50 protein-coding genes and 1 tRNA gene (1 of these 51 cut by a window edge) are annotated in these 56434 nt (G+C 72.4%); 27 read left to right on the top strand and 24 right to left on the bottom strand.

The window, feature by feature from the left end:
• The 5 genes from hisC to ABFY07_RS25435 all read left to right on the top strand — a co-directional run.
• On the top strand, positions 1–642 hold the 3' portion of the coding sequence (hisC, locus tag ABFY07_RS25455) for a histidinol-phosphate transaminase (protein WP_346176711.1). It extends 438 nt beyond the left edge of the window; only the last 642 of its 1080 coding nucleotides appear in the window; its start codon lies off the left edge, out of view; its stop codon occupies positions 640–642.
• A 184-nt stretch (positions 643–826) separates the two neighbouring features.
• Positions 827–2416: a cytochrome ubiquinol oxidase subunit I gene (locus ABFY07_RS25450; RefSeq protein ID WP_346176710.1), complete on the top strand. Its 1590-nt coding sequence runs from the start codon at positions 827–829 to the stop codon at positions 2414–2416.
• 13 nt (positions 2417–2429) lie between these two features.
• On the top strand, positions 2430–3443 hold the full coding sequence (gene cydB / locus ABFY07_RS25445; RefSeq protein WP_346176709.1) for a cytochrome d ubiquinol oxidase subunit II: 1014 nt from the start codon (positions 2430–2432) through the stop codon (positions 3441–3443).
• A gap of 22 nt (positions 3444–3465) precedes the next feature.
• A complete protein-coding gene (cydD, locus tag ABFY07_RS25440; protein WP_346176708.1) occupies positions 3466–7245 on the top strand; it encodes a thiol reductant ABC exporter subunit CydD in 3780 nt (1259 codons plus the stop codon).
• 236 nt (positions 7246–7481) lie between these two features.
• Positions 7482–8294, top strand: coding sequence for a hypothetical protein (locus ABFY07_RS25435; protein ID WP_346176707.1), 813 nt, complete (start codon positions 7482–7484; stop codon positions 8292–8294).
• A gap of 82 nt (positions 8295–8376) precedes the next feature.
• Here the strand turns inward: ABFY07_RS25435 and ABFY07_RS25430 are convergent, their stop codons facing one another.
• Positions 8377–9267 carry an HAD family hydrolase gene (locus ABFY07_RS25430; protein ID WP_346176706.1) on the bottom strand — a complete coding sequence of 297 codons (891 nt, stop codon included), beginning with the start codon at positions 9265–9267 and terminating at the stop codon, positions 8377–8379.
• A 91-nt stretch (positions 9268–9358) separates the two neighbouring features.
• Between ABFY07_RS25430 and ABFY07_RS25425 the strand changes: the two genes are divergently transcribed.
• From ABFY07_RS25425 to ABFY07_RS25395, 7 genes are all read left to right on the top strand, one after another.
• Positions 9359–10267 carry an LLM class flavin-dependent oxidoreductase gene (locus ABFY07_RS25425; protein ID WP_065961956.1) on the top strand — a complete coding sequence of 303 codons (909 nt, stop codon included), beginning with the start codon at positions 9359–9361 and terminating at the stop codon, positions 10265–10267.
• 180 nt (positions 10268–10447) lie between these two features.
• Positions 10448–11359 carry a zinc metalloprotease HtpX gene (gene htpX, locus ABFY07_RS25420; protein WP_065961869.1) on the top strand — a complete coding sequence of 304 codons (912 nt, stop codon included), beginning with the start codon at positions 10448–10450 and terminating at the stop codon, positions 11357–11359.
• A gap of 5 nt (positions 11360–11364) precedes the next feature.
• On the top strand, positions 11365–11958 hold the full coding sequence (gene pspAB, locus ABFY07_RS25415; protein WP_346176705.1) for a PspA-associated protein PspAB: 594 nt from the start codon (positions 11365–11367) through the stop codon (positions 11956–11958).
• Positions 11959–12135: 177 nt separating this feature from the next.
• Positions 12136–13113, top strand: a complete 978-nt coding sequence (locus ABFY07_RS25410; protein ID WP_076970921.1) for an ABC transporter ATP-binding protein — start codon at positions 12136–12138, stop codon at positions 13111–13113.
• A complete protein-coding gene (locus tag ABFY07_RS25405; protein ID WP_346176704.1) occupies positions 13103–14002 on the top strand; it encodes an ABC transporter permease subunit in 900 nt (299 codons plus the stop codon). Before ABFY07_RS25410 ends, ABFY07_RS25405 begins: the two co-directional genes overlap by 11 nt.
• Positions 13999–14925 carry an ABC transporter ATP-binding protein gene (locus ABFY07_RS25400; protein WP_346176703.1) on the top strand — a complete coding sequence of 309 codons (927 nt, stop codon included), beginning with the start codon at positions 13999–14001 and terminating at the stop codon, positions 14923–14925. Before ABFY07_RS25405 ends, ABFY07_RS25400 begins: the two co-directional genes overlap by 4 nt.
• Positions 14926–14951: 26 nt before the next feature.
• A complete protein-coding gene (locus ABFY07_RS25395) occupies positions 14952–15680 on the top strand; it encodes an ABC transporter permease subunit (RefSeq protein ID WP_346176702.1) in 729 nt (242 codons plus the stop codon).
• A gap of 85 nt (positions 15681–15765) precedes the next feature.
• Here the strand turns inward: ABFY07_RS25395 and ABFY07_RS25390 are convergent, their stop codons facing one another.
• From ABFY07_RS25390 to ABFY07_RS25380, 3 genes are all read right to left on the bottom strand, one after another.
• Positions 15766–17103, bottom strand: a complete 1338-nt coding sequence (locus ABFY07_RS25390) for a CynX/NimT family MFS transporter (protein ID WP_346176701.1) — start codon at positions 17101–17103, stop codon at positions 15766–15768.
• Positions 17104–17175: 72 nt separating this feature from the next.
• Entirely contained in the window at positions 17176–17892 is a 717-nt protein-coding gene (locus ABFY07_RS25385) for a FadR/GntR family transcriptional regulator (RefSeq protein ID WP_346176700.1), read from the bottom strand.
• A gap of 185 nt (positions 17893–18077) precedes the next feature.
• Positions 18078–19631, bottom strand: a complete 1554-nt coding sequence (locus ABFY07_RS25380; RefSeq protein WP_346176699.1) for an MFS transporter — start codon at positions 19629–19631, stop codon at positions 18078–18080.
• A 139-nt stretch (positions 19632–19770) separates the two neighbouring features.
• On the opposite strand from ABFY07_RS25380, the gene ABFY07_RS25375 reads away from it, so the two are divergent.
• Both ABFY07_RS25375 and ABFY07_RS25370 read left to right on the top strand, forming a co-directional pair.
• Entirely contained in the window at positions 19771–20793 is a 1023-nt protein-coding gene (locus ABFY07_RS25375) for an Lrp/AsnC family transcriptional regulator (protein ID WP_346176698.1), read from the top strand.
• A gap of 214 nt (positions 20794–21007) precedes the next feature.
• On the top strand, positions 21008–21460 hold the full coding sequence (locus ABFY07_RS25370; RefSeq protein WP_346176697.1) for a phospholipase: 453 nt from the start codon (positions 21008–21010) through the stop codon (positions 21458–21460).
• Here ABFY07_RS25370 and ABFY07_RS25365 read toward each other — a convergent pair.
• The 9 genes from ABFY07_RS25365 to ABFY07_RS25325 form a co-directional block, all read right to left on the bottom strand.
• Positions 21444–22262, bottom strand: a complete 819-nt coding sequence (locus tag ABFY07_RS25365; RefSeq protein WP_346176696.1) for a Cof-type HAD-IIB family hydrolase — start codon at positions 22260–22262, stop codon at positions 21444–21446. The two genes, ABFY07_RS25370 and ABFY07_RS25365, sit on opposite strands and share 17 nt — an antisense overlap.
• Positions 22259–23536, bottom strand: a complete 1278-nt coding sequence (gene serS / locus ABFY07_RS25360; protein ID WP_346176695.1) for a serine--tRNA ligase — start codon at positions 23534–23536, stop codon at positions 22259–22261. Before serS ends, ABFY07_RS25365 begins: the two co-directional genes overlap by 4 nt.
• A 605-nt stretch (positions 23537–24141) precedes the next feature.
• Positions 24142–25077, bottom strand: a complete 936-nt coding sequence (pheA, locus tag ABFY07_RS25355; protein WP_065961846.1) for a prephenate dehydratase — start codon at positions 25075–25077, stop codon at positions 24142–24144.
• A gap of 67 nt (positions 25078–25144) precedes the next feature.
• Positions 25145–26398 carry an iron uptake transporter deferrochelatase/peroxidase subunit gene (gene efeB, locus ABFY07_RS25350; protein WP_346176694.1) on the bottom strand — a complete coding sequence of 418 codons (1254 nt, stop codon included), beginning with the start codon at positions 26396–26398 and terminating at the stop codon, positions 25145–25147.
• A complete protein-coding gene (locus tag ABFY07_RS25345; protein ID WP_346176693.1) occupies positions 26395–28383 on the bottom strand; it encodes a copper resistance protein CopC in 1989 nt (662 codons plus the stop codon). Before ABFY07_RS25345 ends, efeB begins: the two co-directional genes overlap by 4 nt.
• A gap of 6 nt (positions 28384–28389) precedes the next feature.
• Positions 28390–28863, bottom strand: coding sequence for a copper chaperone PCu(A)C (locus tag ABFY07_RS25340; RefSeq protein WP_346176692.1), 474 nt, complete (start codon positions 28861–28863; stop codon positions 28390–28392).
• Entirely contained in the window at positions 28860–29531 is a 672-nt protein-coding gene (locus tag ABFY07_RS25335) for an SCO family protein (protein ID WP_346176691.1), read from the bottom strand. Before ABFY07_RS25335 ends, ABFY07_RS25340 begins: the two co-directional genes overlap by 4 nt.
• 116 nt (positions 29532–29647) lie before the next feature.
• A complete protein-coding gene (locus tag ABFY07_RS25330; RefSeq protein ID WP_346176754.1) occupies positions 29648–30397 on the bottom strand; it encodes a YcnI family copper-binding membrane protein in 750 nt (249 codons plus the stop codon).
• 109 nt (positions 30398–30506) lie between these two features.
• On the bottom strand, positions 30507–31304 hold the full coding sequence (locus ABFY07_RS25325; protein ID WP_346176690.1) for a hypothetical protein: 798 nt from the start codon (positions 31302–31304) through the stop codon (positions 30507–30509).
• A 201-nt stretch (positions 31305–31505) separates the two neighbouring features.
• Between ABFY07_RS25325 and ABFY07_RS25320 the strand changes: the two genes are divergently transcribed.
• Entirely contained in the window at positions 31506–31994 is a 489-nt protein-coding gene (locus ABFY07_RS25320; protein WP_065961838.1) for an ATP-binding protein, read from the top strand.
• On the opposite strand, the gene pdxR is transcribed toward ABFY07_RS25320, so the two are convergent.
• The 3 genes from pdxR to ABFY07_RS25305 form a co-directional block, all read right to left on the bottom strand.
• Positions 31991–33634 carry a MocR-like pyridoxine biosynthesis transcription factor PdxR gene (gene pdxR / locus ABFY07_RS25315; RefSeq protein WP_346176689.1) on the bottom strand — a complete coding sequence of 548 codons (1644 nt, stop codon included), beginning with the start codon at positions 33632–33634 and terminating at the stop codon, positions 31991–31993. The genes ABFY07_RS25320 and pdxR overlap by 4 nt on opposite strands.
• Positions 33635–33752: 118 nt before the next feature.
• The gene (locus tag ABFY07_RS25310) at positions 33753–35270 is read right to left on the bottom strand and encodes an aminopeptidase P family protein (protein ID WP_346176688.1); all 1518 of its coding nucleotides are present in this window, start codon (positions 35268–35270) and stop codon (positions 33753–33755) included.
• 30 nt (positions 35271–35300) lie between these two features.
• On the bottom strand, positions 35301–36833 hold the full coding sequence (locus ABFY07_RS25305; protein WP_346176687.1) for a PP2C family protein-serine/threonine phosphatase: 1533 nt from the start codon (positions 36831–36833) through the stop codon (positions 35301–35303).
• A gap of 572 nt (positions 36834–37405) precedes the next feature.
• Here ABFY07_RS25305 and ABFY07_RS25300 point away from each other — a divergent pair.
• Positions 37406–38080 (top strand): bifunctional DNA primase/polymerase, encoded by a 675-nt coding sequence (locus ABFY07_RS25300; protein ID WP_346176686.1) that lies wholly within the window; start codon positions 37406–37408, stop codon positions 38078–38080.
• Between the two features lie 680 nt (positions 38081–38760).
• On the opposite strand, the gene ABFY07_RS25295 is transcribed toward ABFY07_RS25300, so the two are convergent.
• The 3 genes from ABFY07_RS25295 to ABFY07_RS25285 form a co-directional block, all read right to left on the bottom strand.
• Positions 38761–39729, bottom strand: coding sequence for a DUF5926 family protein (locus ABFY07_RS25295; RefSeq protein ID WP_065961830.1), 969 nt, complete (start codon positions 39727–39729; stop codon positions 38761–38763).
• Positions 39730–39897: 168 nt separating this feature from the next.
• Positions 39898–40518 (bottom strand): ATP-binding protein, encoded by a 621-nt coding sequence (locus ABFY07_RS25290; protein WP_346176753.1) that lies wholly within the window; start codon positions 40516–40518, stop codon positions 39898–39900.
• A 65-nt stretch (positions 40519–40583) separates the two neighbouring features.
• A complete protein-coding gene (locus ABFY07_RS25285; RefSeq protein ID WP_065961827.1) occupies positions 40584–41417 on the bottom strand; it encodes a glycerophosphodiester phosphodiesterase family protein in 834 nt (277 codons plus the stop codon).
• A 215-nt stretch (positions 41418–41632) separates the two neighbouring features.
• Between ABFY07_RS25285 and ABFY07_RS25280 the strand changes: the two genes are divergently transcribed.
• Together ABFY07_RS25280 and ABFY07_RS25275 are read left to right on the top strand one after the other, a co-directional pair.
• Positions 41633–43189, top strand: a complete 1557-nt coding sequence (locus ABFY07_RS25280) for a S1C family serine protease (RefSeq protein WP_346176685.1) — start codon at positions 41633–41635, stop codon at positions 43187–43189.
• Between the two features lie 49 nt (positions 43190–43238).
• Positions 43239–43325, top strand: a tRNA-Ser gene (locus tag ABFY07_RS25275).
• A gap of 1122 nt (positions 43326–44447) precedes the next feature.
• Here ABFY07_RS25275 and ABFY07_RS25270 read toward each other — a convergent pair.
• Entirely contained in the window at positions 44448–44585 is a 138-nt protein-coding gene (locus ABFY07_RS25270; protein WP_346176684.1) for a hypothetical protein, read from the bottom strand.
• An 869-nt stretch (positions 44586–45454) separates the two neighbouring features.
• On the bottom strand, positions 45455–46189 hold the full coding sequence (locus ABFY07_RS25265; RefSeq protein ID WP_346176683.1) for a GntR family transcriptional regulator: 735 nt from the start codon (positions 46187–46189) through the stop codon (positions 45455–45457).
• A 242-nt stretch (positions 46190–46431) separates the two neighbouring features.
• On the opposite strand from ABFY07_RS25265, the gene ABFY07_RS25260 reads away from it, so the two are divergent.
• Genes ABFY07_RS25260 through ABFY07_RS25245 form a run of 4 tightly spaced genes read left to right on the top strand, consistent with a single transcriptional unit; the run spans position 46432 to position 49518 of the window.
• Entirely contained in the window at positions 46432–46707 is a 276-nt protein-coding gene (locus ABFY07_RS25260; protein ID WP_346176682.1) for a hypothetical protein, read from the top strand.
• A 26-nt stretch (positions 46708–46733) separates the two neighbouring features.
• Positions 46734–48128, top strand: a complete 1395-nt coding sequence (gene repSA / locus ABFY07_RS25255; protein ID WP_346176681.1) for a replication initiator protein RepSA — start codon at positions 46734–46736, stop codon at positions 48126–48128.
• A complete protein-coding gene (locus ABFY07_RS25250) occupies positions 48125–48340 on the top strand; it encodes a helix-turn-helix domain-containing protein (protein WP_346176752.1) in 216 nt (71 codons plus the stop codon). Before repSA ends, ABFY07_RS25250 begins: the two co-directional genes overlap by 4 nt.
• Positions 48340–49518 (top strand): tyrosine-type recombinase/integrase, encoded by a 1179-nt coding sequence (locus tag ABFY07_RS25245; RefSeq protein WP_346176680.1) that lies wholly within the window; start codon positions 48340–48342, stop codon positions 49516–49518. The genes ABFY07_RS25250 and ABFY07_RS25245 overlap by 1 nt, the downstream gene beginning before the upstream one ends.
• A gap of 287 nt (positions 49519–49805) precedes the next feature.
• Here ABFY07_RS25245 and ABFY07_RS25240 read toward each other — a convergent pair whose 3' ends face one another.
• Both ABFY07_RS25240 and ABFY07_RS25235 read right to left on the bottom strand, forming a co-directional pair.
• Entirely contained in the window at positions 49806–50045 is a 240-nt protein-coding gene (locus ABFY07_RS25240; protein WP_065961825.1) for a hypothetical protein, read from the bottom strand.
• A 238-nt stretch (positions 50046–50283) separates the two neighbouring features.
• Positions 50284–50466, bottom strand: a complete 183-nt coding sequence (locus ABFY07_RS25235; RefSeq protein ID WP_346176679.1) for a DUF1737 domain-containing protein — start codon at positions 50464–50466, stop codon at positions 50284–50286.
• A 265-nt stretch (positions 50467–50731) separates the two neighbouring features.
• Between ABFY07_RS25235 and ABFY07_RS25230 the strand changes: the two genes are divergently transcribed.
• On the top strand, positions 50732–51058 hold the full coding sequence (locus tag ABFY07_RS25230) for a helix-turn-helix domain-containing protein (RefSeq protein ID WP_346176678.1): 327 nt from the start codon (positions 50732–50734) through the stop codon (positions 51056–51058).
• A 21-nt stretch (positions 51059–51079) separates the two neighbouring features.
• Here ABFY07_RS25230 and ABFY07_RS25225 read toward each other — a convergent pair whose 3' ends face one another.
• Positions 51080–51877: a hypothetical protein gene (locus tag ABFY07_RS25225; protein ID WP_346176677.1), complete on the bottom strand. Its 798-nt coding sequence runs from the start codon at positions 51875–51877 to the stop codon at positions 51080–51082.
• 443 nt (positions 51878–52320) lie between these two features.
• Here ABFY07_RS25225 and ABFY07_RS25220 point away from each other — a divergent pair, with 443 nt between their 5' ends.
• The 4 genes from ABFY07_RS25220 to ABFY07_RS25205 are packed head-to-tail and all read left to right on the top strand — an operon-like array spanning position 52321 to position 56322.
• Positions 52321–53490, top strand: a complete 1170-nt coding sequence (locus tag ABFY07_RS25220) for an acyl-CoA dehydrogenase family protein (RefSeq protein ID WP_346176676.1) — start codon at positions 52321–52323, stop codon at positions 53488–53490.
• Positions 53487–54452, top strand: a complete 966-nt coding sequence (locus ABFY07_RS25215) for a bifunctional MaoC family dehydratase N-terminal/OB-fold nucleic acid binding domain-containing protein (RefSeq protein WP_346176675.1) — start codon at positions 53487–53489, stop codon at positions 54450–54452. Before ABFY07_RS25220 ends, ABFY07_RS25215 begins: the two co-directional genes overlap by 4 nt.
• On the top strand, positions 54452–55879 hold the full coding sequence (locus tag ABFY07_RS25210) for an acyl-CoA dehydrogenase family protein (RefSeq protein WP_428837003.1): 1428 nt from the start codon (positions 54452–54454) through the stop codon (positions 55877–55879). The genes ABFY07_RS25215 and ABFY07_RS25210 overlap by 1 nt, the downstream gene beginning before the upstream one ends.
• Positions 55876–56322 (top strand): MaoC family dehydratase, encoded by a 447-nt coding sequence (locus ABFY07_RS25205; protein ID WP_346176674.1) that lies wholly within the window; start codon positions 55876–55878, stop codon positions 56320–56322. Before ABFY07_RS25210 ends, ABFY07_RS25205 begins: the two co-directional genes overlap by 4 nt.
• Positions 56323–56434: the final 112 nt, after the last annotated feature.

Genomic DNA, 56434 nt, shown 5'->3' with positions numbered 1-56434 from the left:
GAGGCGGTCACCGACCGTACCCGGCTGATTTTCGTCTGCAACCCCAACAACCCCACGGGCACGGTGGTGGGCCGGGACGGCCTGACCCGCTTCCTGGACCGGGTGCCCAGCGATGTGCTGGTGGTGCTGGACGAGGCGTACATAGAGTTCATCCGGGACGAGCGGGTGCCGAACGGCATCGAGCTCTACCGGGAGCGGCCCAACGTGTGCGTGCTGCGCACCTTCTCCAAGGCGTACGGCCTGGCCGGGCTGCGGGTCGGATTCGCGATCGCGCATGAGCCGGTGGCGGCCGCGCTGCGGAAGACGGCGGTCCCCTTCGGGGTCAGCCAGCTCGCTCAGGACGCGGCGGTGGCCTCGCTGCGCAGCGAGGACGCGCTGCGCGAGCGCGTGGCGGCGCTGGTCGAGGAGCGGGCGCGGGTGAGCGGGGCGCTGAGCGGGCAGGGGTGGACGGTGCCCGAGTCGCAGGCGAACTTCGTGTGGCTGCGGCTGGGGGAGCGCACGGTGGACTTCGCGGGGGCGTGTGAGGCGGCGGGCGTGGTGGTGCGCCCGTTCCCGGGCGAGGGGGTGCGGGTGACGATCGGCGAGGAGGAGGCGAACGACATCTTCCTGCGGGTCGCCGAGGAGTTCCGCAAGGAGCTGTGACGCCTTCGCGGCCGACGAGGGTCGCCGCCGAAGGATACCGATACGTTCCGCTTGCGCCCCTTCCACCCCCCCGGTGAGAAGGGGCGCACGCACGTGCGTATCATAGCTTGTGAATGTGAATACGTTCACAAGCTCCTCTGGGGTGCGGGCCGACCCCGTGGCAAGACCGTAAGGAGAGATTCCCGTGGATCTGGCTCTGGCGCCGGAGACGCTGGCGCGATGGCAGTTCGGCATCACCACCGTCTACCACTTCCTCTTCGTCCCCCTCACGATCTCTCTCGCCGCCATCACCGCCGGACTGGAGACCGCCTGGGTCCGCACCGGCAAGGAAAAGTACTTCCACGCGACCAAGTTCTGGGGAAAGCTTTTCCTGATCAACATCGCGATGGGCGTGGTCACCGGTCTCGTCCAGGAGTTCCAGTTCGGCATGAACTGGTCGGACTACTCGCGCTTCGTGGGCGATGTGTTCGGCGCCCCGCTGGCCATGGAGGCGCTGCTCGCCTTCTTCTTCGAGTCCACCTTCATCGGGCTGTGGATCTTCGGCTGGGACAAGCTGCCGAAGAAGATCCACTGCGCCTGCATCTGGATCGTCGCGCTGGGCACCGTCCTGTCCTCGTACTTCATCCTCGCCGCCAACTCGTGGATGCAGCACCCGACCGGCTACGCCATCGACCAGGCCACCGGCAAGGCGCGGCTCACCGACATCTGGGCGGTGCTGACCCAGAACACCACCCTGGTCGTGGTCTTCCACACCCTGACCGCGGCCTTCCTCACCGGCGCCGCCTTCATGGTGGGCATCGCCTCCTTCCACCTGTGGCGGGCCAAGCGCCGGCAGGACCGCGGCGAGGAGCTGGGCGAGAAGCAGAAGAAGCAGGTCGGGGCGATGCGGGCCTCGCTGCGGGTGGGTCTGGTCGTCGCCGTGATCGCGGGGTTGGGCACGGCCATCAGCGGCGACCAGCTCGGCAAGGTGATGTTCGAGCAGCAGCCGATGAAGATGGCCGCGGCCGAGGCGCTGTGGGAGACCCAGGCGCCCGCGCCCTTCTCGGTCTTCGCCGTCGGCGACGTCAGCAAGGGACACAACAGCGTCGAGCTCGAGGTCCCCGGGGTGCTCTCCTTCCTCGCGCACAGCAACTTCACCGACTCCGTCCCCGGCATCAACGACGTGGCCGCGAAGGAGGCCGCGGCCTACGGAGGACAGCCCGAGGACTACATCCCCAGCATCTTCATGACCTTCTGGGGCTTTCGGCTGATGATCGGCTTCGGGATGACCTCGTTCGCCGCCGCGCTCATCGGGCTGTGGACGACCCGGCGCAAGCGGTGGCTGTCCCCCGCCTTCCGCACCGGTGAGGACGAGGTGCCGCGGCTGATGCTCACCAAGAGCCGCGAGATGAGCCCCCTGCTGACCAAGTGGTCCTGGCGGATCGGCATCCTGACCATGGGCTTCCCGCTGATCGCCAACTCCTTCGGCTGGATCTTCACCGAGATGGGACGCCAGCCATGGGTGGTGTACGGGCTGATGAAGACCGCCGACGCGGTCTCCCCCGGCGTCAGCCGGACCGAAGTCCTCATATCCCTGGGCGTCTTCACCCTGCTGTACGGCGTGCTCGCGGTGGTGGAGGTGCGGCTGCTGGCCAAGTACGCCAAGGCCGGGCCGGACACCGACGAGAAGCCCCCCGCCAAGGACCCCCGGCTGCGGCTGCCCTCCGGCGGCCCGGGCGCCGGAGGGGCGCACGGGAACGCCGACGCCGACAAGCCGCTGACCTTCGCGTACTGAGCCGGAGAGAGCCATGTCACCGCACCTTCACGACGTCTGGTTCGTGCTGATCGCCGTCCTGTGGATCGGCTACTTCTTCCTCGAGGGCTTCGACTTCGGCATCGGCGTGCTGACCAAGCCGCTGGCCCGGGACCGTACGGAACGCCGGGTGCTCATCAACACCATCGGCCCGGTCTGGGACGGCAACGAGGTCTGGCTGATCACGGCGGGCGGCGCGACCTTCGCCGCCTTCCCCGACTGGTACGCGACGCTCTTCAGCGGCTTCTACCTGCCACTGCTGGCCGTCCTGGTCTGTCTGATCCTGCGCGGCGTCGCCTTCGAGTACCGGCACAAGCGGCCGGAGGAGCGCTGGCAGCGCAACTGGGAGAACGTGATCTTCTGGTGCTCGCTGCTCCCCGCCTTCCTGTGGGGTGCGATCTTCGCCAACATGGTGCGCGGGGTGCCGATCGGGCCGGACAAGAACTACACCGGCGACCTCCTCGACCTGGTCAACCCGCACGCCCTGCTCGGCGGGGCGGTCACCCTGGTGCTGTTCACCTTCCACGGCGCCGTGTTCGCCTCGCTCAAGACGGTCGGGGAGATCCGGACGCGAGCCCGGCGATACGCGGCGGGGCTCGGCCCGGTCGCCGCCGTGCTGGCCGTGGTCTGGCTCGGCTGGACCCAGCACGACACCGGCAACGGACGGTCGCTGGCCGCGCTGCTGGTCGCCGTGGTCGCGCTGCTCGCGGCGCTGGTGATGAACCGGCTCGGACGGGAGGGCTGGGCGTTCGCCCTGTCCGGGGTGGCCATCGCCGCCGCGGTCGCGATGCTCTTCCTCGCGCTCTTCCCGGACGTCATGCCCTCCTCGCTGGACCCGAGGTGGAGCCTGACGGCCGCGGACGCGGCGTCGAGCCCGTACACGCTGAAGATCATGACCTGGGTGGCGGCCGTGATGACCCCGCTGGTGATGGCCTACCAGGCGTGGACCTACTGGGTCTTCCGCAAGCGGATCGGCACCCAGCACATTCCCGAGCCGACCGGTCACTGACCCCACGGGTGGTGTGTTTCACGTGAAACCAGTCGACCCCCGGCTGCTGCGTCACGCCCGGGCGACCCGTCTCTTCCTCGCCGCGTCCGTGGCGTTGGGGCTGGTGGCGGCGGGGCTGGTGGTGGCGCAGGCCATGCTCATCGCCGAGGTGGTGGTCGCCGCCTTCGTCCACGGCGCCGCCCCGGGCGACCTCGGGCGCCCGCTGGCGCTGCTGGCGGCCGTCGCCGTCGGCCGCGCCGCGGTCGCATGGCTCACCGAACTGGCCGCCCACCGAGCCGGTGCGGCGGTCAAGTCGGAGCTGCGGATGCGGCTGCTCGCGCATGCGGTGCGGCTGGGACCCGAGCGGATGGGGGCCGATGCGTCGGGCGCGGAGCGGCCGGGCGCCGGGCAGCCGAGTGCTGGGCGGTCGGGCGCTGGGCGGTCGGGCGCCGGGCGGTCGGGCGGGCGGGGCACGGGGGAGCTCACCACCCTCGCCACCCGGGGCATCGACGCCCTGGACGACTACTTCGCCCGCTATCTGCCGCAGCTGGGCCTGGCCGTCGTGGTGCCGGTGGCGGTGCTCGCCCGCATCCTCACCGCCGACTGGGTCTCGGCCCTGATCATCGCCGCCACCCTGCCGCTGATCCCACTCTTCATGATCCTCATCGGCTGGGCCACCCAGTCCCGGATGGACCGTCAGTGGCGACTGCTGTCCCGGCTCTCCGGACACTTCCTGGACGTCGTCGCCGGGCTCCCGACCCTCAAGGTCTTCGGCCGCGCGAAGGCCCAGGCCGCGTCGATCCGCGCCATCACCGCGGACTACCGGCGGGCGACGCTGCGCACCCTGCGCCTGGCCTTCCTGTCCTCCTTCGCGCTCGAACTGCTCTCCACGGTGTCGGTCGCGCTCGTCGCCGTCGGCATCGGCATGCGGCTGGTCCACGGCGAGCTGGACCTGTACACCGGGCTGGTGGTGCTCGTCCTGGCCCCCGAGGCGTATCTGCCGCTGCGGCAGGTGGGCACGCACTACCACGCGGCGGCGGAAGGGCTCGCGGCCGCCGACGAGGTCTTCGCGGTCCTCGAACGCGAGCCCAGGGCGGCGGGCGACGCGCCCGCCCCCGACGCCCGGGGCGCGACGCTGAGCGTGGAGGGGCTGGAGGTGCGCCACCCCGGCCGGTCCGAACCGTCCCTGGCCGCAGCCTCGTTCGAGATCCTCCCGGGGGAGACCGTGGCCCTCGTCGGCCCCAGCGGGGCGGGCAAGACCACGCTGCTGAACGCCCTGCTGGGGTTCGCCGAGCCGACCGCGGGCCGGGTGCTGGTCGCGGGGCGGGACCTGGCGTCGCTCGACCCGGAGAGCTGGCGCCGCCAGATCGCCTGGGTGCCCCAGCGCCCGTATCTCTTCGCCGGGACGATCGCCGACAACGTACGGCTGGCGCGACCGGACGCCCACGACGCGGCGGTGCGGGCCGCGCTGCGGGACGCGGGCGCGCTCGGCTTCGTCGACGCGCTGCCGCACGGGGCCGGCACCCGCCTCGGCGAGATGGGCGCGGGCCTGTCCGCGGGGCAGCGGCAGCGGATCGCGTTGGCGCGCGCGTTCCTGGCCGACCGGCCGGTGCTGTTGCTGGACGAGCCGACCGCGGGCCTGGACGGGGAGACGGAGGCGGCGGTCGTGGAGGCGGTGCGGCGGCTGGCCGAGGGCCGCACGGTCCTCCTGGTCGTCCACCGCCCGGCCCTACTGGCCGTCGCCGACCGCGTGGTGCGGCTGCCCGGCCCCGCCACCGCCCCCCGGCCCCCGGCCCCTTGGGCCGAGCCCGCGCACCACGCCGCACCCCGCGCGGCGGCCGCCGACCCGGCCGGCCCTCAAGCGACCACCGACCCGGCGGGCCCTCAAGCGACCACCGACCCGGCCGGCCCTCAGGAATCGGGCCCTCAGGAACCGGGCCCGCAGGCGGCCTCCGATGCCGCGGCGGCCGGCGAGGCGCCCCGCGCGCACCGCTCCGCGTTGGCGTGGGTGCGGGAGTCGGCACGGGACTGGCGGGGCCGGTTCACGCTCGCGCTGCTGCTCGCGACCCTCGCGTCGGCCAGCGCCGTCGGGCTGATGGCCGTCTCGGGGTGGCTGATCTCGCGCGCCTGGCAGCAGCCCCCCGTGCTCTATCTGATGGTGGCGGTCACCGCGACCCGGGCCTTCGGGATCGGCCGGGCCGTCTTCCGCTACGCCGAGCGCCTGGTCTCGCACGACGCCGTGCTGCGGGTGCTCGCCGAACTGCGGGTCGCCGTCTACCGCAGGCTGGAGCGGCTGGCACCGGTCGGGCTGAAGGACACCCGGCGCGGCGATCTGCTGTCCCGGCTGGTCGCCGATGTGGACGCCCTCCAGGACTACTTCCTGCGCTGGCTGCTGCCGGTGGGCGCCGCGCTGGCCGTGGGCGTGGCCTCGGTGGGCTTCACCGGGTGGCTGCTGCCGGAGGCGGGCGCCGTGCTGGCGGCCGGGCTCGTGGTGGCCGGGGTCGTGGCGCCGCTGGTCTCCGGCGCGCTGGCCCGCCACGCCGAGCGCCGGCTGGCCCCCGCGCGCGGCGCGCTGTCGGCCCAGGTCGTCGAGGTGCTCACCGGCACCGCCGAGTTGACCGTCGCCGGTGCCCTGCCGCGCCGGCTGGACGAGGTGCGGCGCGTCGACGGCGTGCTCACCCGGATCGCCCGGCGGGCGGCCGCCGCCACCGGTGTTGGGGCCGGGCTGTCCGCGCTGGCGTGCGGGCTGACGGTCGCGGCCTCGGCCTGGGCGGGCGTGCGGGCCGTGGCCGACGGCCGGCTCGGCGGGGTGTGGCTGGCCGTCGTGGTGCTGATGCCGCTCGCCGCGTTCGAGACGGTCGCGGGTCTGCCTCTCGCGATGCAGCACCGCCAGCGGGTGCGGCGGGCCGCGCGGCGGGTGTACGACGTGGTGGACGGCCCGCCCGTGGAGGACGGCGCGCCCGTGAGGGGCAACTCGGTGGACGAGGCAGCTGCGGTGGAGCGGCCGGCGAAGGCAGGCGCCGAGGCGCCGCGGGGGCCCTACCCGCTGATCCTGGACCGGGTCTCCGCCCGGTATCCGGGACGGCGCGCGCCCGCCCTGGACGGGTTCGACCTGGAGCTGCGGCCGGGCCACCGGGTCGCCGTGGTCGGCCCGTCCGGCTCGGGCAAGACCACCCTCGCCCATGTGCTGCTCCGCTTCCTGGACCCGCGGTCGGGCACGTACACGCTCGCGGGCCGCGACACCGCGGCCATGGACCCGGACGCGGTACGGCGGCTGGTGGGTCTGTGCGCCCAGGACGCGCACATCTTCGACAGCTCGTTGCGCGAGAACCTCCGTCTGGCCCGCCCCGGCGCGAGCGACGGCGAGCTGCGCCGGGCGCTGGCCGCGGCCCGGCTGCTGACGTGGGTGGACGGGCTGCCCGAGGGCCTGGACACGCCGGTCGGCGAGTCGGGCGCGCGGCTGTCCGGCGGCCAGCGGCAGCGGCTCGCCCTGGCCCGCGCGCTGCTCGCCGACTTCCCGGTGCTGGTGCTCGACGAGCCCGCCGAACACCTGGACCTGCCGACCGCCGACGCGCTGACGGCGGATCTGCTGTCGGCCACACGGGGGCGTACGACCGTTCTGATCACCCATCGGCTGGCGGGCCTGGAGGCGGTCGACGAGGTCGTCGTGCTCGAAGAGGGCCGGACCGTGCAGCGCGGCACCTACGCCCAACTCGCCTCTACCGACGGTCCGTTCCGCCGGATGCTGCGGCGCGAGGCCGAGGAGGACCGCCTGGCGGCCGGCGCGGCTTCTCTGGCGGGCGCCGGCGCGTACTCCGGGTGACTTTTCGCGGTGGACGGTTTACGCGGCGGCTCCCCCGGTGCGGGACAAGGCGGCGCCAGGGGAGGAGTTAGCCCGGGCAGGGCAACCGCTCACCTACGCGGTCCAACTATTGCCGCGTCAGAATGCGCGCCTCCGTGACCGACGGTGGGATGAGCCTCGCGGGCCGCTTGGTCCTCATATCGTCCCATCGCACTCCGCGACAGTTGTTGGCCCGACGCGGGGAAGGAAGTCATCACGTGAACAGCCAGAGCGCAACCCCCAAACGATCCCGGACGCGCTACCGGGCCCTCTTCGCCGCCGTCGTGACGGCGGCGGCCCTGAGCAGTCAGCTGTTGACCTCGGCCCCCACCGCCATCGCGGACGAGAGCCCCCTGGGCGGCGGCCCCCGGCCCCCCAGGCCTCCGCAGTACCCGACCGTGCTGCACGGGGTGCGGGAGTTCACCGCGAACGGGACCTTCACGCCTCCCCCGGGCGTCACCTCGGTGCACGTCCAGGCGTGGGGCGCCGGCGGTGGCGGCGGCGGTGGTGGTGGCGGGGCCACGCCTACCGGTACCGGCGTCGGCGGCAACGGCGGTGGCGGTGGCGCCGGTGGGTTCACCTGGTGCGTCATCCCGGTCCAGTCCACCCAGAGCTACACCGTGCACCTGGGGACCGGCGGCGCCGGCGGTACCGCAGGTCCCATCGCCACCGCCGGTGGCACCGGAGGCGGCGGTGGCGGTGGCAACACGAACGTGACGGACGGCGCCGGTGTCCTGCTCAACGCCACCGGCGGTGGCGGCGGCACGGGCGGCGGCCCCGGCGTCGGCGCCGCCAACGGCACCAACGGCGCGGGTGGCCCCGGCGGCACCGGTACCTGCTCCACGGGCGGCGCGGTCCGGACCGGTGACAGCGGAACCACCGGGGACGGGGGCGGCGAAGGGGTCGACGGCATCGTCGACCCGCCCGGGATCAGGGGCGAGGGCGGCAACGGCGGCCCGGGCGGCGCGGCCGGTGCGCCCGGCACGGCGGGCGGCCCCGGGGGCGACGGATACGTCGTCATCTTCTGGTGATACCGACAGGTCATACCGATTCCGGGCTCGCGGAACCGCCCCCCGGCCGACCCGGCCGGGGGGCGGTTCCACTGCTCCGGACTCAGCCCTCCAGCCGCTCCAGGATCCGCTCGATGGCGGCCGCGACCCCGTCCTCCTCATTGCTGACGGTGCGGTGGGTGGTCGACCCCAGCACGTGCGGGTGGGCGTTGGCCATCGCGTACGAGGTGCCGGCCCAGGCCAGCATGTCCAGGTCATTGGGCATGTCGCCGAACGCCACGACCTCCTCGGGGGCGATGCCCCGCTGGGCGCAGCACCGGGCCAGGGTGCTGGCCTTGCTCACCCCGAGCCCGCTGATCTCCAGCAGGGCGGTGGGGCTGGAGCGGGTGAAGTCGCCGTGGGCGCCGGCCGCCGCGCGGCCCAGGTCCAGGAAGGCGTCGGGCGCCAGCGCGGGGTGGTGGGCGAGCAGCTTGAGGACCGGTGTGCCGTCGTGCTCGCCGCCTTCGGCCAGCAGCTTCTCGGCGGGGGCGATGATCGCGCTCGGGTCGCGGTGGAAGGGGGGGTATTCCGGCTCGTAGCAGATCCCGCCGGTGCGCTCGACCGCGAAGGAGGTGCCGGGGGCCGCATGGCGCAGGGCCTCCACGGCGGCGAGGGCCTGATGGTCGGGCAGCGGGCAGGTCTCGATCAGCCGCCCGCCGTCGTGCAGATCGACGACGGCCGCGCCGTTCGCGCAGATGGCCAGGCCGTGGCCGTGCACATGGGCGCTGACGACGTCCATCCAGCGGGCAGGCCGGCCGGTCACGAAGAAGACCTCGATGCCCGCCCGCTCCGCCGCGGCGAGGGCGGCGACGGTGCGGTCCGAGACCGTCTTGTCGTTGCGCAACAGGGTGCCGTCGAGGTCGGTGGCGATCAGCCGGGGCCGGAAAAGGGCGGGTACGGATCTGTCTGCGGCCGGGGTCTCGGACTGCTCGGTTGCTGGAGTCACGACAACCATCCTCCCGCATATGCCGGGCAGGAGTGCCCGACGGGGCCCGCGACGTCGGGAGCCCAGCCTGATCCACAAGGCACCCCCTAAGCTCGAGGGCATGCGACTGAGCACCGTGATCCTGCCCGTACGCCGCTGGTCCGAGGGTGGCCGGGAGGTGTGGCAGCGCGCCGAGCAGCTCGGTTTCCACGCCGCGTACACCTATGACCACCTGTCGTGGCGAACCTTCCGTGACGGGCCCTGGTTCGGGGCGGTCCCCACGCTCACGGCGGCGGCCGCGGCGACCTCCCGGCTGCGTCTTGGCACCCTGGTCACCTCCCCCAACTTCCGCCACCCCGTGACCCTCGCCAAGGAGCTGATCTCCCTGGACGACGTCTCGGGCGGCCGGGTCACGCTGGGCATCGGGGCGGGCGGCTCCGGCTTCGACGCGACGGCGCTGCTGCGCGGCGCGGAGGAGGCGTGGACGCCGCGCGAGCGGGCCGACCGCTTCGGCGAGTTCGTGGCGCTGCTGGACCGGCTGCTGACCGAGGACGCGGTGACGTACGAGGGCCGCTACTACAGCGCCCGGGAGGCGCGCAACATCCCCGGCTGCGTCCAGCGGCCCCGGCTGCCCTTCGCCGTCGCCGCCACCGGCCCGCGCGGGCTGCGGCTCGCGGCGCGGTACGGGCAGGCGTGGGTGACCACGGGCGACCCGAAGATCTACGAGACGGGGACGCCGGCCGAGTCGGTGGCCGCCATCGGCCGGCAGATCTCCCGGCTGGGCGAGGCGTGCGCCGAGTCCGGGCGGGACGTCGCGGAGCTGGACAAGATCCTGCTCACCGGCTTCACCCCGGACCCCGGGCGGCCGCTGTCCTCCCTCGACGCGTTCGTGGACTTCGCGGGCGAGCACGCGCGGCTGGGCGTGGACGAGATCGTGCTGCACTGGCCGATCCCCGACTCGGTCTTCGCGGCGGACCTGGCCGTTTTCGAGAAGATCGCCACGGACGCCCTGGCCCAGCTCAGCGGCTGACCCGGGGCGTCCCGCAACTCCGGATAGGGCGAATGGATCAAAAGCCTTCACTCTTATGTGAAAGGTTTTGTCGGGGCAAGGCGCGTTTAATCCGGCAATACGGTCGTTAGGCGCAGAATCGGGTGTAGAGATTCCGGCGGCACACCACCGGCCGGACGCCACCTTCGCTGGGAGGCACCCATGCCCCGTACCCGATACGCCCCCGACCGGGGCCTGACCACCCGCATGGTGACCACGATGTTCTTCATCGGGCTGCTCTACGTGGTCTTCGTCGGCGTGCTGCTGGCCCTGCTGCGCGGGGCCTGGCCGCTGATCCTGCTGATCGCGGGCGGGCTGTTCGTGGCGCAGTTCTGGTTCAGCGACCGGATCGCGGCGTTCTCCATGGGCGCCCGGGAGGTCACCCCGGAGCAGGCGCCCGAGCTGCACGGCGCGGTGGACCGGCTGTGTGCGCTCGCCGACATGCCCAAGCCGAAGGTGGCCATCGCCGACACGGACGTGCCCAACGCCTTCGCGACCGGTCGCAACCAGCGCAACGCGATGGTGTGCGCGACCACGGGGCTGCTGCGCCGGCTGGAGCCGGAGGAACTGGAGGGCGTGCTCGCGCACGAGCTCTCCCATGTGGCCCACCGGGACGTGGCGGTCATGACCATAGCCTCGTTCCTGGGCGTGCTGGCCGGGATGCTGACCCGCGTCGCCCTCTGGGGCGGCCTGACCAGCCGCAACAGCCGGGACAGCAACACCGCCATAGCGGTGCTGATCATCCCGCTGGTGAGCGCCGTCGTCTATGTGATCAGCTTCCTGCTCACCCGGCTGCTGTCCCGCTATCGGGAGCTCAGCGCCGACCGCGCCGGCGCGCTGCTGACCGGCCGCCCCTCGGCGCTGGCCGCCGCGCTGACCAAGGTGACCGGGCAGATGGCCCGAATACCCACGCGCGACCTGCGCCACGCGGAGCCGTTCAACGCCTTCTACTTCGCCCCGGCGCTGAGCGGGCAGAGCCTGAGCAGCCTGCTCGCCTCCCACCCCCCGCTGGAGCGGCGACTCGACCAGCTGGCCCGTGTCGCCGCCCAGCTCGGCCAGGAAGGGAGGGGCTGAGCGCCATGGGGTTCTGGGACGCCGTACTCGGCCGCAGCAAGCCCGCCCGCCCCGACCTCGACCAGCTCTTCGCGCTGCCGTCGGCGGCGGTCACGCTGGAGGCCGGGGCCGGGTTCACCCCCACGGGGCTGGGCTCGGTGTGCTTCGCGAGCGTCGAGGGCGGGGCCTTCGACCGGATCCAGGAGGAGGTGCGGGCCCTGCTGGACGCGGACACCGAACGCGGCGGGGCGCCCGTCGAGTTCAGCCGGGACGGATACGGCTACACCTGGCTGCTGGCCCGGCAGCCGCCGGCCGACCTGGCGGCGCTGGTGAGCGATCTGCACGCGGTCAACACCCTGCTCCAGGAGGCCGGTTTCGGCCCCCAGCTGTTGTGCTCGCTGGTCGGCTTCCAGGACGCGGAGGCCCGGCCGCTGGCGCTGGTGTACCTCTACAAGCGCGGCACGTTCTACCCCTTCGCGCCGCTTCCCGGCGGCGGGGAGAGGCGGAACAACGCCCTCGAGCTCCAGGCGCGGGGGCTGCTCGCCGACGATCTGCGGGTGGAGGAGGACCTGGGCCGCTGGTTCCCGGTATGGGGGGCGCCGGGGCTGCGAGCATCATGAGCGCCGGCCCGTACAGCACCGCTGACCCGCGCAGCCGGCCCTCCCGAAAGTGCCGCCCCTGAACAGCCGGACCCTGCCGAAAGTGCCGCCCCTTACGGGGTCGTCAGACCGGAGGACTAGGGAAATCCAGCCGTCTGGACTGACGTGCGGTGTGGTCCTCGCCACTACGGTCGAACTGTGACTGTGATCGCCACCGAAAGCCTGAGCAAGCGGTTCCCCCGGGTCACCGCGCTCGACCGGCTCTCCGTCGACATCACGCCGGGCGTCACCGGCCTGGTAGGTGCCAACGGGGCCGGCAAGTCCACCCTGATCAAGATCCTGCTGGGGCTGTCCCCCGCGAGCGAGGGGCGCGCCACCGTCCTGGGCCTCGACGTGGCCACCGACGGCAGCGCCATCCGCGAGCAGGTCGGCTACATGCCCGAGCACGACTGCCTGCCGCCCGACGTCTCGGCGACCGAGTTCGTCGTCCACATGGCGCGCATGTCCGGCCTGCCGCCCACCGCCGCCCGCGAGCGGACCGCCGACACCCTGCGCCACGTGGGGCTGTACGAGGAGCGGTACCGTCCCATGGGCGGCTACTCCACCGGCATGAAGCAGCGCGTCAAGCTCGCCCAGGCGCTGGTCCACGACCCGCGGCTGGTCCTCCTCGACGAGCCCACCAACGGCCTCGACCCGGCCGGCCGCGACGAGATGCTCGGCCTGATCCGCCGGGTCCACACCGACTTCGGCATCTCGGTCCTGGTCACCTCGCATCTGCTGGGCGAGCTGGAGCGGACCTGCGACCACGTCGTCGTCATCGACGGCGGCCGGCTGCTGCGCTCCAGCTCCACCCGCGACTTCACCCAGGCCACGGCCTCGCTCGCGATCGAGGTGACCGACACCGCCGCGCATCCGGACGGCACGGCCGCGCTGCGCGCCGCCCTGGCCGAGGCCGGGCTCGAGGTCCAGCCCGCGAGCCGCGCCGGCGACGGGGCGCCCGCCTCCGAGCACGTGCTGCTCGTGGACGTGGCCGGCGACGAGACGTACGACACGGTGCGGGACGCCATCGCCCGGCTCGGCCTCGGCCTGATCCGCATGGAGCAGCGCCGCCACCGGATCGCGGAGATCTTCCGCGACGACGAGAACGGAAGCGGAGGTGCCGCCGATGCCGCCTGAGACCACGACCCAGCAGCGCGCCGACGTCATCCACAACATCGGCTACCGCCACTACGACGGCCCGCGCCTGGGCCGCGCCTACGCCCGCCGCTCGCTGTTCTCGCAGAGCCTGCGCGGCGCCTACGGCCTCGGCCGCTCGGCCAGGTCGAAGGTCGCGCCGATGCTGCTCGCCGCCGTGATGTGCGTGCCCGCCATCATCCTGGTCTCCGTGACCGTGGTGACCAAGGGCGACCAGCTCCCCGTCCAGTACACGCGGTACGCGATCATCATGCAGGCCGTCATCGGCCTGTACACCGCGGCCCAGGCCCCCCAGTCCGTCTCCCGGGACCTGCGCTTCAAGACGATCCCGCTGTACTTCTCCCGCCCCATAGAGGCGGTGGACTACGTGACGGCCAAGTTCGCCGCCATGGCGTCCGCGCTCTTCGCCCTCACCGCCGCGCCGCTGGTGATCATGTACGCGGGTGCCCTGCTCGCCAAGCTGGACTTCGCCGACCAGACGAAGTCCTTCGCGCAAGGACTGGTCTCCGTGCTTCTGCTCTCGCTCCTCTTCGCCGGCATCAGCCTGGTCATCGCCGCGCTCACCCCGCGCCGGGGCTTCGGCGTCGCGGCCGTCATCGCCGTGCTGACCATCTCCTACGGAGCGGTCTCCACCCTCCAGGCCATCGCGTACGACCAGGCCAACACCGGGGCGGTCAGCTGGATCGGGCTGTTCTCGCCGATCACCGTCATCGACGGCGTGCAGACGGCCTTCCTCGGCGCCTCCTCCGCCTTCCCCGGCGGATACGGCCCCGGCACCGGGGCCGGGCTCGTCTACCTCCTCGTCCTCCTCGGCCTGATCGCCGGCTCCTACGGCCTGCTCCTGCGCCGCTACCGAAAGGTCGGGCTGTGACCACGATCGCCATCGACAACGTCTCCCGCTGGTTCGGGAATGTCGTGGCCGTCAACGACGTGACCATGACGATCGGCCCCGGTGTCACCGGCCTGCTCGGCCCCAACGGCGCGGGCAAGTCCACCCTCATCAGCATGATGGGCGGCTTCCTGGCGCCCTCCACCGGAACCGTCACCCTGGACGGCGCCACCATCTGGCGCAATGAGCAGGCGTACCGCCGGATCGGCCTCGTCCCCGAGCGCGAGGGGATGTACGACTTCCTCACCGGCCGCGAGTTCGTCATCGCCAACGCCGAGCTGCACGGCCTGCCCGATCCCCGCGCCGCCGCCCGCAAGGCGCTGGAGACGGTCGAGATGGACTTCGCGGGCTCCCGCCGGATCGCCACGTACAGCAAGGGCATGCGCCAGCGGGTGAAGATGGCCTCCGCGCTCGTCCACGAACCGTCGGTGCTGCTGCTCGACGAGCCGTTCAACGGCATGGACCCGCGCCAGCGGATGCAACTCATGGAGCTGCTGCGGCGGATGGGGGACGAGGGCCGTACCGTCCTGTTCTCCTCGCACATCCTGGAGGAGGTGGAGCAGCTCGCCGCGCACATCGAGGTGATCGTCGCCGGCCGGCACGCGGCCTCCGGGGACTTCCGCAAGATCCGCCGCCTGATGACCGACCGGCCGCACCGCTATCTGGTGCGCTCCAGCGACGACCGCGCGCTCGCCGCCGCCCTCATCGCCGACCACTCCACCGCGGGCATCGAGGTGGACGCGAGCGGCGGCCCCGAGGCCGGGCTGCACATCCAGGCGGTCGACTTCGCCCGCTTCACCGAACTGCTGCCCCGGGTCGCCCGCGACCTGGGCATCCGGCTCCTCACGGTCTCGCCCTCCGACGAGTCCCTGGAGAGCGTCTTCTCCTACCTCGTCGCGGCCTGAGCGGCCGGAAAGGAGCCCTGGAAGCGATGTCCTCGCTCTACCACCCCACCGTCGCCCGGCTCACCTACCGGGCCCTGCTCGGCCGCCGCCGGGCGCTGATCCTGTTCACCCTGCCAGGGCTGCTGCTGGTCATCGCGGTGGCCGTACGGGTCCTGTCCGGCGCCGACGACCAGACCGCCGACGCCGTCCTGGGCGGCTTCGCGCTCGCCACGATGGTCCCGCTGATCGGGGTGATCGCCGGGACGGGCGCGATCGGCCCGGAGATCGACGACGGCTCGGTCGTCTACCTGCTGGCCAAGCCCGTCAAGCGGCCGACGATCATCCTGACCAAGTTCGTCGTCGCGACCGGGGTCACCGTCGTCTTCTCGGCGGTGCCCACCCTGCTCGCGGGCTTCGTCCTCAACGGGAACGGCCAACAGCTGGCCGTCGCCTACGCCGTCGCCGCAGCCGTCGCCTCGGTCGCCTACAGCGCGATGTTCCTGCTGCTGGGCACCGTCACCCGGCACGCGGTGATCGTGGGCCTGGTCTACGCCCTGGTGTGGGAGTCGCTCTTCGGCAGCCTGGTCCCCGGGGCCCGCGTGCTCAGCGTCCAGCAGTGGGCGCTCGCGCTCGCCCAGAAGGTCGCCGACAGCGGGGCGGTCTCCTCCGAGGTCGGGCTGCCCGCCGCCGTGGTGCTGCTGACCGCCGTGACCGTGGCCGCGACCTGGTACGCGGGGCGGAAGCTGCGCGGCCTGACGCTCGCGGGAGAAGAGTGACCCAAGGGGGCCCAGGGGCGCCGGGCCCTGTGAGTTCTCCGGGTTCCGGGCCACGGGCAATGGGTTCCGGGTTACGGGCCGGGGGCTACGGGCGGATCACGCGGTCGCGGCCCGCGCCCAGGCCCAGCAGCGCGAGCGCCGCGCACACCGCGAGCATCAGCCCGATCGGCAGCGCCCAGCCGCCCGTCGCCTGGTGCACCGCGCCGAGCACCAGCGGACCGGCCGCGGCGAGCAGATAACCCCACGTCTGCGCCATCCCGGACAGCCGGGCCGAGGTGTGCGCGTCCGAGGTGCGCAGCACCATCATCGTCAGCGCCAGGCCCACCGAGCCGCCCTGCCCGACCCCGATCAGGGCCGCCCACAGCCAGGCCCCGCCCGCCGGGGCGACCAGCAGCCCGGCGATGCCCGAGGCCATCAGCACCGCGACCGCGACGGCCAGCAGCCGCTGGCTCCGCATCCGCCCGGCGAGCAGCGGCACCAGGAACGAACCGGCCATCTGGACCAGCGTGCTGAAGGCGAAGACCAGACCGGCGGCGCCCTTGCTCATGCCGTCGTCGGTGAGGATCGTCGGCATCCAGGCGATGGTGACGTACGCGATCAGCGACTGGAGGCCCATGAAGAGGGTGACCTGCCAGGCCAGCGGCGAGCGCGCCAGGCCACGCCCGCGCCCGGACTCGGGCCCGGCCGTCGGCGCGGTCGCGGTCGCGGTCCGTACGGGCACGGCCGCCGCCTGGCCGTGGCGGGTGCCGCGGCGGGCGAGCAGGGCCTGCGGGAGCCAGGCCGCCGCGGCGACCGCGGCCGGCAGCGACCAGGAGGCGAGCGAGCCGCGCCAGCCGCCCAGCGCGTTCTCCAGCGGCACGGCGGCCGCCGCGGAGAGCGTGGCGCCGCCGATCATCGCGGTGGTGTAGAGGGCGGTCATCCCGGCGGCCCGGTGCGGGAAGTCCCGCTTGATCAGCCCCGGCATCAGCACGTTGAGCAGGGCGATCCCGCTGCCGACCAGCGCGCCGCCCGCGAAGAGGGCGACGAGCGGCGGCGCGACGCGCAGCAGCACGCCGCCGCACAGCAGCACCAGCGCGGCCAGCAGGACCGCCTCCGTGCCCCAGCGGCGGGCGAGCCGGGGCGCCAGCGGCGAGGCGAGGCCCATGAAGACGAGCGGGATGGTCGTCACCAGGCTGCCGGTCGTGGCGGACAGGCCGTAGTGGTCGCTGATCTCACCGAGCAGCGGGGAGACCCCGGCCAGCGCGGCCCGCATGTTGACCGACGCCAGCACGATGCCCAGCAGCAGGAGCGCGGGGTGGGACCGCAGTCTGCGGCGCGCGGCGGCCACCTCGGGGGTGGGCCGCAGATCGGTCTCGGCGTCCACCAGCGGGGGCTCGGGGCCGGTGCGGGTGAGCGGCGGTTCCGGCAGCTGCGGGCGTGACAAGGAGCGCTCCTCCTGGGGGTGCGTGGGCATGGGGGGGGTGACGAGGGGGTGGGTGAGCGTGGGGGCCGGGCTTCAGACGGAGTCCGCGGCGAGCAGCGCCTCCACGGCGCGTTTGGGCACCTCGAGCAGGGCCCGCGCGGCCGCCTCGGCCGCTTCCGGGTCCCCGGAGGCGATCGCGTCCACGACGGCCTGGTGGTCGCCGGGCACCAGGCGCGGCATCTCCCGGTCGCCGAGCGCGGTGACCAGCGCCTCGCGTACGGTCCTGCTGAACCAGGCGTAGGTGGCGCTCAGCGCCGAGTTGTGCGCCGCGTCGACCACGGCGGTGTGGAACGCGACGTCGTGCTCGGCGTACAGCTCATGGCGGTCGGCGTCCGGCTGCCCCGCGGCGTCCTCCAGGGCCGCCTGGGCCGCCAGGGCCGCGCGCATCCGCGTCAGGTCGGCGGGGCGGTGGCGCAGCGCGGCGAGCCGCGCGCCCTCCGCCTCCAGCGCGACGCGCAGCTCCAGGACGTCGCGGATCCCGGCGCGCCGCAGCCCGCGCATCACCGCGGCCGGGTCGGTGGTGGAGACCACGAAGGTGCCCTCGCCCTGCCGGGACCGGAGCATCCCGTCGTGGACGAGCACCCGCACCGCCTCGCGGACGGTGTTCCGGCCGACCTGGAGCTGCTCGGCGAGCGCGTGCTCGGTGGGGACGCGGTCGCCGACCTTCCACTCGCCGCCGGTGAGCTGGGCGCGCAGCTGCTCGACGACCGTGTCCACGAGGGACTGCCGCCCCGCCGCCCGCAGCGCCATGCGCATCCCTTCCGAAGCCCCTGACCGGTTGCCCAGTCATCCTACAAATCTGTTTGCAGTGTACACCTTCCTTGGCGGCGGGTACGTCCGTGGCCGGGGCCGCTGTTCCGCGCGGCCCCGGCCAGGTTCGGTTTGAGTCAGTGAGGGCCCGGTTCGATGAGGGCCCGGCCCGGTGAGGGTCCGGCTCAGGTACGGGCCGGCTCCGCCGGGGGTACGGCCTTGGCCGCCGGGGCGCCGGGCTTCGCCGGGGCGCCCGGCCCGCCGCGCACGACCGCCAGCACCAGCAGGCCCGCCGCGAGCGCGGCGACGCCGGATATCAGGCAGATGCGGTCGAGCCCCGCCACGAAGGACTCCCGCACCAGCGCCTTCGCCTCCGCCGCCCGCCCCGCCGGGGCGGCCGTGATCACCGCGTCGGCGTGGCCGCCGCTGATGGCGTCGGCCGCCTGCCCGGCGGCGCGCTGCGGGACGGCTCCGCTGTCGTCGACGGCGTCCCGTACCCGCGACGCGAACACGGTGCCGAGGACGGCGATCCCGAGCGCGTACCCCAGCTGGCGGAAGGTGTTCACGGCGCCGCTGGCCATCCCGGCGCGCTCCGGCGGGGCCGCCCCGAGCGCGGCGGACACCAGGACCGGCATGGCCAGGCCGATGCCGAGCCCGGCCAGCAGCAGCCCGGGGACGAAGGCCGTCCAGTCCGAATCCGCCGTCAGCAGCGCGGTGGTGACCAGCGCCCCCGCGCCCACCAGCAGCAGCCCACCGCCGAGCGCACGCCCTGGAGCGACGCGTTCCAGCACCCGCCCGCCGGCCGCTCCGACGATCAGTGCCATGCCCGCCATCGGGGTCACCGAGAGCCCGGCCTGCACCGGGCTGAGGCCGAGGACGGACTGCAGCCACATCCCCGCGTAGGTGAGGTACGGGAAGGCGGCCGCCTGCAGCAGCAGGGCCGCCGCCATCAGCACCGCGAAGGTGGGGCGGCGCATCAGCCCCAGATCCAGCAGCGGCTGCCGCTTCCGGCGTTCCACCAGGACGAAGACGACCAGCGCGAGGACGGAGGCCACCAGCGAAGCGACCGTGCCGCCCTCGGACCAGCCCTCCTCACCGCCTCGCATCAGCCCGTACGTCAGAGCGCCGGCGCACAGCGTGAAGGACGCAGCGCCCGGCCAGTCGATCCGCGCGCCGGCGGCGCCGCGCGACTCGCCGACCGTACGGAGCGTGATCCACATCGCGATCGCCGTCAGCGGCAGATTGACCAGGAAGATCGCCCGCCAGTCGGCGTACTCGGTCAGCAGCCCGCCAAGCACCGGGCCGACCGCCGCGGCCGCCCCGCTGGTCCCGCCCCACACGCCGAAGGCGACGCCGCGGTCGCGGCCGGTGTAGGTGGCCATCAACAGCGGGGTGTTGGTGGCGAACATCGCCGCCGCCCCGACGCCCTGCACCCCGCGGGCGGCGATCAGCACCCCGGTGTCCGGGGCCAGTCCGCAGGCCAGCGAGGAGAGCGCGAAGACGGCCAGCCCGAGCAGATACAGCCGGCGCCTGCCGAAGAGGTCGGCCGCCGAACCGGCGGCCATCAGCAGGGCGGCGAGCGCCAGCGAGTAGATGTCCATCACCCACTGGAGGGAGGTGAACGAGGCATCGAGGCCGTGCGCGATCTGGGGCAGGGCCGTGTTCACGATCGTGACGTCGATCAGCAGCATGAAATTGCCGAGGGTGATGGCCGCGAGCGGCCACCATTTGCTCCGCATGACGAACTCCGAGTTCCACAGCGAGTGGGGCCCGGCCCGACGCCGTACCCCCCGTGACGTCCACGGTCGTCAGTCGTCCCGATCTCTTCCAGCCAGCGCGGCTTGGGTGGCGTGATCCGACAAGAGGTAACCTTTCGCGGTGAATTCCGACGCCCGGCTCACCCAGGAGGCCCACGACGACCTGGACCGGCAGCTCGTCCAGGCCCTCCAGCTCGACGGCCGGGCCCCGTTCAGCCGGATCGCCGATGTGCTCGGCGTCTCCGACCAGACCGTGGCGCGCCGCTACACCCGGCTGCGCACGGCGGGGAAGATCCGGGTGCTGGGGCTCACCGACCCCGTCGCGCTCGGCGAAGTCGTCTGGCTGCTGCGGGTGCAGTGCGCCCCGGACGCGGCCGTCTCGGTGGCCGAGGCGCTGGCCCGCCGCCCCGACACCTCATGGGTGAGCCTGCTGTCCGGTGGCACCGAGATCGCCGCCATCACGCGCGCGGCGTCCGGCGAGGACAGCGACGCCCTGCTGCTGCGCAAGCTGCCCCGCACCCCGCGGGTGGTGGGGGTGGCCGCGCACTGCGTGCTCCACGAGTACTTCGGCGGGCCGGAGGGCCTGGTCAGCAAGTCCGGCATGCTGACGCCCCGGCAGATCGAGCGGCTGACCCATCCCGTCTCGCCCCGCCCGCCCGGTCCTCCCGTCGCGCTGGACGAGGGCGACCGGCGGCTGCTGGGTGTGCTGGCGCGCGACGGGCGGGCGGGGCTGGCCGAGTTGGTGGCCGCCACGGGCTGGTCGCAGTCGACGGTGCGCCGCCGCCTGGCCGAACTGCGCTCCGACGGCACGCTCTACTTCGACGTCGACTACCACCCCCGGCTGTTCGGCCACGGCTCCACGGCCGTGCTGTGGCTGTCGGTGCCCCCGGCCGAGCTCGCGGCCGCCGGGGAGGCGGTGGGGGCGCACCCCGAGGTGGCCTTCGCCTGTGCGACCACCGGGCCGCACAATCTGCTGGCGATCGTGGTGTGCCGGGACGTAGGGGCCCTGTACGAATATCTGACCACGCGGGTCGCCGCGCTGCCGGGGGTGCGGGGCATGGAGACCTCCCCGACGATCCGCCGGATCAAGGGCCCGGGCCCGCTGCTGCTGTCGCCGCGCGGCCCGGCGCGGCGCGACCCCTGAGACTCGGCCAAATGCGCTGATCACACGGTCACTTGGAGGAATCTCCCAAAGCCCGGTGGTTGAACTCTGTTCAAGCAGACGACTCAATGAATCTTGACGGTTGTCAGGGACCTGCCGAAGTCTTGGCGTGCACCACGCGCACCGCCTCGTACTCGCTCCATCTCCCTTACCTACGGCCTCATGTGAAGTGCCGTCAGAGACATCGGAGGAACCGATGCGCCGTCTTGCCACGAGCCTCGCCGCCACCGCGGTCGCCGCAGCCGCCACCGTGGCCCTCTCCGGGCCCGCCCACGCCGCGGTACCCGCGGACAAGTCGCAGGTGCTCTCCAGCTGGACCCAGACGAGCGCCGGCAGCTACAACGCCTGGCTCGCGGCGCGCAACAACCAGGGCGCCTGGTCCGCGTACCAGTTCAACTGGACGACGGACTACTGCAGCAAGTCCCCCGACAACCCCTTCGGCTTCCCGTTCCAGACCGCCTGCGCCCGCCATGACTTCGGCTACCGCAACTACAAGGCCGTCGGCGCCTTCGACGCGAACAAGTCCCGCCTCGACAGCGCCTTCTACGAGGACCTCAAGCGGGTGTGCGGCGCCTACAGCGGGGCGAAGAAGACCGCCTGCAACAGCACCGCCTGGACGTACTACCAGGCGGTCAAGGCCCTGGGCTGAGCAGCCGCTCCAGCACGAGGGCGATGCCGTCCTCGCCGTTGGAGGCGGTGATCTCGTCGGCGACGGCCTTGAGCGCGGGGTGCGCCCCGGCCATCGCCACGCCGTGGGCCGCCCACTGGAGCATCGCTATGTCGTTGGGCATGTCGCCGAAGGCGATGGTGTCGGCCGCGGTCATCCCGAGGCGGCGGGCGGCCAGCGACAGGCCCGTCGCCTTGGTCAGCCCCAGCGGCAACAGCTCCACCAGCCCCGCGCCCGCCAGGGTCACCCCCACCAGGCCGCCCGCGGCCACCCGCGCCGCCTCGGCCAGCTCGTCGTCGCCCAGCCGCGCGTGCTGGATGTAGAGCTTGCTGACGGGGGCGGACCACAGGTCGGCCCGGTCGTCGAGCGACCGGGCCGCTCGCTCCGCGGGGTGCACCCGATACCCGGGCCCGAACAGCACCTTGCCGTCGAGGCCGTCCCGGGCCACGGCCAGGAACAGCGGGCCGACCTCCGACTCGATCTTCTCCAGGGCCAGCGCGCCCAGCTGCCGGTCCAGCGTCACCGAGGTCAGCAGCCGGTGCTCGCCCGCGTGGTAGACCTGCGCGCCCTGCGCGCACACCGCGAGCCCCCGGTAGTCGAGGTCGTCGAGGATGCGCCGGGCCACCGGCACCGTGCGCCCGGTGACCACGATGTGCGCCGCGCCCGCCGCGGTGGCCGCGGCGAGCGCCGCCCGGGTGCGCTCGGAGACCGTGTGGTCGTCGCGCAGCAGGGTCCCGTCGAGATCGGTGGCGATGAGCCGGTAGGGGAGAGCCGGCTCACTCATCGGGCGACCGGCTCCAGGACCTCACGCCCGCCCAGGTAGGGGCGCAGGACCTCGGGCACCCGCACCGACCCGTCGGCCTGCTGGTGGTTCTCCAGCAGGGCGACGATGGTGCGCGTGACCGCGCACAGCGTGCCGTTGAGCGTCGCCAGCGGCCGTACCCGCTTGTCCTCGCGCATCCGGATCGACAGCCGCCGGGACTGGAACTCGGTCGTGTTGGAGGTCGAGGTCAGCTCGCGGTACTTGCCCTGGGTCGGGATCCACGCCTCGCAGTCGAACTTCCGCGTGGCCGAGGCGCCCAGGTCGGCCGAGGCCAGATCGACCACCCGGAAGGGCAGCTCGAGAGAGGTCAGCCACTGCTTCTCCCACTCCAGCAGCCGCTGGTGCTCGGCCTCGGCCTCCTCCGGCGTCGTGTAGACGAACATCTCGACCTTGTCGAACTGGTGCACCCGGAAGATGCCGCGGGTGTCCTTGCCGTACGAGCCGGCCTCGCGGCGGAAGCAGGAGGAGAACCCGGCGTAGCGGCGCGGCAGCTCGGCCGCGTCCAGGATCTCGTCCATGTGGTACGCGGCGAGCGGGACCTCGGAGGTGCCGACCAGGAAGAGGTCGTCCTTGTCGAGGTGGTAGACGTCGTCCGCGGCCTGGCCGAGGAAGCCGGTGCCCTCCATGGCCTTGGGCTTGACCAGGGCCGGGGTGAGGACGGGGGTGAAGCCCGCCGCGGTGGCCTGCGCCATCGCCGCGTTGACCAGCGCCAGCTCGAGCAGGGCGCCGACGCCCGTCAGGTAGTAGAAGCGCGAGCCGGACACCTTGGCGCCGCGCTCGGTGTCGATGGCGCCGAGTAGCTCGCCGAGCTCCAGGTGGTCCTTGGGGGTGATGCCCTCGGCCGCGAAGTCGCGCGGGGTGCCGACCGTCTCCAGGACGACGAAGTCGTCCTCGCCGCCGATGGGCACGTCCGGGTGGACCAGATTGCCGAGCTGGAGCAGCAGCCGCTGGGTCTCCTCAGCGGCCTCGTCCTGCGCGGCGTCGGCGGCCTTCACCGCGGCGGACAGCTCGCCCGCCTTCCTCAGCAGCTCCGCCTTCTCGTCGCCGGAGGCCTTGGGGATGAGCTTGCCGAGCGCCTTCTGCTCGGCGCGCAGCTCGTCGAAGCGGACGCTGGACGACCTGCGCCGCTCGTCGGCGGAGAGCAGCGCGTCGACAAGGGCGACGTCCTCTCCACGGGCACGCTGGGAGGCGCGCACACGGTCGGGGTCCTCACGGAGCAGGCGAAGGTCAATCACGTCACCAGGTTACCGGTGTGCACATCCGGTGCTCGACGCGATATTCCCTTGCCTCACGCTTTGCTCACTTTTGTGGTGATAGGCATTCCTGGGGATTGGCCTGTCCGTGTGCGCTCGCGCATCGCCGGGGAAAGCGCGCGCATTCCCTGAAATGGGGCACAGGGGCGGACGCGGTGTCCGGCTTTCCTTGTGCGAACGGGGAGTTGGCCTTCGCGTTGTCCACAGGCCGGGGCGCGGTGACGCAGGTTATCCACAGGCTGTGTGTGAGTTCTGTGGATGTCGGGCTGATCATCTGGTACGCGAAGTGCTCGGCGCAGGATTCCCCTCTCAAGCCTCGTTCACACACTCTTCCGGGTGGGATTCGCTCACTCCGGGGAGTCGGTCGGGAGAAAAGTGATGACGTGAGGGTGAGTGTCTGACGGTAGGCGGGTTGGGGCGAGCTGGGTGATGTGTCGATTACGCCGGGTTGATGTGTCGACTTGTCCCCAACCCGCGCCCCGCGCCTGTGGATAACTCCGTCGGGCCGGAGGCCCGAGACGCCAGGCACCGGGCCCGAGGCCCCAAGACGGCAGGCACCGGGCCCGCAGGCACCGGGCCCGCAGGACTCAGACCCGGCCGTCCTGGCAGCGGGCCAGCCACTCGTCCGCCGCCGCGAAGTCCTCGTCCGCGGTCCCGTGGCGCAGCGGGGACATGTCCGACGGCTTGACGCCGGCCCGCGGGTACGAGCCCAGGAACCGCACGTTCGGGCAGATCCGCTTCAGCCCCATCAGGGCCGATCCGACCCTGCGGTCCGTGATGTGCCCCTCGAGGTCCACCGAGAAGAAGTAACGGCCGATGCCCTCACCCGTCGGGCGTGACTCGATGCGCACCAGGTTGACGCCGCGCGCCGCGAACTCCTGCAGCAGCTCCAGCAGCGCACCCGGATGGTCGGCGCCGAGCCAGATCACCACGGACGTCTTGTCCGCACCCGTCCGGGCGGCGGGCCGCGCCGGGCGGCCGACCAGCACGAAGCGGGTCGCCGCGTTCTGCGCGTCGTGGATGTCGGTGACCAGGGGTTCCAGGCCGTACGTCGGCGCCGCGAACTCCCCGGCGAACGCCCCGTCGTAGCGGCCCTCCTGCACCAGTCGCGCCCCGTCCGCGTTGGAGGCGGCCGACTCCCACACGGCGTCCGGGAGATTGGCCGCCAGCCACTTCCTGACCTGGGGCTGGGCCACCGGATGACCGGTCACCGTCTTCAGCTCGGTGAGCTTCGTGCCCGGCCGCACCAGCAGCGCGAAGGCGATCGGCAGCAGCACCTCGCGGTAGATCATCAGCGGCTCACCGGTGGCCAGCTCGTCGAGCGTGGCGGTCACCCCGCCCTCCACCGAGTTCTCGATGGGCACCAGCGCGGCCGCCGCCGCCCCCGACCGCACGGCGTCGAGCGTCGTCGGCACCGACACCATGGGCGTCAGCTCCCGGGTGGCGGCCTCCGGCAGCGACCGCAGGGCGGCCTCCGTGAAGGTGCCCTCGGGACCGAGATAGGTATAGCGGCTGGCCGACATCACGCTGACTCCCTGGAACGGACGAGAACCGTCACGATACCCAGCGCCCGGCCGAAGGCGCGGCGGTTCACTCTTCCAAGAGTGCCTGACCGACGTACTCCCCCGGAGCACAGCCGCCCGGCACCGCGAACAGCGCGCTCGCCTCGTGCCGCAGGAAGCGCGACAGCCCGTCGCCCCGGTCCAGCTTCCGCTGCACCGGCACGAACCCCTTCATCGGATCCGCCTGCCAGGCGATGAACAGCAGCCCGGCGTCCGGCGCGCCGTCCTCCCGGAAGCCGTCGTGGTACGAGAAGGGGCGGCGCAGCATCGCCGCGCCCTGGTTCGAGGCGGGCGCGGCGACCCGTACGTGCGCGTCGCCGGCGATGGCCAGCGATCCGTCCGCGTTCACCTTGTCCAGCTGGACCGGGGTGGTCTCGGTGCCGCCGGACAGCGGGGCGCCGTCCGACTTGCGGCGGCCGATCACCTTCTCCTGCCGCTCCGGGGGGAGGTGGTCCCAGGAGTCGAGGAGCATCCGGATCCGCCGCACGACCGCGTACGAGCCGCCCGCCATCCACGCCGGCTGACCCTTCGCGGGGACGAAGACCCGCTGGTCGAAGTCGTCGTCCGTGGGCTTGGGGTTGTTGGTGCCGTCGATCTGCCCCATCAGGTTGCGGGCGGTCATGGGGCGGGAGGTCGCTCCGGGCGTGCGGTTGAAGCCGTTCATCTGCCAGCGCACCCGGGCCGCCCCCCGCGCCTCGCGCTGCAGCGCGCGCAGCGCGTGGAAGGCGACCAGTCCGTCGTTCGCGCCGATCTGCAGCCACAGGTCGCCGTTGCTGCGCTTGGGGTCGAGCGCGTCCGCGGAGAAGTCGGGGAGCGGCGCCAGCGCCTCGGGCAGCCGGTCCTTCAGCCCCACCTTGCCGAAGAAGGTCCGGCCGAAGCCGAAGGTGACGGTCAGTGACGCCGGTCCCGCGTCCAGCGCGATGCCCGTGTCGTCCGCCGGGGCCCGGCCCGCCGTCAGCTCCTCGGCCGTCTTCGACCAGCGGCGCAGCAGGGCGGCGGCCGCCTTGCGGTCCGCGCCGGGCGCCAGGTCGAGGGCGACCAGGTGGCCGTGCGCCTGGAGGGGGGTGGTGATGCCCGCCTGGTGCTCGCCGTGGAAGGGCTCGGCGGTCGAGCCGAGGGAGCTGAGCGGGTCGGGCTCGCTGCGGGCCGTCTCGGAGGCGTACGCCCCGGCCGCGCCGCCCGCGACGAGCCCGGCGGCGCCGACGGCGCCGGCCGTGCCCAGCAGGCGGCGCCGGGAGATCGGGGACAGGGGTTCCGGCTGGGTGTTCGGGGTCGTGCTCATTGGCCGATCTTCAGGTTCCTGGTCTCCGTCACCTGGTCGATGTCGGAGGTCCGTACGGTCAGGGAGAGCCGCCAGGTGCCGCCCATGGGCAGCTGGAAGCTCTTGGCGCTCCAGTGGCCGGCGGAGAGGTGCTCCAGGGCCACCGGCAGCGGGCCGAGGTTCTTCTTCGGGAGGGTCAGGGACACCTTGACCTCCTCCGCGTCCACCGGCCGGTCGGCCCGGTCGAAGAGGAAGACGTGGACGAGGTTGTCGCCGGGGAGGGCCGGGTCCAGCATGAAGACCGCCTTGCCCCGGCCGCTCTTGGGCCCGGTGTCGTACGGGATCTCCACGCTGATCGGGTCGACGGACGGGGTGGTCTCCGCGATCGCGCCACCGGCCTTCGCGCCCGCGCTCGCGGCCCGGCCGGGCTGGGTCCCGCTGAGCACGGTGGCCACGGCGAGCAGCACCACGGCCACGATGGCCTCGGCCACGACGGAGCGGTAGAGCGAGCCGCGCGCGAGGTCGCCGTAGCGCCTGCGCAGGGTGGTGGCCTTGGCGACCGCCGCCTTCTGGCGGGCGAGCTGGGCGGTGCGCACGGGGTCGGCGGGCTCGGCCGCGGTCTGGCCGCTCTCGCCGTCCTCCTCGCTCTCCTCGTTCACCTGGGCGGTCGTGTCGTCGGTCGCCTCCTCGGTCGTGTCGTCGGTCGTGTCGGCGGGTCCGTCCGCGAGACGGGCCGTCCAGCGGCGGGAGACGGCCGCGATGGCGAGGAGCACCCCCACCAGGCCGATCTTGACCAGCAGCCAGCGCCCGTAGTCCGTGCCGGTCAGCGCCGACCAGGAGCCGACCTGCCGCCACGACTGGTAGACGCCGGTGAGGACGAGGGCGACGACCGAGCCGAAGGCCAGCCGCGAGAAGCGGCGCACGGCCGCCCGTTCGATCGGCTCCCCCGCGCGCAGCGTCGCCACGAGCGCCCCCAGGCCGCCCAGCCACACCCCCACGGCCAGCATGTGGACCACGTCGACCGGCATCGCGAGCGCGGACTGGATGCCGACCGAGGCGTGCTCGGCCATCGCCCAGGTCGCCGCGAGGCCCACCGAGACGACGGTGCCGCCGAAGGCGAGCCCGAACGCCAGGTCCTGGCGCCGGCGCGGATCGGCGTCGGCCGCGCGGCGCGCGTACGAGCCGAAGAGGACGGCCAGGAAGACCGCCGCCGCGCCGAGCAGCAGCAGCCGCGACAGCAGCGCCGCGCCCGGCTTGGTGGACAGCACGTCACCCAGCCCGCCGAGGTCGAAGACCCCGCCGATGCCCTTCCCGTCGGTGTACGGGCCGCGCAGCAGCAACAGCAGCAGGGTCGCGGAGAACAGCGTCACCCACCCGCCGACGGTGACTTTCTGGACCGGTCGGGAGGAGCGGCACAGCCCGGCGAAGACACAGCCGCCTACGAGCGCCGCGAATCCGCCGTAGGCGGCGTACCGCCCGATGTCGTACAGCGTCTCGACCGTGGTGTCGGGGCCCGCGTCCGAGGGCACCTTCGCCTTGGTCTTGGACGGCGCCCCGATGGAGAAGGTGAACGCCCCCGCGACCGGGTGACTGTCCTCCGAGACCACCTTCCAGGCCACCGTGAAGGTGCCGTCCGGCAGCCCGGAGTGCAGCGCCACGGCGGCGGTCGACGACCGGCCGCCCACATGGGCGGGGCCGCCGGTGTCCACCCGCTTGCCGTCCGGGTCCAGGACGCGGACGGAGTCGCGGGAGAGCAGCACCCCCTCCGAGAAGGTGAGCCGCACCTGTGAGGGCGCGGTCTTGACCACCGCGCCGTCGGCGGGGTCCGTCGCCGTGAGCGCCGCGTGCGCGGACGCGGGGGACGCGCCGACGCTGAGCGCGCACAGCAGCGCGGTGAGCAGGGCACCGCAGATCGACAGCAGCCGCCTGGCGGTCGGCCCGAGGGCCGGCCGGCCGGCGGGCCCGGTGGCCCGCCTGGCGGTCACGGAGGGGGGCAGCGTGGTCATCGGGTGTCAGTCCTTGGGGCGGTACGTCGTCGGCTCGACCGGGACCTTGATCTCGATGGGGTCGGAGGAGGCGAAGTGCAGGGTGAAGCTGACCTTGTCACCGACCTTCGGCTTGTGGGTGAGGTTTGTCAGCATCAGATGATCTCCGCCGGTGGCCAGCCGGAGCTCCCCGTCCGCCGGGACCTTCAGCGACGCCACCCGCTTCATCCGGGTGCCGGTGGTGGTGTGCATGGTGACCTCGGCGGCCAGGGGGGTGGTGACGGAGGTCAGCCGGTCGGCGGCGCCGCCCTTGTTGGTCACCGTCACATAGCCCGCGGCCATGTCGGGTGTCGGGGGCTGGGGCATGTACGCCCCGCTGACCGACAGCTCCGGGCGGTCGTCGCCGCCCCCGCCCCCGCCGCAGCCGGCGAGGGCGGCGGCCAGGGCCAGGCCGAGCGCGGCGGCGGCCGTCCGCCGCGCGCCGGCCGCCGGCCCCGTCACGGGTTCTGCCCCTTGACGAGCTTCGGCAGGTCCTTGGCGTACTGGTCGGCCGTGGTCTCCGTGGTGTAGATCCAGTGGTTCTTGTCGTCCTTGGGGGAGAAGCCGATCACCTCGGCGCCGTGGTTGACGGTGATGCTGCCGTCCTTCTCCTTCTTCGGCTTCTCGACGAGGATGCCCAGCGGCCGCGCGGCGGCCTGGATGGTGTCGAAGTCGCCGGTCAGCCCGACGAAGTCCTTGCCGCCCTGGCCGTCCAGCCAGGAGCGCATCCGCTTGGGGGTGTCCCGGGCGGGGTCGGTGGTGACGAAGACGACCTGGAGCTTGTCGCGCTCGGCCTTGGGGAGTTTCTTCTCGGCGATGCCGATGTTGCTCATGACCAGGGAGCAGACGTCCGGGCAGTAGGTGTAGCCGAAGTAGATCAGGGTGGGCCGGCCCTCGGTCTCCTTCACCAGGTCGTACTTCTTGCCGTCGGTGTCGGTCAGGACCAGGTCGGGCTTGGCCTTGGGGCGGTCGAGGACGATCGCGTGGCCGGGCTTGGTGTTGCCGCCGGAGACCTCGGCGGCCTGCTCGGCCTTGTCGCCGTCGCCGCCGCCGTCGCCGGAGCCGCCGCAGGCGGTGAGGGTGAGCGCGGCGGCGGTGACGAGGGCCGCGCCCAGGTATGTGGTGCGCATGGAGTTCGTTCTCCGAAGGAAGTGCAGGAAGGAAGTACAGGAAGGAAGTACGGAGTGGATCGGTGATACGGGGGGCGGCGGGCCCGCGGGCCCGCCACTCCCCCTCGCGTCAGGGCTCAGGCGTTGCGGCGGCGGCCGGCCAGCACGCCGAAGGCGATGCCGGCGGCGCCGACGACGATGCCCGCGATGCCCAGCACGCGCGCGGTGGTGTCGCTGCTGTCGCCGTCGTCGGAGGCGGCCGCGGCCTTCTCGGCGGTGCCGTCGGCCTTGGCGTTCTTGGCGCTGCCGCCGTCCGTGTCACCCGAGGCGGCGGAGCCGTGGCTGTCGGAGTCCTGGGCCGGCTTGACGAGCTTGAGCACCGGCGCCGGGTTCTCGGGCTCCGGCTGCCCCTCCTGGGGCGCCTCGATCCAGCGCACGACCTCCTTGTCGTCGTACGTCTGGAGGGCCTTGAAGACGAGCTGGTCGGTGTCGTGGGGCAGCTCGCCGACCGACAGCGGGAACTGCTGGAAGGTGCCCGGCTCGATCTTGCCGCCGCTCCAGGTGACCTTGGTGACCGCTTCCGTGATCTTCTCGCCGTGCGACTCGACCGGCTTGGCGAGCTTGGTCTTGGTGAGCTTCACGTCCCAGCCGGGCACCGGCTGGGCCATCACCGAGGCCAGCGGGTGGTCGGCGGGCAGGGTGACCTCCAGCTTGACGGTCGAGGCGTCGTCCTTCTCGTTGGGCACCTTGAAGGCGATGGTGCTGTAGGTGCCCTGCTCGGCCTGGCCCGGCTGCACGCTGACGTGCGCGAAGGCGGGGGAGGCGGCGAGCAGCACCAGGGCTGACGCGGCGATGCCGCCGACGACCGGAAGACGGCGAAGACGCATGGCGTTCATGACACATCACTCCATGGCAGGAATGGATCAGGGTGGGTGGGTGACGCGCGTGCGGCGACGTCGCGCACGCCCCCGGCCCCGCCGGAGTGCGCCGCGTCGCTCAGGCCGCGAGGTCGAAGCGCGGCGGTCCCCGCCTGATCACACTGTGCTGGAGTACGAGGGGCTCGGTCCCGCCCTCGTCGTCCTCCGGAGCGCGCGGCCGGCGCACGGCCGCGCCGCGCGGTTCTTCCAGCGCCGCGCGCAGCGCCCGCGCCAGCCGCAGGGCGGCGCGCAGGGCCCGTACGAGCGCGGCCTCCGCGACTCCGCGCGCCCCGTCCGCCGACAGCCGCACCGCCCGCCACATGGCCACCTCGCCGCGCCGCAGCAGCCAGCCGACGGCGAGGGCGGCGAGCAGGTGGCCGAGCACCATCGGCAGCGACGGCAGCAGGGCGTCGGCGTGCGGGGGCGCCGGGGTGGGCGTGCTCCCCGCCGCGGCGGGGTCGAGTCCGGCGTGGGTGACGATCCGGTGGGCCGTGGCGGCGTCCAGATGGACGCGGCCGGAGCCGCACAGCAGCCTCCCGGCCAGGGCCGTCACCCCGCCCTCGGGGCCGCCCGTGCCCGGGGCCCGGTCCATGGCCGGCTGCTGGGTGGCGCGCTGTCCGAGCGCGAAGAGGACGTGCAGCGCGAGCTGCCCGGCGCCCAGCAGCGCCGCGATTCCCGGCAGCGACCGCTCCCGCCCGGCCAGCGGCGTGACCAGCGCGAACAGCGCCGCACAGGCCACGCCCACCGTCCACAGCGGCACGGTGGCGCAGGAGGCGAGCATGTGCCCGCCCGCGGACAGCACGACGCAGACCGCGGTGAACACCGCGGCCCGCAGCATCCGCAGATCGGCTCCGGCACGGCCGTGGGGGGCAGACATGGCGGCGCCATCATCCCACTGGACCCGCGTTTCCCCTACGGCGGGTGGGGCGTACCGCCGCACACCCGGACAGCCCCATACACCGCTATGCGGAACTCGCGCTTCCGCCGAATGAGCGGCATCACGTCAATCGCACGCTTACGGACCATGGACCCAGGCAATACGTAACGGTATGTCGAGCCGTGGCCGGGAGGCTGGAGCATGAGCATCTGGTGGTCACTCCATCTGCCGCGTGAGGCGGCGAGCGTACCGCTCGCCCGGCGCCTGCTCCTCGGCACCATGGAGACAGCCGGGGTCGATCCCGAAATCTCCTACGACCTGTCGGTCGCCCTTTCCGAGGCATGTGCCAACGCGGTCGAGCACGGCGGGGCGGACGGCGCGGGCGGGGACTACAGAGTCACGGCCTCCATCGACGGCGACACCTGCCGCATCGAGGTCACCGACTCCGGTCCGGGCTTCCCCCGCCGCCCCGTCCCCCCGGGCTCGGGGGACTGGAAGAAGAGCCCCCAGCCCCACCCCGCCGCCCGACAACCGGCCCCCGCCCAGGCAGAGCACGGGCGAGGGCTTTTTTTGATCGAGGCGCTGACCGACCATGTCCGCTACCGCGACCGGCCCGGGCGCGGCGGTGTGGTGGTCAGCTTCGACAAGATCCTCAAGTGGCGCGAGGACTCCCTGATGGGGGTCTCCTAGCCGCTGACGGGGGGTCTCGTAGCCGCCGGGGGTGGCGGCCCCGCTGAACCCGCTGAATCGGCTGAGCCCGTTGAATCCGGTGGACCCGCTGCATCCGCTGGACCCGCGAGGTCGGGCGGGAGCGCGCGGCACAGCGCGTCCAGCGCGCCCGCGAAGGAATGGTCGGGCGGGGTGGCGTAGCCGACGACCAGGCCGTCCCGGTGCGGCCCCTCGGCGTCCGGGTGGCGGTAGTCGGCCAGCCCTTCCAGCGCCAGGCCCTGCCAGGCGGCGGCCCGTACGGCGGACCGCTCGGTGCCGCGCGGCAGCTCGAGCACCGCGTGCAGCCCCGCCGCGACACCGCTGACGCGGATGTGCGGGGCGTGTTCGGCGAGCGTGGCCACCAGCTGGTCGCGGCGGCGGCGGTAGCGCTGCCGCATGCGGCGGATGTGCCGGTCGTACCCGCCCGATTCGATGAAGTCGGCGAGCGTGAGCTGGTCGAGCGCGCTCACCCACCCCTCGCGGTCCCCCTTGACGGCCAGGACCTCGTCGACGAGGCGGTCGGGCAGCACCATCCAGCCCAGCCGCAGCGCCGGGGACAGGCTCTTGCTGACGGACCCGACGTACAGCACGTGGTCCGGGTCCAGACCCTGCACGGCGCCCACGGGCCTGCGGTCGTAGCGGAACTCGCCGTCGTAGTCGTCCTCCAGGACCAGCCCGCCGCGGGCCCGGGCCCAGTCCACGGCGGCCGCCCGCCGCCGCGCGTGCAGTGGCCCGCCGGTGGGGAACTGGTGCGCCGGGGTGAGCAGGACCGTCCGCACCCCCGGGTGCGAGCCCAGCTCCTCGGTGCGCGCGCCGTCCGCGTCCAGGGGCAGCGGCACGGTACGGACCCCGGCGGCGGCCAGCAGCGAGCGGTGGAAGCCGAGGCCGTACGCCTCCACCGCCGCCCTCCCGCGCAGCGCCCCCGTCCCGGCCAGCAGCCGCAGCGCGTGGGCGTACCCGGAACACACGACGATCCGCTCCGCGTCGGTGCGCACGCCCCGCACCCGGGCCAGATAGTCGGCGAGCGCCCGGCGCAGCTCCGGGCGGCCGTGCGGGTCGCCGGGGCCGAAGGCCTCGTTGGGCGCGGCGGTCAGGGCGCGGCGGGCCGAGGCCAGCCAGGCGGCGCGGGGGAAGGACGCGGCGTCCGGCCGGCCCTGCAGCAGGTTGTGGACGGGCTCGGCGGGGCGCGCGGGCGCACGCCGGGCACCGCCTTCGCCCGGCGGCTTCGCGGGTTGCGTGAGTTTCCTGCGTTGCGTGAGTGTGTCGGGTTTCAGGGGTTCTGCCCGGTCGGCTCGCCTGCTGGGCGGGGGCGGGTCGGCGCGGGGGGCGACGCGGGTGCCGGAGCCCTGGCGGGCGGTGAGCCAGCCCTCGGCGACCAGCTCGGCATAGGCGTCGGCGACGGTGTTGCGGGCCAGGCCGAGGTCGGCGGCGAGCGATCGGTAGGGCGGCAGCCGGGTGCCGGGGGCGAGCCGGCCGCCGCGGATCGCGTCGCGCAGCGCCGCCATCAGGGCCGCGCGGCGGCTGCCCGTCCCGGCCAGCTCCAGGTGGAGGTCACTGCCCAGGGCCTCCGCCGAATCGACCCACACATTGACCCCCGCATCAGCCCCCGCGTCGACCCTCACGCATTGACCCCCGCACCAGCCCCGCGTTGCCACCCGGATTGGCCCCGCACCGCCCCGGGACCGCGCCGTGTCGGCCGGCGATATCGCCGGCCGCCGGCTCACCGGCCCGCGCGGGCGGTCAGCTCCCGGCCGACCGCTCCGCGGCCAGCCGGGCCATCCAGGCCTCGACGTCATCCGCCGTGCGCGGCAGCGCGGCGGACAGGTTTCGGTTGCCGTCCTCGGTGACGAGGATGTCGTCCTCGATACGGACGCCGATGCCCCGGTACTCCTCCGGGACGGTCAGGTCGTCGGCCTGGAAGTACAGGCCGGGCTCGACCGTCAGGCACATGCCGGGCTCCAGGGTGCCCTCCGCGTACGCCTCGCGGCGGGCCGCGGCGCAGTCGTGGACGTCCATGCCGAGCATGTGGCCGGTGCCGTGGAGCGTCCAGCGGCGCTGCAGGCCCAGCTCCAGGACACGCTCGACGGGCCCCTCGACCAGGCCCCACTCGACCAGCCTGGTGGCGAGGACCCGCTGGGCGGCCTCGTGGAAGTCGAGGTACTTCGCGCCCGGGCGGACCGCGGCGATGCCCGCCTCCTGCGCCTCGTACACCGCGTCGTAGATCTTGCGCTGCAGCGGGGTGAAGCGGCCGCTGACGGGCATCGTGCGGGTCACGTCGGCGGTGTAGAGGGTGGTGGTCTCCACGCCCGCGTCCAGGAGCAGCAGGTCCCCGGAGCGGACCGGGCCGTCGTTGCGCACCCAGTGGAGCGTGGTGGCGTGCGGGCCGGAGGCGCAGATGGAGCCGTAGCCGACGGCGTTGCCCTCGACGCGGGCGCGCAGGAAGAAGGTGCCCTCGATGTAGCGCTCGGAGGTGGCCTCGGCCTTGTCGAGGACCTTGACCACGTCCTCGAAGCCACGCACGGTCGAGTCGACGGCCGCCTGCAGCTGGCCGATCTCGAACTCGTCCTTGACCAGGCGCTGCTCGCTGAGGAACACCCGCAGCTCCTCGTCGCGCTCGGCGGTGACCTTGTCGGTGAGGGCCGCCTCCAGACCGGCGTCGTGGCCGCGCACGATGCGCACCGGGCCGGTCGCGGCGCGCAGCTCGTCGGCGAGCTCGCGGACGTCCCTGGCCGGCACGCCCAGCAGCCGCTCGGCCTCGGTGAGGCTGTGGCGGCGGCCGACCCACAGCTCGCCCTGGCCGTCCAGCCAGAACTCGCCGTTCTCCCGGTTGGAGCGGGGCAGCAGGTACACCGTCGCGGTGTGGCCCTCGGCGCCGGCCGGCTCCAGGACCAGGACGCCGTCGTGGGTCTGGTCGCCGGTGAGGTACGCGTACTCCGTCGAGGCGCGGAAGTCGTACTCGGTGTCGTTGGAGCGGGTGCGGAGATTGCCGGCGGGGACGACCAGGCGCTCGCCGGGGAAGCGGGCGGAGAGCGCGGCGCGGCGGCGGGCGGTGTACGGCGCCTGCTCGATGGGCTCCAGGTCGCGCAGCTCGGTGTCCGCCCAGCCGGACTTCATGTTCTCGGCGAGCTCGTCGGAGACGCCCGGGTAAAGGCCGTTCTTCCGCTGCTTGATGGGCTGCTCCCCGGCCTCTGGGGTCTCCAGGGTCTCGGAAGTGGGCTCCTCGGTCACGTCATCCTCCTCGCGCTGAACCGTGTCCATGGTAGGCGGGGGGTACGACAGCCGGTCGGGTCAGTCGAAGTGGGCGACGAGCAGGACCACGTCCTCAGTGCCGTGGTCCGAGCCCGCGCCCCCGTCCCGCCCGCCCCCGGCGGGAGCCGCGTCGGCGCGGCGCGTGTCGGCGCGGTGCGCGTCGGGGAAGGCGGCATCGGGGAAGGCGGCATCGGGGAGGACCGTGCGCAGCAGGTGGTCCGCGAAGCCTTCCGGATCGTTCCGTACGGCCCCGGGGGCGCTCGCGGCGGCCGAGTGCAGCCGTGCGAAGGCCCGGTCCATGGGCTCTCCCGTACGGTGCAGCAGCCCGTCGCTGTAGAAGAGGAGCGTTTCTCCTCGGCCCGGCTGGAACTCCACGCTGGGCGCTTCCCAGCAGGAGAGCATGCCCAGCGGCGCGGACAGGGCGGTCTCCACGAACTCGGTGCGCCGCTCGCCGGTGATCAGCGGCGGGCAGTGTCCCGCCCCGGCCAGCACCATCCGGCGCGGCAGCGGCTCGTAGTAGGCGAAGAGAGCGGTCGCGGACCGGGCGGGCTCGGTCAGCCGCAGCAGCAGTTCCAGGTCGGAGAGCACGGCCACCGGATCCTCGCCCTCCATCACGGCGTACGCGCGCAGGGACGCCCGCAGCCGGCCCATCGCGGCGACCGCGCCGGCCCCGGAGCCGGTCACCGCGCCGACCGAGAGGCCGAGCGCGCCGTCGGGCAGCGGCAGCGCGTCGTACCAGTCGCCGCCGCCGCGGGGCGCGGCGCGGTGGCGCACGGCAAGGCGGACGCCCGGGATCCGGGGCAGCCGCGTGGGCAGCAGCTCCTCCTGGACCGTGGCGACGGTGGCCCGGGCGCGGCTGAGCTCCACCAGCCGGGCGATGTGCGCGGCGGCGTAGCGGCAATAGAGGCCGACCAGGTGGCGCTGGCGCTCCGCGGGCTCGGCGGGTTCGTCGTACAACCATGCCGCCGCGCCGAGCCGCCCGGCGGGGCGGGCGGCGCCCGCGATGCTCGCGGCGCCCGCGGTCCCGCCGGGGGCGGCGGGCGGGTCCAGCGCCATGGCGTAGCTCGCGGAGTAGCCGAGGCGGGCGGCGACTTCGCGGTGGCGCGGGTCGAGTTCGGGCTCGCCCGGGATGTCGGGGTGCGCGACGCCGGACCGCCGCTCCCCGTCCGGCTCCGGGAGCCCGTCCAGCAGATGGCCGGCGGACGCGGAACCGCGCGGGATCGTCTCGATGTGGCCGAGGTCGGCGCGGCCGAGACCCAGCCCGACGGTGGTCACCGGGCCCAGCCCGTCGGCCGGTTCCAGCGCGACCAGCCCGCGCCGGGCGCCGACCAGCCCCGCTCCGGCGCGCAGGAGTTCGTCCAGCGCGTCCTCCAGCGTGCCCGTAAGGGCGAGCCGCTCGGTGAGTTCGTGCAGGGTGGTCAGATCCGAGACCCACCCGGCGAGATGGTCCTGGAGGGCGGGACCGGGGTCGGGGCCGGGGGCGGAAGGCGGGGTGACGGGGTCGGAAGTGTGCGTGGGGGCGGGGAGTGAAGGATCGATTCCGGCCACTTTCGGCAGGTGGGGCGAGCTCATGGCCCGCTGCCTTGGCGCGCGGTCCCCGGCTTGCTCAAGAGCATCGCAAACCCCCTGTCGTGCTGCGCCGCTACGGTGCCGCTACTGTCTCCAGATGTACACGCACCCGAGAGGCGATGTCCAGCATTGTCCCGGTGGTCTTGTTGGTGTCTGTGGGGAATTGAACTTGGCCGAAAAGAGGTCGTTACGTTGCCGATTTAGGGTCGACTGTCGTCATTCGACAGCGCGTCGTCTCCGCCGCGGCGGGTACACATTCGGAGAAGGGCAGGGGCAGTTGGGCCGCCCCGGAACCCCCGGACCGGTCCTGGCGTCCTAGACGGCAACGGCCGGCGCCCATCCCCGAGTGGCGAGGAAACGCACCACCGAAGACGGCAAGCGCCATGCGCGCGCCACCCCTCGCCACGTTCCACGCTCGGCCTGCGGCGTGATGCGCTGCCTTGTACGCGCAGTGACTTGTGATCCACGTGGTGTGACGGGCCGAACAATGCCGGACAGCTCCACGTAGTGCCATGTGAAGTGCCATGTAGTGCGACGGAACAGCCCTCGGCGTTAACGGAAAGGAACGAGCGCTCATGCGCGAGATCCTCGGAAGGCGACGCAAGTTCTCGCTGCGGCGCGGTGCGCGATCGCCGCTGCTCCGTGCGGCGCTCACCTGCGCCACCGAGTGGCAGTGGCCCGTACTCCCCGGCGTGGGCCTCGCGCCCGGCGGCGGACGGCCGCGCGCCTGCGGATGCCCGGACCCGGACTGCGCGGTGCCCGGCGGCCACCCCTTCGACCCCGTCCTCCTCGCCGCGACCACCGACCCGCGCATGGTGCGCTGGTGGTGGACCAACCGCCCGACCGCGCCCCTCCTCCTCGCCACCGGAGGACGCGGCCCCTGCGCGGTGAGCCTGCCGGCGGTCGCCGGGATGCGGGCCCTGGACGCCATCGAGCGGTCCGGTGTGCGCCTCGGCCCCGTGATCGCCACACCCACCCGCTGGTCGCTGCTGGTGGCCCCGTACTCCCTCGAAGAGCTGGGCGACCTGCTGTACCGCCAGGACTGGGTGCCCAGCTCGCTGCGGTTCCACGGCGAGGGCGGCTATCTGGTGCTGCCGCCCTCGCAGCTCGGCGCGGGCGGGGTGCGCTGGGAGCGGGCCCCGCTGCGGCGTGGCGGGCGCCCGTGGCTGCCCGAGATCGCGACGGTGCTGGAGGCGCTGGTCGAGGCGAGCACCAGCGCGCCCGACGGCGGCAGCCGGCTCGCCTACTGACCCGGGGCGGCTTCCCGGGGCTCGTCTACTGACCCGGGGCGGCTTCCCGGGGCTCGTCTACTGACCCGGGGCGGCTTCCTGTCCCCGGGTCCGCCTGCCGACGCGGGCCCGAGGCCCGCCTGCCGACCCGGGCCCGAGCGCCCGAGGACCTTCAGAACGCCGGAGAGGGGGCGAGCGGCCCCATGGGCGCCCTCCCCCGGCCCCGGGGCCCCCACGCAGCTCGCGGCGCGGAGACGGCCGCGTGCGGCTTCCGATCGGCCCGCCATCGCGATCGCGATACTGCCCAGGGCTGCGGCTGTGATCGCGGTCGCGTTGCGGTTGCGACGACTCGGCGATCCGCTCCAGCGGGCTGCCCCGGCGGCTGCTCCGGATGTTTCGGCGGCTGCTCCGGCCGCGCGTACGGGACGCAACTCGCGGCGATTCGGTGGCTGTTGGCCGCCCCTGGGCGGCGCCGTGGGCCGGGGAGGGGCCGGGGCGGGTGCGGCCGGACCCCGGACATGGAAGCGCCCGGTCGCTGGCGACGGGGGATGCACCAGCGACCGGGCTTTTAAAACCGTAACAAGAGATCGGCGGTTCGCAAATTCGATCGCGGATTTCCGGACGCGTAATTGCAGGGCGTAGCGCTGAGTTGTGAGCAGCGTCACGCGTGCGGTTCCCCGTGCTTGCGCCCGGTATGACCGTCAGCTCAGCGTCACCTGACGGTTGGTGAGTCCGCCGCGCGCCCGCCGCTGCTCGGCGGTCAGCGGGGCGTCGGAGGCCAGCGCCTCGGCCAGCCGCTCCGCGAACGCCTCGGCGGGCTTCTCCGTCTCCTCCGCGCCCATCGTGCCGGGCAGGTCCCACACCGGCACGGTGAGCCCGTGGGCCCGGAAGGAGCCGACCAGCCGGGTGTCTTCACCGAGGGAGGAGGCGCCCGCGGCGTGCAGCCGGGCGAGGGCGTCGAGCAGCTTCTCCTCGGGGTGGGACATCACCCAGCGCAGGTGGTTCTTCTCCGGGGTGCGGCACCAGTAGGCGGCCTCGACGCTGGTGAGCCGGGCGGTCGGGATGGCGGCGGCGTTCGCCCGTTCGAGGGATGCGGCGACCTCACCCGTGGCGCTCGCGGCGTCCTCGAGCCAGAACTCGAAACCCTCGTGCAGGGTCGGCGAAAAACCGCCCTTCGGATCGAGTAGATCCTGCAGCCGCGGACCCTCTCCGGAGACCCGTTCGGCGGCGACCGGCGTCCCCGGCTCGGCGGTCAGAGCGCGCCGCAGGGTGTCGGCCAGGTCGCGGCTGATGTCGCCGGAGGGGGTGTCGTTCTGCAGGCCGAGCAGCACGGCGCCGTTGTCGCGGCGCAGCGCCGGCCACGCCATGGGCAGCACGGTGGCGAGGGTGACGGACGGGACGTCCTCGGGCAGGCCCTCGGCGAGCTTCAGTTCGACGGTCGCGGCGGGCACGAGCTCGCGCAGGGCGACCCAGTCGCACTCGCCGGGCAGCCCCTCGAAGGGGCGCTGCACCAGTTCGGTGACCGCGTGCGCGGCCTGGCGGCCGTGGCAGGCCTTGTAGCGGCGGCCCGAGCCGCACGGGCAGGGCTCCCGCGCCCCCACCACGGGGATCTCCGCGCTCGTGACCCGCGGTCCGGCCTTCGTCGTCTGGGGGCGGCGCTTCTTGCCCATGGCGTGGCAGTCTCCCGATCGTGCGGCTCGTGGCTTCCTCGTACGGCCGCGATGCTTCTCGTACGGACGCGGTCGCTCCGCACGGCCCGTACGACTGGTACGGGCGGGAGCCTAGCCCTTTGGCCGAACTCAGTCGGCGAACCCGGGCGGCGACGCCGGGAGTGTGCCCTAGGCGAGCTCGTCCAGATCGGCGAAGCCCAGGCCGGCGTCGAGGCCGGCGTCGAGGCCGGCGTCGAGGTCGGGGCCGAGCCCGGGGAGGAGGGCGACGTGGCCGCCGAACTCGTCCTGGGCGGGGAGCGAGGCCCATACCGTCACTTCACCGCTGCCGTCCCGCACCCCCCAGTCCTCGGCGAGCGACGTGATGATGTTGAGCCCGCGGCCGCCGCGCGCGGTGATGGAGGGATTGGCCGGAATCGGTCTTGTCGGGCCTCCGCCGTCGGTCACCTCGACGATCAGCCGTCCGTACTCGTCGATGCGCCACGCCGCCCGTACGGCCCCGTCGCCATGGTCGGAGCGCAGTGGCCGACCGTGCCGCCAGGCATTGCTGAGCAGTTCCGAAAGGATCAGTACCGCATCGTCTATGACCGAATCCGATACCCCAGTCCTGCCCAAATCGCCACGCATCCGGTGCCGTGCCGCACCTACGCCCGCAGGACCATGGGGTACGGCCATGGTCGAAGACGTCGGCACCTGCCGTGCCACCACCAACGCCACCCCCGAGACCTCCTTAGCCCCACGCCACGGGATGGATGCCCCGCCGGGCTTGAGCAGAAACAGGCCATGTGGCATCTGGTGACGCACTCGTCACGATCGAATACGTACCGAACGCGCCGGTGTACGCCTTGTAATGCCCATTATGAGCGTCCGAGTTGCGACAGTACCTGTTTGGGGCGGTTCGTAATCACGGCGTCCACTCCCAGGTGGGCGCACAGTTCGACGTCGGCCGGGTCGTCCACGGTCCATACGTGCACTCGGTGCCCCGCACGGTGCAGACGCGCCACATAATCGGGATGGTTCCGTACGATCCGGATGCTCGGCCCCGCGATGCGCACCCCGCGCGGGAGCGCGCCGTCCCGGTGGCGCGGCAGCAGGAACTGCATCAGATAGACGGTGGGGACCGCGGGCGCCGCGGCGCGCACCCGGTACAGGGAGCGCGCCGAGAAGCTCATCACGCGCACGGGCGAGGGCTCGCCCGGCGGCGGGGAGTCGAGACCGTAGCGGCGGAGCAGGCCGAGCAGCCGCTCTTCGACCTGGCCGGCCCACCGGGTCGGGTGCTTGGTCTCGATGGCCAGCTCGACCCGGCGGCCGGCGTCGGCGACGAGCTCCAGGAGGCGTTCCAGGGTGAGGACCGCGGTGTTGTCGCGGCTGTCCCGATCCGGCGCCTCCTTGTCGTTCGCCTGTCCCTTCCAGGAGCCGAAGTCAAGGGCGGCGAGATCGGCCAGCTCGAGCGCGGAGACGGCGCCCCGGCCGTTGGAGGTGCGGTTGACGCGGCGGTCGTGGACGCAGACCAGGTGGCCGTCCGCGGTCATCCGGATGTCGCATTCGAGCGCGTCGGCGCCGTCCTCGATGGCTCGGCGGTACGCGGCCAGGGTGTGCTCGGGGGCGTCCTCGGAGGCGCCGCGGTGAGCCACGACGGAGGGGGTGGGCGGACCGGGGCGGAAGTCCCGGTCCGGGCGCGCATAGGTCACCGCGTTATGGTGCCACCGCCCGGCGCGGCGCGTCGCGGGAGGTCCGGCCCGCCACCGCGCGGATTGGCGGCGGTCCGCTTTGTCCGGGATAAAGGGTGGTAGCCCACAGGGTCGCCGCTCCTTACAGCGGTCTGACGCCTGGTGGGAAAAGCTTACGTCGGACATGCGTGAACGTAGGCCGTCGAAGAAACTGTCGTGCACATGAGGAGAGAGCTGTGAGCACCGAGAACGAGGGCGCTGCCGTTCCGCCTGAGGCCGGGTCGCGTCCGGCCCCTCCGGCGCCGCACCCCGACCCCGCCCCCGCGGTGCCCCCGGCGCCCGACTTCAAGCCGGCGGTGGGCACGGCCCCGGCCGCCCCGCAGGCTCCCATAGGCCCGCCCGGGGAGCCGGCCGCGGGGTCCGGCCTCCCGGAGCCCGCCGCGCCCACCCCCGCGCAGGCCGGCCCGTCGCCCGCGACGGCCCCGGCCCCCGGAGCGGACCCCGCCCGGCCCGGGGCGTGGTGGTCCGAAGCCGACGGCCGGCCGCAGGACGCCTCCCAGGCCGCCTCGCACGCCGACGCCCACGAGGGCGCGCCGGGCGCCCCGGGCGCCCCTGGCGGGCCGTGGGGAGCCGGAGCCCCCCTCCCGCCGTCCGACCCCCCGGCGCGCAAGCGCACCGGTGGCCTCGTCGCCGCCCTCCTGGCCGCCGTCCTCGTCGCCGGCGGCATCGGCGGCGGCATCGGCTACTGGGCCGCCGACCGCGAGGCCGGTGGCGACTCGACCACCATCTCCGCCCTCGGCAATCCGAAGTCGGAGAGCCGCGCCCCCGGCTCCGTGTCCGACATCGCGGGCAAGGCCCTGCCGAGCGTGGTCACCATCGAGGCCGAGGGCAGCAACGGCGAGGGCGGCACCGGCACCGGTTTCGTCTACGACAAGCAGGGCCACATCCTCACCAACAACCACGTCGTCGCCTCCGCCGCCGACAACGGCAAGCTCACCGCCACCTTCTCCAACGGCAAGCGGTACACCGCCGAGGTCGTCGGCCGCGCCCAGGGCTACGACGTCGCCGTCATCAAGCTGAAGAACGCCTCCGACGCCAAGCTCACCCCCCTCCCGCTCGGCGACTCGGACAAGGTCTCCGTCGGCGACGCCACCGTCGCCATCGGCGCCCCCTTCGGCCTCTCCGGCACCGTCACCACCGGCATCGTCAGCGCCAAGAACCGCCCGGTCGCCTCCAGCGACGGCGGCGGTGGCAACGCCTCCTATATGAGCGCCCTGCAGACCGACGCCTCCATCAACCCCGGCAACTCCGGCGGCCCCCTGCTGAACGCCGACGGCGGCGTCATCGGCATCAACTCCGCCATCCAGTCCGCCGGCAACGGCGGCGGCCTCGGCGGCGAAACCCAGCAGTCCGGCAGCATCGGCCTCGGCTTCGCCATCCCCATCAACCAGGCCAAGAACGTCGCCCAGCAGCTGATCAAGACCGGCGAGCCCGTCTACCCCGTCATCGAGGCCACGGTCAACATGAAGGACACCGGCAACGGCGCCACCATCGCCGCCAACGGCGCCGGCGGCACCCCGGCAGTCGTCCCCGGCGGCCCCGCCGACAAGGCAGGCCTCAAGTCCGGCGACGTCATCGTCAAGCTGAACGACACCGTCATCGACAGCGGCCCCACCCTGATCAGCGAGATCTGGACCCACAAGCCGGGCGACAAGGTCACCATCACCTACAAGCGTGACGGCAAGCAGTCCACCACCCAGGTCACCCTGGGACAGCGCAAGGGTGACAGTTGACGCGCTAGGCTGATCCCCGCGTCACCCACCCCCAGCGGGCCCGACGCGAGGAGGCTTGCCCGAGCGGCCTAAGGGAACGGTCTTGAAAACCGTCGTGGCAGCGATGTCACCGAGGGTTCAAATCCCTCAGCCTCCGCCGCTAAATGGCCCCTGACCTGCGAGCACGGTCGGGGGCCTTCGCCTTTCCCGCTGCCCGCCGTTGGCCGCTGTTCCCCGTGGTTTCCCGCCCGACCGGGCACGCGGGGGGCACGTGCCCGAGTCGGCGGGAGTGGCTTTGGCCGGTGGCCTGCCCGGCTTGGGATGCCGTACGAGCCGGACAACCTGCGCCGGAGCTGGGACGGGGCCTGGGCCAAACCGGCAACCTTTCGTTTTGCAGGCCGAGCGGGGTGCTTCCTGGGGGCCGTTTCGTCTGGCTCGGCGGTCCGCTGACGTCCGCTCATGGCGTCGGCGTACGGGGCCGTTGGCGTCACGGCTGGCGTCGGGCGACCACGTCCAGAAGTACGGGCGGGTCGGTCGGGCTGGTGGCGGTGGGCGGCGGTCTCGGTGGTTGCTGTACTCCGTCGCTGTACAGCTCGTGAGCCCGATCGCAGTTCCCGCCGGGTGGGTCCCTGCAAGAATCTGCTTGTGCAGCCCATACCGGATGACCCGTCGCAGCTCCCTGCCCCGTGGTGGGTGCCTGATGGTGGCATGCATGTACTGGAAGTGGAGTTGCGCCGCGAGCTTGCTCCAGGACACCAGCTGTATGGCGCCCGATTCTCTGTTGCTGCCCGGTGCGAAGGATGTGACGACGTGCTGGTCAGCGTTGCCGGCCGTCCCTTCCCTTGGGCTGTGGTGCACTTGACCTTGGCGGGTCACGAGGAGCGCCCACCTTGGCCCATGACGACGCCGCTGGCCAGCTTGGCCGATCTCCTCACCAAGAGGGCCGACCACGGATGCACCAGCGATTAGTTAGAGGCCGGTCTCCGTTCCGAGCGGCGGCCGGATCGAGATCTGAGCTTGGGAATCACAGGGCGACCGGCGCTGATCATGCCGCTGACCTGAGTAAACGAGTGCTGGCGGCGGGCTGGTATGCCCGCCGCAGTACCCGTCATTGACCGCTGTTTACCGCTCTATCTGGTGCGCATCTGGTGCGGGCCGCACTTCGTCGCGAACTACGGGCGGGACGGTCACTGATGTCTGCTCGACCGGCCAGTTGGGCACCTGCGGTTGGTCACGGTCGGCTGCGGCCACGACGGTTGCTGTCGCTGCTGAACAGCAGTTACCGACGGGAGATCACCCGCTCGTAGAGGACGAGGAACGGCGCTACATACCCAGATGCCTCAGCCGGGGTGGCCTGGCCGCTGCTGATCAGCACGACGCCTGCTGCCAGTGCCGCCGTGTAGGTGACTCCGCTCACCCACGGCGGAGCGGGTGACTGTACCTCTTCTGTCCGCTGTCCCATAATGGAGTTGGCTCCTATCTGTTCGGTAGGGACCGCGGCCACCCGCGCGGACTGGAAAACGTTGCGGGTGGCCACAGTCGTTATAGAGCGCAGCATGGGGCCGCGCACAGCAGAATTGTGAACCGGTGAGATTGAATTCGCAAACCGCAAGGTCAGCTGCCCTTCGCGGCGTATTTCCTGTGTCTGCCAGTGTCTGCCAGTGTCTGCCAGTGTCTGCCAATCCAATTGTTATCCAGTGTCTCTGTGCCTCGGCTTTCCCCGCCTTTCTTCCTTTATTGCACCTCCTTTATTGCGCCTATCGCGCCTCTATTGCGCCTATTGCGCCTCGCCTTCCCTGACTCCTTTTAACTCTTCCTGCGCGCCTTTCCCATGTCTTCTTGCGCCATTCCCTCCGTCTTTCCCTGCCACCTTTCCCAGCTTGCGGCCCTGCATGTTGGGTCGAAAACCGCCATGACACGCGCGCGCTTCCACCCGGTCGGTGGAGCGGGTTTGGGCGGTGGCCTGCCCGGTCTGGGGTCGGGCATGGTCAGGGGGCCGTACGCTGGTTGGCAACTCGGGCAGGCTTTGGACCTGCCCGCAATTAGCACGAGTGGCCCCCTGGCCTTGCCCGACGCGGGACCCGGACCGGGGAGGTGCCTAAAGCCGTGGAGCCGACCGCCCCAGCCACGACGGTGCTCTTCTCCTCAGCCAGGTGCCTGCTGCTGGCGCGCGGCCGGGCGGTGCGGGCTGGGGCGGGGCGGAGACAGGAGCGGCGGCCCGCGCCGCCCGGCCGCGCGCGCCGCGCTTGCGCGGCGCCTTGATGAGGTAGAGAAATCCGTAACAGCTCAACTGCTGAGGCGGTACTCCAGGACGTACGAACCGGCGTCCAGAAGCATCTGGTTGACCTCTACGGGGCGTTCGTCCTCGGTGAAGGCGGTGCGGCAGATCTCCAGGACCGGGGTGCCGGCGGCCAGGTTCAGGGCGGCGCGCTCCTCCTCGCTCGGCATCCGGGCCCGCAACTCCTCGGCGAAGTTGACCGGTTCCGCTCCCAGTTCGGCCAGGCGGGCGTAGATGCCTCCGGGGCCTGGGTTGGGCTCGGTGATCGCGGTTCCTCGGACCAGGTCGGCCGGGAGGTAGGAGGTCGCGATCTGTACCGGGCGGTCCTCGACGGCGTATTTCCGGCTGCGTACGAGGACCGGGGCGCCTGGTTCGAGGCCGAGCAGACGTCCGATCTGGTGTGGGGCCTCGGTCTCGTAGACCTGGACGTCGGTGGCCAGTGGGCGCCGGTCGACGTCGGCGGCCCAGATGGAGTGGCCTGAGGCCCAGCGGGACTTGGACAGGCGGTCATTCGCCACTCGCCGGATCGGCCGGAACTCCCTGACGTAGGTGCCGGAGCCGGGGCGGGCGTACGCGAGTCCCTCGGTCACGAGGATCTTCAGCGCTTGGTTGGCGGTCATCTTGGCGACGCCGTACGTCTTGACCAGGGAGGGCTCACCGGGCAGCCGATCGCCCGGCTGTAGGTCACCGGATTCGATCCGCGCCCGGAGATCGTCGGCGATCTGCCGCGCAGTCTCGGGCATTGTCTCTCTCCACTCCTCGAGGCTCCCTAGGGTGGTCAGCCTACCCGCCACCCCCTGCCGGTCGCACGAACGCATACCCGATCACTCACCCCGCTCACGGGTTCCCGCAGGTCTCGTTGACATCCCTAGGGAGGTCTGCAATAAATCTCCCTAGGGAGGTAAAGACTCCCTGAAGAAGGGCGGCGCCCCTACCGCCAAGCAGATGCGCCGCCCCCTACCCCTCTTTCAAGGGAGCTTCCATCATGCCTGTCTCGCTGACCCACCCCGACCGCCCGACCGGGGCCCCGGTGCCGAAGATCGTCCGCCGTTCGGTCCGCACCTGCCCGGTGTGCGGCAAGGCGCGCTGCCAGGATCAGGCCGCCTGCCGTGCGGCCTACGGCACCACCGAGTGGCTGGAGTGCCCCGCCTGCGCGGGCAGCGGCTACGACACCACCGGGTTCCAGCTCTACTGCCCCGACTGTGGGGGCGCCAAGGTTCTGGAAGTCGAGATCATCGAGACTCCGGGGGTCGGCGAGTGACGGCCTTCCCCGTAGCCCCTGAGTCGGTGGCCGGTGCTGCGGTCGCTGTGGGCACCGACCCGGTGACCTTGGCCGACCTGCTGCGGATCGCCTCCGCCCCCGGCTTCGATCGCTGGCGCGAACAGATACGCCGCACGGGCGGCTGCTCCGACCCGATCCACCTGACCGGCACGTCCGTCACCCGAGACGCACGGACCGGGGAGGTTCTGTACGCGTACTCCACGGCCCAGGAGCCGGGCGGCCGTCTGCGGGTCGCCTGCGGCAACCGGCGGGCCTCCCGCTGCCCCTCGTGCGCCTGGACGTACGCCGGAGATGCGTACCACCTGATACGCGCCGGACTCACCGGAGACCCGCGCATGGGCATCCCCGACGCCGTACGCGTCCACCCGGGCGTGTTCGCCACCCTCACCGCGCCCTCCTTCGGCCCGGTCCACAACCGCCCCGACACCGGCCGCTGCCGCTGCGGTGTTGCCCACGCCGAGGACGCCCCCGAACTCGGCACGGCGCTGGATCCGGACACGTACGACTATGCCGGGGCCGTCCTGTGGAACAACCACGCCGGTGACCTCTGGCGCCGGTTCACGATCTACCTGCGCCGGGAGATCGCCGCCCGGGCCGGGGTCACCCAGAGCACGCTGCGGCAGGTCTGCCGGATCTCCTTCGGCAAGGTCGCCGAGTTCCAGAAGCGCGGGGCGATCCACTTCCATGCCATCGTCCGCCTGGACGGCCCGGGCGGTCCCGGCGACACCCCGCCCGCGTGGGCCAGTACGGCCCTCCTCGGCGACGCGATCCGCTCCGCCGCCGCCCGCGTCCGCGTCCTGGTCCCGGCCGCCGGAGACAACCCGGCGCGCGTCCTGCGCTGGGGCTCCCAGGTCGACGTACGAGCGATCGGCACCGACGGCCAGGAACTCACCGAGCAGGCCGTAGCCGCCTACGTGGCCAAGTACGCCACCAAGGCCGCCGAGTCCACTGGCACGGTGGACCGCCGGATCGGGGAGCTGTCGGAACTGGACAAGCGGCCCGGCCTGCCCGGCCACACCCGTCGCCTGATCCAGGCGTGTCATGCCCTTGACCAGCACTACCCCGACCGCAAGCTCTGGGCCTGGGCCCACATGCTCGGCTTCCGTGGCCACTTCCTCACCAAGTCCCGCCGCTACTCCTCGACCTTCGCCGAGCGCCGCCAGGTCCGCGCCGACTTCCGCGCCCGCCAGGAGCGGCGGGAGAGGGGCCTGCCCGAGGACCCCGCAGACGGGGACGGCTCAACGCTCGTACTCGCCCACTGGACCTACGCCGGGCACGGCCACACCCCCGGCGAGTCCTGGCTCGCCGCAACGATCGCACAGGAGATCCGACTGAACCGAGAGACCGCACGCGAAGCCCTGGCGGACATGCCCGCGCTGGAGACGGAGGGGAGGTACTGACCGTGGACCGACTGCTCACCGTGCAGGAAGTCGCCGAACGGCTCGGCACCGGCGTGCGGTTCCCGCGCCGCCTCGTCGAAGAACGTCGCATCACCTTCGTGAAGGTCGGCCGACACGTCCGGATCCCTGAATGGGCCCTGGAGGCGTACGTGTCCGAACACACGGTGCAGCCGACTGTCCTGCGGCCCAACGGCCTCGGGAGGGCTGCCTGATGGCTGGCAAGCGCAAGACGCGCCGGGCGTTCGGCCGTGTCCGCAAGCTCCCGTCCGGTCGCTTCCAAGCGCGCTATCCCGGGCCTGACGGTGTGCTGCGGCCTGCGGACCGTACGTTCGCGACCTCGACTGATGCCGACCGGTGGCTTGCCCGGAAGCGCATCGAGATCGAAGAGGGGCGCTGGCTCGATCCGGCTGAGGGGCAGACCACCGTACGGGACTGGGCGGCCCGGTGGCTCGCCGCTGTCTCCCCGCAGCTCAAGCACAAGACCCAAGCCTCTTACCGGTCCCTGATTAACTCCTTGATCGTCCCGGCGCTCGGTGACCGTGAGCTGTCCGGCCTCCGGCCGATCACGGTGGCGGAGTGGGTCGGCGGCATGAAGTCCAAGGGACTCAGTGCGTCACGCATCCGGCAGGCGTACCGGGTCCTGTCGCAGATCATGCGGGCTGCCGTCGACAACGACATGATCCCGCAGACGCCATGCCGGGGCGTGAAGCTGCCCAGGATGCCGCAGACCGAGCCGCACATCCTCACCCCGCTTGAAGCCTCCCGGCTCGTGCGGAGTGCCACCAGGCCTCATGACCTGCTGATCGCGCTTCTCGCGTACGCGGGCCTGCGAGTCGGTGAGGCGTTTGCCCTCCGGCGCGTGGACATCGACGTGTCCGGCGGCTTCGTCATGGTTGACGAGAACCTGGCCGAAGCGAACGGCACCTTGGTCTTCGACACCCCGAAGTCGCATCAGAAGCGTCTCCTTCGCGTTGGGCCTTCGCTGGCGCAGCGGCTCGGCCGGCACCTGGAGGCTGTGCCCGGTGGGGATGACGCGCTCCTGTTCACCACGCCGGGCGGGAAGCCGCTTCGCTACAACCAGTGGCGGAAGGCGTACTTCGACCCCGCCGTGTCGGCGGCCGGGCTGACCGACGTGACTCCGCATGACCTCCGGGCCTCACACGGAACCTGGGTCGCCGACCGGTACGGCGTGATGACGGCCGCCCACCGGCTCGGCCACTCGAACGCGAGCGTCACCACCCGGCACTACGCCCGGCCGGTCGCCGGTCGCGACGACCAGGTCGCCGAAGCGGCCGACTCCTGGCTCAGCGGGCATGAGCACGAGCCTGGGGCACGTAGCGGGCACGATGACGATGACGACGGGTCTGCCGGAGTGCTGGTACCCGTCTGACCTGCGGCGGAGCGACATGCGCGCCGTACCGCCGAGAGATCTTGAAAACCGTCGTGGCAGCGATGTCACCGAGGGTTCAAATCCCTCAGCCTCCGCCCAGGTGAGAGAACGACCATCTCAGAAGGGGCGCCCCCACCCAGGGAGCGCCCCTTCTACGTCTGCGGTGTCTTTGTGGGGCCGCCTGAATCCCGCCATCGACCAGCGCGTGTGAACCAGGGGCGGACCAGCGCGGCATCGTCCGGGCCGGCGCCACGCTCGTGACCCGCTTCGCCACGCGTCCAGTCGCGTCAGTTCTTGCGGCGTCGCCCTTGCCCGTAGGGGCCGTGGCGATCGTGTGCTCGCCACTCCTCCTCGTGGATGTCGCGGTCTTCGCCGGACGTCTTGCCGTTGGGAGTGGGGATGGCTTCGCCCTTGTTGATCTTGTCTAACAGGGAGGCGAGAGGGTCGGGGTGCTCGTCGCCGAAACGCTCGCGGGCGCGCTCGGGGAGCGGGCCTGGGGAGGGTGGTATGAGGGCGATCTGCTTCATCTTGGGGCGCTTCGGTGCAGACGAGGCTCCCTCTGCCTTGGCGCTGTGCTGATCAGACCGTGACGTACCACTCATCAGTAGGCCCCCCGTCTCGCTGAAGTGCTCTCACACGTCGACAGATCATTCCCTGGAAGGGTGTGCGACAAACGGAATGATTTGTGGGGAGGCAGGCCCAGTTGGGGGGATCTCGCCTCATCCCCGAACTCGTAGGGGCGCTGGTGAGCGGTCCTTTCGCTGCTTAACCCGTCGGCCAGAGGAGGGCCTGGGCGACGATCACGCGGTCGCCGTTGAAGGTGACGGCGGGGCCTTCGTGGAGTTGGTAGCCCAGGGCGAGGGCCTCGCTGACGCGGCGGCAGAAGGTCTCGTCGTCGGGGCCGGTCAGGACTCGGTAGGCCGGCAGGCCGTCCGGGGGTGTGCTCATGGGGCAAGGGTCGCAGCCGGCTCTTCGAGCGACCAAGCCGGTTACGAGGTACGGATCTGGCCGAAAACGAATGGTGCCTGCCGCCGTCGCAGGTCACGGCCGTGTGAATGGGCGAGATCCGTCGGCTCCTCGCGGGATTGAGCCGAAAGTGGGCTTTTAGCTGAAGCTAAAAAGGGGATCCTGGGAGTGTGGATGTGAGGAGCGAAGTGTGGATGTAAGGAGCGATCCCATGATGTCGATGCAGCGCGGTCTGGAGTGATCTGTCTTGCCGTGGAAGAGCAAAGGTGTGAAGGCCGAGGCGGCCGACGCCGCCGGTGCCCGGTTGGCTCGGCAGGCCACCGTGGAGGTGGCTGGAGTGTTGGGCAAGCGGGACATGAGCCGAACCGATCTCGCCAGGCTGATGGACGTTAGTCCGGGCAGAGTCAGTCAGATCCTGTCCGGGGACGAGAACCTGACGCTGCGTAGTCTGGCAGCAGTGGCGGAAGCGCTTGATCTCGATGTCAGGATCAGCTTCGTCGAGCCCAAAACCGGCCGCCAGGACGAGGTCGCACTGCGGCCGGACAGTTCCGACGCGTTCGTCTATACCCATTGACGTGGGCGATGGGCGGGCTCGTCACGGATGGGGCGTGGGGGCCTCGGTGAGCGGTTCGACGGCCATGGCCGCCTGTCGGATCCTCATGAGGTCCCTGTCGCCGCTGCGCTTGCCGTGCCTGTAGCCGAACTGGAGCATCTGCACGCAGGCTTCCTTGGCCTTGGCCAGGGCCTGCCGGCAGTCCTCGGCCTCCTCCCTCGTCCGGCTGTGCAGTTCCTTGGGGAAGTCCTGCAGCTCTCGCTGCCGGCGGCGCGCCTCGACGTCGGCCTCGACCTTCGCGGCCTCGTCCAGTAGGGCCTCCACGTCTTCGTACAGGCCGTCGATGGTCGTCTTGTCCTTCGTCTGTACGGCGCAGCCGCGCAGATGCGCACGGGCGTCGAAGGCGAACATCCGCAGTTGTGCGATGTCCTCGAAGTCCCTGACCAGTCGGTGACAGTGGCAGTACATGTCGTGGATGAGCCGCCGCTCCAGGTGGCCGAGCAGCACGGCGATCCCGAGGGTGATCACGGCGACGAAGGGAGGGGTGGACTGTTGGTTCTGCTGCTGGCGGACCCTCGGGGCCAGCGCGCCTCCGGCGGCGGCCGCGGCCACGGCGGGCGGCACGTCCGCGGCGTGCGGCAGCAGGAGGGTGATGGTGATCGCGGCCGCGGCGCAGGTGCACGCCATGATCGTGCCGCACAGGGCTGTCGATCGGGCGGTCCCCAGGAGCCGGCCCTTGTCGGCGAATCGGTGGACCAACGAGATTCCGGTGACCAGTGCGCACAGGCCCATGGGTAAGACGAAGTTCCGGAACCACCCCTGTGTGTAGAGCTCGTGCACTGCTCCCCCCTGGTTCTGCGCCGCCGTCCCGGATGCCGAGCGTCCGGTCGCGGGGGAGTGCGGAAACCGGATTCACTGTCCGCCTGGGTGCGGAAGCGCCGACCAGTGGCCGTGCCATCCCCTCACGGAGCGCCTCGTTCGCGTCATCACGATAGTCTCATCCGAACGCGTAGCGCACAGGTCACTTTCTGTACAACTTTGGATCGTCGTCGGCCTTATCCCTATCGGTTCCCGCTTGAGGCGGCCGTTTCTCCGGTCGTGGGGGCGAGGCGCGCCGCGGCGAGCTGAAGGCCGACGCCGTGTTCAATCGCTCGATACGCGCTCGCCCTCACCTCACGCTTCGCCCCCGCGCGACCTTGACAGCGCTGATTTATCTGACGGATAGTCAGAAAGCTTTGCGCCCGGACGTGCGACGTTGTCGAGCGAAGGGGAGACCGCTGCCCATGCACCTCGCTCCCACCCCCCGCCAGCGGCGGCTGCGCGAGGAACTCCGCGACTACTTCCGCGAGCTGATTCCCCCGGAGACGCGCGCCGCGCTGCCGGGCGATCCGGCCCTGCAGCGGCTGCTGCTGCGTCGTATCGGCGCCGATGGACTGCTGGGGCTCGGCTGGCCGGTCGAGTACGGAGGCCAGGGGCGGTGCCCCGACGAGCAGTTCGTCTTCTTCGACGAGGCGTACCGGGCCGGCGCTCCGGTCTCGATGGTCACGCTCAACACCGTCGGCCCGACCTTGATGAAATACGGCACCGAGGAGCAGAAGCGGTTCTTCCTGCCGGGCATCCTCGCCGGCGAGGTCGTCTTCGCCATCGGCTACTCGGAGCCGGAGGCCGGCACGGACCTCGCCTCGCTGCGGACCAGAGCGGTGCGGAACGGCGGCGAGTGGCTGATCGACGGCGCCAAGACCTTCACCAGCAACGCGCACAACGCCGACTGGATCTGGCTGGCCTGCCGCACCGACCCGGGGGCGCGCAAGCACGAGGGCATCTCCATCATCCTGGTGCCGACCGACGCCCCCGGCTTCTCCTGGACGCCGATCGAGACGGTGGCCGGGCTGACCACCACCGCGACGTACTACGACGCGGTGCGCGTCCCGGCCGACCACCTCGTCGGGCAGGAGAACGGCGGCTGGGGACTGATCACCAACCAACTCAACCACGAGCGGGTTGCGCTCGCCGCCATCGGCATGCAGGCCGAGGACTTCTACCGGGCCGCGCTCGCCCACGCCCGCACGCCGGATCCGCACACCGGCGCGCGCCCCGCCGACCGGCCCTGGGTGCGGGCCCGGCTGGCGGAGGCGCACGCCCGGCTGGCGGCCACCCGGCTGCTCAACTGGCGGCTGGTGGGGGACGTGGGGGCGGGGACGCTGAGCCCGGGCGACGCGAGCGGGGTCAAGTTCGCGGGAACCGAAAGCGCCGTCGAGGTGTACAGGATGTGTCAGGAGATTGTGGGGGAAGCGGGGCTGGTCCGGGCGGGGTCGCCGGGCGCGTTCGGTGACGGCGAGCTCGAGCGGATGAACCGGGCCGCGCAGATCAACACCTTCGGGGGCGGTGCGAGTGAAGTGCAGCGGGAAATCGTCGCGACGATGCGGCTCGGCATGCGGCGGGGGCGGCGATGAGCGGTGACCGGACGGCCGGCGGCGGGTCGGCCGTCGGCGAAGGTGCCGTCGGCGAGGGTGTCGCCGTGGACGACTTCTACGGGCGGCTGAAGGCGTTCGAGGGGCGGGCGGCCGCGGTCGGGGGCGAGGGCAGGGACCCGGTCAACGAGCCGATGATCAGGCATTGGTGCGAGGCGATGGGCGACGCCAACCCCGCCTATCCGGCCATCGCGCCGCCGACGATGCTGCAGGTGTGGACGATGGGCGGGCTGTCCGGCCATCCGGCCGGCTCGGCACGGTCCGAGGCGTATGACGAGCTGCTGGCCCTGCTCGACGGCGCGGGTTGCACCTCGGTCGTCGCCACCGACTGCGAGCAGGAGTATGCGCGCCCTCTGCGGCCGGGCGATCAGGTCACCTTCGACGCGGTGATCGAGTCGGTGTCGCCACGCAAGACCACCAAGCTCGGCGAGGGCCACTTCGTCACCACGCGGATGGACGTCCGGGCGGGCGGGGACCTGGTCGGCAGACACCGCTTCCGCATCCTCAAGTACGCCCCGGCGCGGCGGGCCACGGCGGCGAAGGGGGCGAAGCGGCCGCGCCCCGTGATCAACCGTGACAACGCCGGCTTCTGGGCGGGGGTCGCCGAGCACAGGCTGCTCATCCAGCGCTGCACCGGCTGCGGCGCGCTCCGCTTTCCGTGGCTCCCGGGGTGCGGGGCATGCGGCTGCCAGGAGTGGGAGACGGTCGAGGCCTCCGGCGCCGGCACGGTGTTCAGCTATGTCGTCATGCACCACCCGCCCTTCCCGGCCTTCGACCCTCCGTACGCCGTAGGTCTGATCGAGCTCGCGGAAGGGGTGCGGATGATCAGCAACATCACGGGGGTGCGCCACGACGAGGTCCGCATCGGCATGCCCGTGGAGCTGGAGTTCCTGCGGGTCGACGCCGATCTTGAGCTTCCCGTCTTCCGAGGGGTGGTGGCCTGATGGACTTCACACCCACCGTGGAGCAGCGAGCCGCGCGCGAGCTGGCGGCGGAGATCTTCGGAGATCTGTCCACCCATGAGCGGCTGTCCGCCCTCGGCACCGCGATGGACGCCGAGCTGTGGAAGGCGCTGTGCGCGGCGGGGCTGCCGGCCGCCGTGGAGGAGATCGGCCTGGTCGGGCTCGTCCTGCTGCTGGAGGAGCAGGGAAGGACCACCGCCCAGGTGCCGCTCGCGGCGACCTGTGCGTACGGAGTGCTGCCGGTGGCCGTCCACGGCACGGCTGAGCAGCGCGATCGGCTGCTCCCCGCCCTGCGGGACGGCACAGCGGTCGCCACGGGCGCGTTCGGCTCGCGGGTGGCCACCGCTCGCCGGACGGCGGACGGGTGGCGGCTGAGCGGCACCTTCCCGGCCGTGCCCTGGCTCCGGGTGGCGACCCATGTCCTGGTGCCGGCCCAGGTCGCGGGGGCAGGCCCTGAACAGGCCGCGGAGGCGGGTCCTGGGCAGGTCGCCGGGGCGGGTCCTGAGGCGGAGGCGGGCCGCGCGGCCCAGGCCGCGCCCCGGGCGGAGCCGCGCTGCTTCCTGGCCGAGGTCCGCGCCGCCGGGATCGAGGCCGTCGAGACCACCGCGCCATGGGCGGCGGGCCGACTGACCCTCGATGCCGCGCCCGCCGAGCCGCTGGGCGGCGAGGGCACCTACGCCGATGTGCTCGGCCGGGCCCGCACCGCGTTCGCTGGGCTGCAGGCCGGGGTCTGCGGGGGATCGCTCGACCGGGTGGTCCACCACACCTCCGTCCGCGAGCAGTTCGGCCGCCCCCTGTCCACCCACCAGGGCGTGCTGATGCGTGCAGCGGACGCCCATATGGACACCGAGGCCATCCGGGTCACGGCGTACGAGGCGGCCTGGCGCTACGACCAGGGCCTGCCCGCCGCCATCCACGCGCTCACTACGGCCTGGTGGGCCTGCGAGGCGGGCAAGCGGGTGGTGCACTCGGGCCAGCATCTGCACGGCGGCATCGGCGCCGATGTGGAGCACCCGGTCCACCGGCACTTCCTCTGGGGCCGACAGCTGGACGCGTATCTCGGCCCGGCGCCGGGGCTCCTGGCCGAGCTGGGCGATGAACTGACCACCGATGAACTCACCGCAGACGAACTCACCGCAGACGAACTCACCGGAGACGAACTCACCGGAGAGGAACTCACCGGAGAGGAACTCACCGGAGAGGAACTCACCGGAGAGGAACTCACCGGAGAGGAACTCACCGCAGACGAACCGACCGCCGATGAGCTTCCGGGCGCCGCGCTGACCGCCGATGAGCTTCCAGGCGCCGCGCTGATGGCCGGTGAGCCCGGTGAGCCCGGTGAGCTGTCGGGTGACGCGCCGCTGGGCGCCGCGCTGACCGCCGGTGAGCTGCCGGAGGTGGCCGGATGACGGCCCGGGTCGGCGAGGAGCTGCCGCCGCTGCGAATTCCCATCACCCGGACCCTCATCGTCTCCGGCGCGATCGCCTCCCGCGACTACCAGGACGTGCATCACGACGCCGAGGCGGCCAAGGCGAAGGGCTCCCCGGACATCTTCATGAACATCCTGACCACCAACGGTCTGGTCGGCCGGTACATCACGGATCACTTCGGCCCGCGCGCCCGGCTCCGGAAGGTCGCTATCCGGCTCGGCGCACCCAACTACCCCGGTGACGAGATGGTGCTGACCGGACAGGTCACGGCGGTCACGGCCGATGGCGTCGCGGAGATCTCGGTGACGGGCCGCAACGCCCTCGGCAAGCATGTGACCGGCAAGGTCACCGTGTGCTTGCCACCCGACCGCCCACAGGACGTCCCGCGCCCTGGGTCCCACAGGGAGGCTTCCCAATGCTGATGTCAAGCCGCTGTCGTGACGGGTGGTGTGACTTGGTAACACCGTCCGTCACGGATGAGAGCCCAGAGCACGTTGACACGGCGCCGGGCGAGGGCGAGGACGGCCTGGATGT

The sequence above is a fragment of the Streptomyces sparsogenes subsp. cuspidosporus genome (assembly GCF_039532705.1).
GTDB lineage: Bacteria > Actinomycetota > Actinomycetes > Streptomycetales > Streptomycetaceae > Streptomyces > Streptomyces sparsogenes.
The sequence above is the reverse complement of the archived record's forward strand: the minus strand, read 5'-3'. Positions and strand labels throughout refer to the sequence as shown.

Bases quoted from the DNA above. Each gene is read 5' to 3' on its own strand.
- cydB (WP_346176709.1), top strand. From the start codon at position 2,430: ATGTCACCGCACCTTCACGACGTCTGGTTCGTGCTGATCGCCGTCCTG.
- ABFY07_RS25430 (WP_346176706.1), bottom strand. From the start codon at position 9,267: ATGGTTGTCGTGACTCCAGCAACCGAGCAGTCCGAGACCCCGGCCGCA.
- ABFY07_RS25425 (WP_065961956.1), top strand. From the start codon at position 9,359: ATGCGACTGAGCACCGTGATCCTGCCCGTACGCCGCTGGTCCGAGGGT.
- htpX (WP_065961869.1), top strand. From the start codon at position 10,448: ATGCCCCGTACCCGATACGCCCCCGACCGGGGCCTGACCACCCGCATG.
- pspAB (WP_346176705.1), top strand. From the start codon at position 11,365: ATGGGGTTCTGGGACGCCGTACTCGGCCGCAGCAAGCCCGCCCGCCCC.
- ABFY07_RS25405 (WP_346176704.1), top strand. From the start codon at position 13,103: ATGCCGCCTGAGACCACGACCCAGCAGCGCGCCGACGTCATCCACAAC.
- ABFY07_RS25395 (WP_346176702.1), top strand. From the start codon at position 14,952: ATGTCCTCGCTCTACCACCCCACCGTCGCCCGGCTCACCTACCGGGCC.
- ABFY07_RS25385 (WP_346176700.1), bottom strand. From the start codon at position 17,892: ATGGCGCTGCGGGCGGCGGGGCGGCAGTCCCTCGTGGACACGGTCGTC.
- ABFY07_RS25380 (WP_346176699.1), bottom strand. From the start codon at position 19,631: ATGCGGAGCAAATGGTGGCCGCTCGCGGCCATCACCCTCGGCAATTTC.
- ABFY07_RS25370 (WP_346176697.1), top strand. From the start codon at position 21,008: ATGCGCCGTCTTGCCACGAGCCTCGCCGCCACCGCGGTCGCCGCAGCC.
- ABFY07_RS25365 (WP_346176696.1), bottom strand. From the start codon at position 22,262: ATGAGTGAGCCGGCTCTCCCCTACCGGCTCATCGCCACCGATCTCGAC.
- pheA (WP_065961846.1), bottom strand. From the start codon at position 25,077: ATGTCGGCCAGCCGCTATACCTATCTCGGTCCCGAGGGCACCTTCACG.
- efeB (WP_346176694.1), bottom strand. From the start codon at position 26,398: ATGAGCACGACCCCGAACACCCAGCCGGAACCCCTGTCCCCGATCTCC.
- ABFY07_RS25345 (WP_346176693.1), bottom strand. From the start codon at position 28,383: ATGACCACGCTGCCCCCCTCCGTGACCGCCAGGCGGGCCACCGGGCCC.
- ABFY07_RS25335 (WP_346176691.1), bottom strand. From the start codon at position 29,531: ATGCGCACCACATACCTGGGCGCGGCCCTCGTCACCGCCGCCGCGCTC.
- ABFY07_RS25330 (WP_346176754.1), bottom strand. From the start codon at position 30,397: ATGCGTCTTCGCCGTCTTCCGGTCGTCGGCGGCATCGCCGCGTCAGCC.
- ABFY07_RS25325 (WP_346176690.1), bottom strand. From the start codon at position 31,304: ATGTCTGCCCCCCACGGCCGTGCCGGAGCCGATCTGCGGATGCTGCGG.
- ABFY07_RS25320 (WP_065961838.1), top strand. From the start codon at position 31,506: ATGAGCATCTGGTGGTCACTCCATCTGCCGCGTGAGGCGGCGAGCGTA.
- ABFY07_RS25310 (WP_346176688.1), bottom strand. From the start codon at position 35,270: ATGGACACGGTTCAGCGCGAGGAGGATGACGTGACCGAGGAGCCCACT.
- ABFY07_RS25305 (WP_346176687.1), bottom strand. From the start codon at position 36,833: ATGAGCTCGCCCCACCTGCCGAAAGTGGCCGGAATCGATCCTTCACTC.
- ABFY07_RS25300 (WP_346176686.1), top strand. From the start codon at position 37,406: ATGCGCGAGATCCTCGGAAGGCGACGCAAGTTCTCGCTGCGGCGCGGT.
- ABFY07_RS25295 (WP_065961830.1), bottom strand. From the start codon at position 39,729: ATGGGCAAGAAGCGCCGCCCCCAGACGACGAAGGCCGGACCGCGGGTC.
- ABFY07_RS25290 (WP_346176753.1), bottom strand. From the start codon at position 40,518: ATGCCACATGGCCTGTTTCTGCTCAAGCCCGGCGGGGCATCCATCCCG.
- ABFY07_RS25265 (WP_346176683.1), bottom strand. From the start codon at position 46,189: ATGCCCGAGACTGCGCGGCAGATCGCCGACGATCTCCGGGCGCGGATC.
- ABFY07_RS25260 (WP_346176682.1), top strand. From the start codon at position 46,432: ATGCCTGTCTCGCTGACCCACCCCGACCGCCCGACCGGGGCCCCGGTG.
- ABFY07_RS25245 (WP_346176680.1), top strand. From the start codon at position 48,340: ATGGCTGGCAAGCGCAAGACGCGCCGGGCGTTCGGCCGTGTCCGCAAG.
- ABFY07_RS25240 (WP_065961825.1), bottom strand. From the start codon at position 50,045: ATGAAGCAGATCGCCCTCATACCACCCTCCCCAGGCCCGCTCCCCGAG.
- ABFY07_RS25235 (WP_346176679.1), bottom strand. From the start codon at position 50,466: ATGAGCACACCCCCGGACGGCCTGCCGGCCTACCGAGTCCTGACCGGC.
- ABFY07_RS25220 (WP_346176676.1), top strand. From the start codon at position 52,321: ATGCACCTCGCTCCCACCCCCCGCCAGCGGCGGCTGCGCGAGGAACTC.
- ABFY07_RS25215 (WP_346176675.1), top strand. From the start codon at position 53,487: ATGAGCGGTGACCGGACGGCCGGCGGCGGGTCGGCCGTCGGCGAAGGT.
- ABFY07_RS25210 (WP_428837003.1), top strand. From the start codon at position 54,452: ATGGACTTCACACCCACCGTGGAGCAGCGAGCCGCGCGCGAGCTGGCG.
- ABFY07_RS25205 (WP_346176674.1), top strand. From the start codon at position 55,876: ATGACGGCCCGGGTCGGCGAGGAGCTGCCGCCGCTGCGAATTCCCATC.